Genomic DNA, 50,500 nt, shown 5'->3' with positions numbered 1-50,500 from the left:
GCGGCCCCGGCGCGGCGTGGCGGCGGGGGGTGGGGGCGGGCGGGGGGGGGGGGCGGGGGGCCCCCCCCCCCCCCCGCCACTGTGTCGGCGGCCTCAACGTGATCTGGTTTCCGTGGCAGGGTGGAGCGGGCAAGCCTCAGGGGTCCAACAGAAGAGGGGGAAACGTGATCGTCTGGGTCAACGGCGCGTTCGGTGCGGGGAAGACCACCACCGCACGAGAACTGATCGAACTGATCCCGAACAGCACGCTCTTCGACCCCGAGGTCATCGGCGGGGCACTCGCACAACTGCTGCCGCCCAAGCGCCTCGCCGAGGTCGGCGACTTCCAGGACCTGCCGATCTGGCGGCGGCTCGTCGTGGACACCGCGGCGGCCATGCTCGCCGAGCTGGGCGGCACCGTCGTGGTGCCCATGACGGTCCTGCGCCAGGAGTACCGCGACGAGATCTTCGGCGGTCTCGCCGCCCGCCGCATCACGGTCCGGCATGTGCTCCTCGCCCCGGCGGAAACGATCCTGCGCGAGCGAATAGCCACCCGGGAGGTCCCGCCAGACCTCCCCGACGCGGAGATACGGATACGGCAGTGGTCGTACGACCAGATAGAGCCGTACCGGACGGCGCTCGCCTCCTGGCTCACCGCCGACGCCCACCCGGTCGACACCAGCGCCCTCACTCCGTACGAGACGGCCGTGCGGATCGCCGAAGCGGTCAGCGCCGGAACAGCGCCGGTGTGCGACATCGTGCAGACCCCGGAACCCACCGGCGAGACGGTGGCCTCCGGGGTCCTGCTGTTCGACGAGCAGGACCGGGTGCTGCTCGTCGACCCCACCTACAAGGCCGGCTGGGAGTTCCCCGGCGGGGTCGTCGAACGGGGCGAGGCGCCCGCGCGCGCGGGCATCCGCGAGGTCGAAGAGGAGACCGGGATCCGCCTCACCGACGTACCGCGTCTCCTCGTCATCGACTGGGAGCCGCCCGCACCGCCTGGCTACGGCGGACTCCGTCTCCTCTTCGACGGCGGACGGCTCGACAGCACCGAGGCCGGACGGCTGCTGCTGCCCGGCCCCGAACTGCGCGACTGGCGCTTCGTCACCGAGGAGGAGGCCGCCGGCCTGCTGCCACCGGTCCGCTACGAGCGACTGCGCGGGGCGCTGCGGGCGCGCGAGCGGGGCGCCGCGCTCTATCTGGAGGCGGGGGTGGCGGTGGGGCAGGCCGAGGTGGAGTAGGCCGCGGGGCGGCCGGGGCCTGTCGACGCAGGCGAGCGGGGGCCGACACACCGTGGACCGGCGCGCGGACGCCGCGTCTGCGGCGGGGCCGTCGGGCAGGTCCCGGTCCTGCCGTCCGGATCACGGCGACTTCACCTGCTACGGCGCCGTACGCCTACCGGTATGCGGGGAGGCGCCCCTGGCCGGGCGGCTTCGCCCGCCGGGCGGTCGCGGGGCTTCGGTTCTTTCGGGTGGGTAGGTCAGGACGCCGCGTAGTTCCGGAGGAACAGGGCCTCTGTCACCGACAGGCGTTCCAGTTCCTCCGGGGACACGCTCTCGTTGACCGCGTGGATCTGGGCCTCCGGCTCGCTCAGGCCGATCAGCAGGATCTCGGCCTGCGGGTAGAGCGAGGCGAGCGTGTTGCAGAGGGGGATCGAGCCGCCCTGGCCCGCGTACTGCATCTCCTGGCCCGGGTACGCGACCGCCATGGCCTCGGCCATCGCCGCGTACGCCGGGCTGGTGGTGTCGGCGCGGAACGGCTGGCCCTGGCCGATCTGTTCCGTGCTCACCCGCGCGCCCCACGGTGTGTGCGCCGCCAGATGCGCCTCCAGCAGCTTGGTCGCCGCCGCCGCGTCCACGCCCGGCGGCACCCGCAGGCTGACCAGCGCGCGGGCGCTCGCCTGCACGGACGGGGTGGCGCCGACCACCGGCGGGCAGTCGATACCGAGGACCGTGACCGCGGGGCGCGCCCAGATACGGTCGGCGACCGGGCCGGAGCCGATCAGCTCGACGCCGTCGAGCACCTTGGCGTCCTTGCGGAACTGCTCCTCGTCGTACACCAGTCCGTCCCACGACGTCTCGTCCGTGAGCCCGTCGACCGTCGTCGAACCGTCCTCGGCACGCAGGGAGTCGAGTACGCGGATCAGGGCGCCCAGCGCGTCGGGCGCGGCCCCGCCGAACTGGCCCGAGTGCAGGTTGCCTTCGAGGGTGTCGACCTTGAGCCGCAGCATGGTCATGCCGCGCAGTGTCGAGGTGACCGTAGGCAGACCGACCCGGAAGTTGCCGGCGTCGCCGATGACGATCGTGTCGGCGGCGAGCAGCTCCGGGTGTTCCTCGGCGTACCGCTCCAGACCGCCCGTGCCCATTTCCTCCGAACCCTCGGCGATCACCTTGACGTTGACCGGGACGCCGCCGTTCGCCTTGAGGGCGCGCAGCGCGAGCAGGTGCATGATGAAGCCGCCCTTGCAGTCGGCGGCCCCGCGCCCGTACCAGCGGCCGTCGCGCTCGGTCAGCTCGAACGGCGGGCTCACCCAGCCGGCCTCGTCGAGCGGCGGCTGCACGTCGTAGTGGGCGTACAGGAGGACGGTCTTCGCGCCCTCGGGGCCGGGCAGGTAGCCGTACACCGACTGCGTGCCGTCCGGGGTGTCGAGCAGGGCCACGTCCTGGAAGCCGTCGGTACGCAGTGCGTCGGCGACCCAGTTCGCGGCGCCCTCGCTCTCGCTCTTCGGGAACTGTTCGAAGTCCGCCACCGATTTGAACGCCACCAGTTCGGTCAGCTCCGCCCGAGCCCTCGGCATGAGGGAGGCGACGGTCTCGGCGACCGGATTCGACGACATGGGCACGCTCCTTGTGGGTGCGACGTTGTACGGAAGAAGTCCTGTGATCCTCCCACAGCGGACTGTGGCGACGCCCGCCGTAGGATGCGGGGGAACAGGTGCGGCAGGCGGATGGATCAGGAGCAGCAGACCATCGTGAGCAGCGAGAACTCTTCGGCGGACGACGTGGCGCGGGTGTGGGACGTCGTTGTTGTGGGCGCGGGACCGGCGGGGGCTTCGGCCGCGTATGCGGCGGCGGTCGCGGGCCGCACCGTGCTGTTGCTGGAGAAAGCGGAACTGCCCCGCTACAAGACATGCGGCGGCGGCATCATCGGCCCCTCGCGCGATTCCCTGCCCCCCGGTTTCGAACTGCCCTTCCAGGACCGGGTGCACGCGGTCACGTTCTCCCACAACGGCCGCTTCACCCGCACCCGCCGCTCCAAGCAGATGCTGTTCGGCCTGATCAACCGGCCCGAGTTCGACCAGCAGCTCGTCGAGCACGCCCAGAAGGCGGGCGCCGAACTGCGTACGGGCGCCACGGTGTCGCGGGTCGAGCAGCACGGCTCGGCGGTGCCGGACCGGCGGACGGTCGCCGTCGTCCTCCAGGGCGGCGAGACCGTGCTGGCCAGGGCTGTTGTGGGCGCCGACGGCAGCGCCAGCCGCATAGGAGCACACGTCGGGGTGAAACTCGACCAGGTGGATCTCGGCCTGGAGGCGGAGATCCCGGTGCCGGAGACCGTCGCCGAGGACTGGCAGGGGCGGGTGCTCATCGACTGGGGCCCGATGCCCGGCAGTTACGGGTGGGTGTTCCCCAAGGGGGACACGCTGACCGTGGGCGTGATCTCCGCGCGCGGTGAAGGCGCGGCCACCAAGCGGTACTTGGAGGACTTCATCGCCCGGCTGGGGCTGGCCGGCTTCGAACCGAGCATCTCCTCCGGCCACTTGACGCGCTGCCGCGCCGACGACTCGCCGCTCTCGCGCGGCCGGGTGCTGGTGTGCGGGGACGCGGCGGGCCTGCTGGAGCCGTGGACCCGCGAGGGCATCTCGTTCGCCCTGCGCTCGGGACGGCTCGCGGGGGAGTGGGCGGTCCGGATCGCGGAGGCGCACGACGCCGTGGACACGCGCCGCCAGGCCCTGAACTACGCGTTCGCGATCAAGGCGGGGCTCGGCGTCGAGATGGCCGTCGGCCGGAGCATGCTGAAGGCGTTCGAGCGGCGCCCCGGTGTCTTCCACGCCGCCCTGACCGGCTTCCGCCCCGCGTGGAACGCCTTCCGGGACATCACCCGTGGCTCCACCTCACTGGGCGAGCTGGTGCGCACCCACCCGATGGCCGGGCGCGCCCTGACCGCGCTCGACCGATAGGCGTTCATGGTGCCCACGGTTTGACGGTGTTCACGGCCTGATGGTGTTCACGGATTGACGGTGATCCGGAAGACGGGGTGCTTGGGGGCGGCGGCGAGCAGTTCCTCGTCGGTGGAGTTGACGTCGACGTCGCCGAAGAAACGCCCCACCTCCCAGCCCCACTTCTTGAGGTAGGTGCGCAGCACGACCGGCTTCTCCGCGTCCGGCAGCTCGACCGCGGTGAACTCCTGGACCCGGCGGCCGACCTTGAGCCGTCCGCCACCGGCGGCGCGCATGTTCCGCACCCATTCGGAGTGCCCGCGCGCCGAGACGAGGTACGGGCCGCCCTCGTACGGCAGCGGGTTGACGGGCACCTTGCGCCACTCGCCGCTCTTGCGGCCGAGCACGGACAGCTCGGCGCTGCCCATGAGGCTCACGCCGTGGCGGGCGAGCCAGCCGATGAGGTTGTTGAGGGCCCGGTCGAAGGGCTTGGGCTTGATGTAGTGGGCCGACGGCGACGTCATGGTGTCCTCCTGGAAGCAGCGAGCGCGAGAGTGGTGCTGAGCGCGAGAGCGGTGCTTGCGAGAGCACTGCTCTCGCTTGAGAGCAGTGTGTCGGAGATCGGTGATCCAAAGCAAGAGCACTGCTCTCTTTTTAGTTCGGTGCTCTCGTTTGTGTGCACTGCTCTGAAAACATGGAACACTCGCACGTATGAGCACCGCACAAGGAGCCCGCGCCCGCGCCCGGATCGAGGTCACGTCGGCGATCAAGGACGAGGCGCGCAGACAGTTGGCGGCGGAAGGCGCAGCCAAGCTCTCGCTGCGGGCCGTCGCCCGCGAGCTGGGCATGGTCTCCTCCGCGCTGTACCGCTACTTCCCCAGCCGTGACGACCTGCTGACCGCTCTCATCATCGACGCCTACGACTCCCTGGGCCAGGCCGCCGAGACCGCCCACGCCGCCGTCGCGGACACCGGCCCGCTGCGCCGCTGGGTCGCGGTGTGCGAGGCGGTGCGCGGCTGGGCCCTCGGCCATCCCCACGAGTACGCGCTGATCTACGGCTCGCCCGTCCCCGGCTACACCGCACCCGACACGACGGTCCCGGCCGCCTCGCGGGTCGGCCTCCTCCTGATCGGCATCGTGCGGGACGCCCACCGGACCGTTGGTGTGGCCCGTACCCCGATCCCCGCCGAACTGCGCCCGGAGGCCGAGCGGTTGGCCGCCGACCTCGCCCCCGACCTCCCGCCGGAGGTGGCTGCGGCGCTCGTCGCGGCCTGGGCGCAGGTGTACGGGCTGGTCGGGTTCGAGCTGTTCGGCCAGTTCAACCGCGTGGTGGAGGACCGGGAGACGTTCTTCCGGCACTCAGTGAGCCGGATCGCCCACGGGGTGGGGCTGGTGTTCCCGGAGAAGCGGTAGAGGCGGTGGACGAGGGATCGGGAGGGGCGGCCACCGGTCTCGTACTTCCAGGGGAGTACGGCTGATCACCTCGCCCGGCGGACGCCGTCGCCGGGTCGTGCCGTCTAGCGTGGCCGACATGGACGAGCAACGCGCAGGGGGACGCGGGGGAGACCCGCCCCGGTGGTGGGGACACGGGCCGCCGTGGTGGAACCGCCGGGACGGGGAGAGCGGGCCCGGAACGGAACAGGGCGCCGACCGTTGGCCCTGGCGTTCCACCGTACTGCTGACCGTCTTCGTCCTCGCTGGTTCGAAGTACGCCGCCGAGCAGCAGGTGGGTGAGCGCGCCGACCTGGACCTGTTCGCGCGGCTCCTGCTGGTCGCCGGTTCGGGACTGCTGCTGTGGCGGCACCGGCACCCGGTGCTCGTCGCCTTCGGCACGGCCACGGCCGCCATGGTCTATCTCGGCGCCGGATATCCGTACGGGCCGGTCTTCCTGACCGTCGCCCTGGGCTGCTTCAGCGCTGTCGTCGCCGGGCACCGCAAGGCGGCCTGGGCAGCCGTCGGGATGCTGTGGGCCGGGCATGTGCTGATCGCGCACTGGCTGTACCGGTGGCTGCCGCCGTCCGGGGACGAGCCTGCTGCCTGGGGCCAGGAGATCGTGGTCGCCGCCTGGGTGGTGGCGATCGTGGCGGTCGCCGAGCTGGTCCGGGTGCGGCGGGAGCAGTGGGACCGGGAGCGGGCCGAGCGTGCCCAGGCCGCCCGGCGGCGCGCCGACGAGGAGCGGCTGCTGATCGCGCGCGAACTGCACGACGTACTCGCGCACAGTATTTCGGTCATCAATGTGCAGGCCGGGGTCGGGCTCGCGCTGCTCGACTCCGACCCCGAGCAGGCCCGCACCGCGCTCACCACCATCAAGGCGGCCAGCAAGGAGGCGCTCGGGGAGGTGCGTCAGGTGCTCGACACCCTGCGTACGCCGGGTGACGCGCCGCGCGCTCCGGCGCCGGGGCTCGATCGCCTCCCCGAGCTGGTGGAGCAGGCGGCGGGGGCCGGACTGACCGTCGAGGTGCGGGGCGAGGTGCCGAAGCTGCCGCCGGGTGCCGATCTCGCCGCCTTCCGGATCGTCCAGGAGGCCCTCACCAATGTCGTACGGCATTCCGGATCGCGGCACGCGCGCGTGCGGGTCGATGTCGACGGGGCGGACGGCGCGCTGCGGCTGCGCGTCGACGACGACGGGCCCGCGACCGGCGCCGACGCGGGCGGCAGCGGGAACGGGCTGGCCGGGATGCGGGAGCGGGCCGCCGCCCTCGGTGGCACGATCGAGGCGGGGCCGCGCGCGGACGGCGGTTTCCGGGTGCTTGCGGTGCTGCCGCTCAAGGTGAAGACGGTGAAGGAGGACCGGTGATCCGTGTACTGCTCGCCGACGACCAGTCGTTGGTCCGCGCGGGGTTCCGGGCGCTGCTCGACGCGCAGCCCGACATCGAGGTGGCCGGGGAGGCCGCCGACGGGGAGGAGGCGCTGCGCGGCGTACGCGAACTGCGGCCCGATGTCGTCCTGATGGACATCCGGATGCCCGTGCTGGACGGGCTGGCCGCGACTCGCGGGATCACCGGCGACGCGGCGCTGAACGACGTCAAGGTGGTCATGCTGACCACCTTCGAACTCGACGAGTACGTCTTCGAGGCGATCCGCTGCGGGGCCTCCGGCTTTCTGGTGAAGGACACCGAGCCGGACGAACTCCTGCGCGCCGTACGGGCGGTGGTCGCGGGCGACGCACTGCTCTCACCCGGGGTCACCCGGCGCCTGATCGGTGAGTTCGCCGCCCGTTCGAAGGAACCGGCCGCCGCCGACGCCCTGTCCGGGCTCACCGGACGGGAACGGGAGGTGATGGCCCTGGTCGGAATCGGCCTGTCCAACGAGGAGATCGCCCGGCGCCTGGTCGTCAGCCCGCTCACCGCCAAGACCCATGTGAGCCGCACGATGGTGAAACTGGGCGCCCGCGACAGGGCCCAACTGGTCGTGCTGGCCTACGAGTCGGGGCTGGTCCGGCCGGGCTGGCTGGGCTGAGCCTCACCGGTGCCGTCGTCGTCCGTCGTGATCCGTTGCCGTCCGTCGCTTTCGTGGGTGAAGCGGTTCAGTACGCTCACCACGCGCCACGCGAAGAGAACGGCGCCCAGCGTCGACCCGGAGGCGATGAGCACGTCCTGCGCGGTGTCCGACAGCACGAAGACCCAGGCAGGACCGGCCACCACCCCGAAGACGAGGACCGCTACGAACACGGCACTGCACAGGGCGTATCCGATCTCGATGGTGACCGCGTCCCGCCGAGCCTGGGAGCTTCGCGTACGGCCCTGCCCCAGATGTCCCCCGTAATTGTCCATCCGGTGAGTGAAACAGGCGGGTGCCCGGCCGGGCAAGCCGCCGGCCGGGCACGGAAGTTGGACAGGTCTCCCTAGTCGCGGGCCGCGACTCGCTCGGTCGTCTCCTCCTGCGGCTGAAGGGACTTCGCGACGACGACGGACTGCCCCGGACGTCGGGTGCGCAGACCGGGAAGGGTGACCAGCAGGCCGACGAGGGCGATGACCGTCACCACGATCAGCCCGGGCCGGTAGGCGTCGAGGACCTCCTGCGGCGAGGGGTTCTCGGGCGTACCCGCGGTGACCACCGCCGTCACGACGGCCAGGAAGATCGCGCCGCCCACCTGCACCGAGGTGTTCAACAGGCCGGAGACCATGCCCTGTTCATGGTCGTCGACACCGTTCGTGGCCTGGATGTTGAGCGACGGGAAGACCAGGGCGAAGGCCCCGCCGATCAGCAGCATCGACGGCAGGATCAGGGTGGCGTAGCTCGGGTCGAGGCTGACGCGCAGGAAGAGCGCGTACCCGGTGATCATCAGCGCGAAGCCCGCCACGATGAGCCGCTGGGTGCCGAACCGGTCGACGATCGCGCCCATCTTCGTCGCGGACAGGGCGACGACCGCCCCCGCGGGCAGGAAGGCGAGTGCCGTGTGCAGCGCCGACCAGCCGAGCAGCGACTGGAGGAACAGGGTGACCAGGAACTGGAATCCCACATACGAGCCGAAGAGCGCCATCGCACCCAGCTGGGCGCGGATCTGGGGTCCTGAGCGCAGCACACCGAGCCGGATCAGCGGCCCGGCGGAGCGCTGCTCGACGCGGACGAAGAAGGTCAGCAGTACGGCGACGGCGAGGAAGGAGAGCAGTGTGCGGGCCGAGGCCCAGCCGACCTCGGGCGCCTGTACGACGGTGAAGACAAGCAGGAGCATCGAGGCGGTGCCGAGGATCGCGCCGGGGATGTCGTAGCCGTCGTGGTCCTTCTCGCGTTCGCTGCGCGGCAGCAGCTTCAGGCCGGCGAGGAGGGCGAGGACGGCGACCGGGGCGGGCAGCAGCATGGTCAGGCGCCAGCTCGCCTCGGTGAGCAGGCCGGAGAGCACCAGGCCCATCGAGAAACCGGTGGCCGCGCAGGTGGTGTAGATGGACAGGGCCCGGTTGCGCAGCGGGCCCTCGGCGAAGGTCGTCGTGATGATGGACAGGCCGGCCGGGGCGGTGAAGGCGGCGCTGAGTCCCTTGATGAAACGGCTGGCGATCAGCAGCGGACCCGAGTCGACGAGTCCGCCGAGCAGCGAGGCGAGCGCGAAGACGCCGAGGGCTACGAGGAACACCTGACGGCGGCCGAGCAGGTCGGCGGTCCTGCCGCCGAGGAGCAGGAGTCCGCCGTATCCCAGGATGTAGCCGCTGACGATCCATTGCAGCGTCGAGGTGGAGAGACCGAGTTCGGAGCCGATGGACGGGAGCGCGACGCCGACCATCGACACGTCCAGCGCGTCCAGGAACATCGCGGCGCAGAGCACCAGCAGGGTGCCCCACAGGCGGGGAGTCCAGCGTCCGTCGGTCGCCGGAGTGTTGAGCGGAGAGGTCATGCGGAGACAGTACATGCACATGCATCGAATGCGAATGCATTTAATGTTTACGCAACAAAAGGCGTGTGAGGCAAGGGACTGGGGTGGTGTCGGGCGGCGCTGTGCGCACCCTGAAGCGGCCGACGCGCGATTGTCAGTGCCGGGTGTCAGGCTGATGGCACAAGGACCTGCGAAAGGGAATCGCCGTGATCACCACTGACCTCGCTCCCGGCTCCCCCTGCTGGCTCGACCTCGGTGCCCCCGACGTCCCCGCCGCCGCGGCCTTCTACGGCGCGGTGCTCGGCTGGGAGTACGAGTCCATGGGTGCGGGGGAGGACATGGACGGCGGGATGTTCCGGAAGGACGGCAAGATCGTCGCCGGGCTCGGCAGGCTGACGGAGGAGGGCGCTCGCCCGGCCTGGATGATCTACTACAGCGTCACCGACGCGGACGCCACGACCCGGGCCGTGGAGCGCGCGGGCGGGACGGTGCGGCTGGCGCCGAGGGACCTCGACGACTGGGGGCGGATGGCCCAGTACAGCGACCCCGCGGGGGGCCAGTTCGCGGTCTGGCAGGCGGGGAAGAACTCGGGGTTCGAACTGGCCGACGAGCCGGGCTCCCTGACCTGGGCCGAGCTGTACACGCGCGACGCCGCTGCCGCCAAGGAGTTCTACGGCGGTGTCTTCGACTGGTGGTACAGCGACATGGAGATGCCGGGCGGCGGGGGCGCGTACACCCTCATCACCGCTCCCGGGCTGCCCGAGGAGCGTATGCAGGGCGGCCTCATGGAGGTCCGCGAGGAGGATCTCGCCCTGGCGGGCGGGCGGTCGTACTGGCATCCGGTCTTCGCCGTGGCCGACTGCGACGCCGCGGTCGCCAAGGTCACCGAGAACGGCGGCAGCGTGCAGATGGGGCCCGATGACGCGGAGGGTGTCGGCCGGCTGGCCGTCTGCCTCGACCCGGCGAACGCGGACTTCGTGGTGCTGGCCCCGGCAGAGGGCTGAGCCTGAGCCCGCGAGGTCGACGCCGGGCACGCCTCGTTGAGGGCGTGGGGAGGCGGTGATCCGCCGCTCAGGCGTGGGCGGTTCCGGTCGAGTCGGTCGGCGCGGACGATGCTCGGGCGCCGGCCGTCCAGCAGGCTGCGGTGAAGCGGACGTTCGTGCCGTGCCAGTACGCGTCGAAGGCGGCGCGGGCCGTTTCGGTGACCTGGGTGCGAGTCCGGTCGTCCGTGTCACGCAGGATCGGGCCAACTGGGCCGAGCAGGGTGAAGTAGCGGTCCAACTCCCTTTCGGGCAGGGCGCAGGCCATGTCGATCGGCCGGATGTCGATTCCGGTCCAGCTGCTCTCCGTCAGGATGCGGTGGATCCTGTCCGGGTCCGCGAAGGCGAACTGCCCCGGCTCGTCGGGACTCGGCGTCCTCCGTGATTCCTTGCGGCACGCCGCTGCCTGCCCGGCGCCGAGCCACCTGGAATGCCCCACCGTCCGAGGCTTCCTCGAACGTGCTGCGTCGGGCCGCGTCGGTGTCCCGAGGGAGCAGGTTCCGGAGCGGCCGTGAGACGGCGGGCCCGGGCATCGGGCCCCGGCATCGTGCTCCGGGCGAGGGCTGCCTCGCGAAAGCTTGGCCGTCAGTGTTCTGTCGCGCGTCGGGTGACGAAGCCGATGACGGCTGCCATGGCGGCCAGTGCCGCGACGCTGGTGAGGGCGGTGGGGAGCGAGAACCAGTCCGCCATGAAGCCGATGGCGGGCGGGCCCAGCAGCATGCCGCCGTAGCCGAGCGTGGACGCGACCGCGACTCCGTCGGGGCCGGCCAGTGCGCCCGCGCGTTCGATGGCGATGGGGAAGAGGTTGGCGAGGCCGAGCCCGGTGATCACGAAGCCGAGGAGCGCCGCCCACAGGGACGGGGCGAGCGCGCCGAGGAGCATGCCGGCCGTGGCGATCGCGCCGCCGGACACCATGGTGCGGGTCTGACCCAGCCGTTCGAGCATCCTTGTGCCGCTGAGCCTGCCGATGGCCATGGCGAGCGCGAAGCAGGAGAAACCGACGGCCGCGACACCTGGTGAGGCGTGCAGGTCCTGTTCGAGGTGCAGGGCGCTCCAGTCGGCCAGGGCCCCCTCGCCGTACGCCGTGCACAGGGCGATCAGGCCGAAGACGATCACCAGACGACGGGCGCGGGGGTCCACACGGCGGGGTGTGTTCTCCTTCGGCGCCGTGCTCTCCGGTGGGCTCGGGGGCTGGTGGCTCAGCAGGGTGCGGCCCGCGAAGAAGGTGACGAACAGCCCGATCACGGTGAGGCCGAGCAGATGGCGCGTGGGGGAGAGGACCCCGGCCACGAGCCCGCCCAGTCCGGCGCCGAGCATGCCGCCGAGACTGAACGCGGCGTGGAAGCTGGGCATGATCGGGCGGCGCAGCGCGGCGACCAGTTCCACGGCGGCGCTGTTGAAGGCGACGTTGATGCCGCCGAAGGCCATGCCGAAAACCAGCAGGACGGCGCCGAGCGCCGGGGCGGAGTGGGTGAGCGGTGGCAGGGAGACGCTGACGCAGAGGAGGACGGCGCAGGCGACGGTGACCCGGTGGTTGCCGTAGCGACGGCAGAGCCGGCCGGTGAGGATCATCGTGACGACGGCTCCGCCGGAGACGCCGAGCAGGGCGAGGCCCAGGGCGCTGGCGGAGGCGTCGGTCTGCTCCTTGATGGCCGGGATGCGGACGACCCAGCCCGCGAAGACGAAGCCGTCGAGGGCGAAGAAGACGGTGATGGCGATGCGGAGGCGGGTGAGGGTGTTGTCGGGGGTGGTGCTGTCGCCCGTCCGGGGTTTGTTTATCAGCGGCACAAACTCAGGGTAGGTGGGTGGGAGGGGGAGGGCAAGGGAGCCTGTCGGTCGACGCTCCCACGTCTCAAGGTCTACGGATCAAGGGTGCGTCCGTGCGGTCGGCGATGTCCTCGGCCGTCACGTCCGGCGCGCACTCCACGAGTACGAGGCCCTCCGGTGTGACGTCGAGGACGCCGAGGTCGGTGATGATGCGGTGGACGCAGTGTTCGCCGGTGAGCGGGAGGGTGCACTCCTTGACGATCTTCGGGCTGCCGTTCTTGGTGGTGTGTTCCATGAGGATGATCACGCGGCGGGCGCCGTGGACGAGGTCCATCGCGCCGCCCATGCCCTTGACCGTCTTGCCGGGGATCATCCAGTTGGCGAGGTCGCCGGCGGCGGACACCTGCATGGCGCCGAGTACGGCGGTGTCGATGTGGCCGCCGCGGATCATGCCGAAGGAGAGGGCCGAGTCGAAGAAGGAGGCGCCGGGCAGGACGGTGACCGTCTCCTTGCCCGCGTTGATGAGATCCGGATCGATCTCGTCCTCGGCCGGGTACGGGCCGGTGCCCAGGATGCCGTTCTCCGAGTGCAGGACCACCTGGACGCCCGGCGGGAGGTGGCCGGGGATCAGGGTGGGCAGGCCGATGCCGAGATTGACGTAGGAGCCGTCGGTGAGTTCGGCGGCGGCACGGGCGGCCATCCGGTCGCGGGCCCAGGGCATCAGTTGCTCACCGTTTCTCCGGTCGGCGGCGCGGAGATCATGAGGCGTTCGATGTGTTTCTCGGCGGCCTGAGTTGGTGTGAGGGCCACGATCCGCTGGACGAAGATGCCCGGCAGATGGATCTCATCCGGGATCAACTCGCCTGGTTCCACGAGCTGTTCGACCTCGGCGACGGTGATGCGGCCGGCCATCGCGGCAGGCGGGTTGAAGTTGACGGCGGACCTGCGGAAGACCAGGTTCCCGTGGCGGTCGCCGCGCCAGGCCCGTACGAGGGCGAAGTCGGTGGTGATGCCGTGCTCCAGGACGTGCGCGCGGCCCGCGAAGTCGCGGGTCTCCTTGGGCGGGGAGGCCAGGGCGACCGTGCCGTCGGACGCGTAGCGCCAGGGCAGCCCGCCCTTTGCCACCTGCGTACCCACTCCCGCCGGCGTGTAGAAGGCCGGTATGCCCGCTCCGCCGGCCCGCAGCCGCTCGGCCAGCGTGCCCTGCGGCACCAGTTCCACCTCCAGTTCGCCCGACAGGTACTGCCGGGCGAACTCCTTGTTCTCGCCCACATAACTGCCGGTCACGCGGGCGATCCGGCCGTCGGTCAGCAGGACTCCGAGTCCGCGCCCGTCCACACCGCAGTTGTTCGACACGATCTTCAGGCCGGTGGCGCCCTGGGCGTGCAGGGCCTTGATGAGCACGTCGGGGATGCCGCTGAGGCCGAAGCCGCCGACGGCCAGCGACGCGCCGTCGGGTATGTCGGCGACCGCCTCGGCGGCGCTCGCGCGGACCTTGTCCATGGGGAGTGGGCCTTTCTGCTCTGCTCTTACGGGTCCAGGGCGTCCGAGTTCTACGGGTGCAAGGCGTCCGAGATCGGCTTGGCGCCGCCATGTGCTGTGAGGCCGCCGTCGACCGGGATCTCGGCGCCGGTGATGAAGGACGCGTCGTCGGACAGCAGGAACGTCACCAGCGGGGCGATGTCGTCGACGCTCCCGGTGCGGCCGAGGGGTGTCCCGAGGAGGTTCGCCTCGCGGAACGCCGGTGCGGCGAACGCGGTCATGTCCGTCTCGATGAAGCCGGGGTGGACGATGTTCACACGGATGCCGCGCGGCCCCAGCTCCATGGCGGCGGTCCTCGTCAGGCCGCGCAACGCCCACTTGCTGGCCGTGTACGCGACGGGATAGTGGGCGGTCAGCGCCGCCGACGAACCGACGTTCACGATCGACGCCCCCGGCCGCATCAAGGGCACGAGATGCTGGATGCCCAGCAGCGGACCGGTGACGTTGACCGCGTGGACCCGGGCCATGTCCTCGGGGCGTACGTCGTCGATGCGGGCCCGCCAGGTGACGCCCGCGTTGTTGACCAGGCCGTGCACCTGTCCGTACGACTCCCGTAGTTCGGCGGCGAGTTCGGCCCACTCCTTCTCGCCGGTGACGTCGAGGCGGCGGCAGCCGGGTGCATCCGCCACGTCGGTGGCGATCACCCGGGCGCCCTCCCGGGTCAGCGCCGCGGCCTCGGCGGCACCCTGACCGCCCGCCGCGCCCGTCACCACGACGACCCTGCCGAGGAGCCTCTGCGGGCGCGCGTCGGTCACGGCCGCTCCCGCAGCCTGCGCCGGGCGACCGGCACAGGTACCGGATCGGGCCCGGCCACCACGGTGTTGGAGACGCTGCCGATGCCCTCCACGGTGAGCGTCACCGTGTCGCCGAGCCGGAGCGGCGCCGGATCCTGGCGGCCTCGTACGCCCCACAGCTCCGCCAGACACCCGCCGTTGCCGCAGGTGCCCGAGCCGAGGACGTCGCCGGGGCGGACGGCGGTGCCTCGCGAGGCGTAGGCGACCATCTCCTCGAACGTCCAACTCATGTTGGACAGCAGGTCCTTGCCGACCACCTCGCCGTTGATCTCGGCAGTCAGCGCGAGGCGCAGGAAGCCGTCCCCGTCGCGGTACTTCTCCAACTCGTCGGCGGTGACCAGGTACGGGCCCAGCGTGGTCGCGGTGTCCTTGCCCTTGCAGGGGCCGAGGCCCACGCGCATCTCGGCCGACTGGAGGTCGCGGGCGGACCAGTCGTTGAGGATCGTGTAGCCGACGATGTGCTCGCGGGCCTGTTCGGGGCTGAGGTCGCGGCCCTCCCTGCCGATCACCGCCGCGACCTCCAGTTCGAAGTCGAGCACGCTCGACCCCGGCGGCATCGGGATGTCGTCGTGCGCGCCGTACACCGCGTACGGGTTGGTGAAGTAGAACGTCGGGGCCGCGTACCACTGCTCCGGCACCCCGGCGGCCCCGTCCACGGACCGCCGTACGCCCTCGACGTGTTCCTCGAAGGTGACGAAGTCCCGCACGGTGGGCGGCTGGAGCGGCGGCAGCAGCCGTACCTCCGACAGTGGGACGGGCGCGCCCACGGGGCGGGCGCCGACGGCTTCGAGCGGTGAGGTGCCGTCCGGCAGGGCTCGTACGACGCTGCCTTCCACGATGCCGCAGTGGCGACGCCCCTCGTGCAGGTAGGTGGCGATGCGCATGAGTGGCCTCTCAGACCGGCGGGGCGACGAACACCCCGTGGTCGACGTCGTTGAAGGACTCCTTGGCGACCAGTTCGTTCATCGGGTTCGCCGTGCCCCACTGGTCGGTGACCTCGGGCTGCGAGAAGTCGTAGACGTGGGGATGCCAGGTGTCCTCGTCGAGCAGCTCCAACTCCGTTGTGTACTCGACCGTGTTGCCGTGCGGATCGAGGAAGTAGGTGAACGTGTTGTCGCCCGCCATGTGCCGGCCCGGGCCCCAGACCTTCTGGAAACCCGCCCGCATCACCCGGCCGGAGCCGCGCATGTACTCGTCCAGGCCGCGCATCTCGAAGGAGACGTGGTGCAGGGAGGTGTGCGGGCCCTTCGCGATGGCCATGGAGTGGTGCTGGTTGCTGATCCGCATGAAGTGCATGACGTCACCGACGTACGGCGAGCTGAGCGTGTCGGAGTGGCGGAAGCCGAGGTGGCGCTCGTACCAGCCGCGGGTCCTGTCCAGGTCCGGCGAGTTGAGGACGACGTGCGACAGCTTGACCGGGATCGCCTCCTTCTCCTCGATCCGGCGGTGCTGCCTGACCTCGACATCGGCGGAGACCTCGATCGTGCGTCCGTCGATGTCGAAGAAACGGAAGCCGTAACCGCCGCCGGGCGTGTCCACCTTGCCCGGCTGCGAGACCAACTGGACGCCCCCGGCGAGCAGTTGCTCGGCGAGAGCGTCCACGTCCGCTGCGCTCGCGGCACCGTAGGACACCAGGTCGAGCCGCTTCTCGTCCGCCTTCCGCAGCCGTACGACGTACTGCTCGGGCGAGCCCTCGGCCGCAAGGAAGGAGATCCCGGAGTCCTCGGCGACCTTGGTCAGGCCCCACACGCCGGCGTAGAAGTCGAGTTGCCTGTCGTAGTCGGGCACGGCGAGGTCGACGTGCCGGAGGTGGGTGAGCGGACGGTCACTCATGGGGGGTTCCTCCTCGGACGAGGTTGAGCAGGGCGGCGGCGTTGCCGCCCCGCACCGCGTGGAAGTCGTGGTCGGGCAGACCGGCCGTGCGCAGCGCGTCCAGCGGGTCGTCGGTGCCCATGTCGAAGGGGAAGTCGGAGCCGAGCAGGACCCGGTCGGCGCCGACGGCACGGATCAACTCCCGCAGTACGAACGGGTTGTGGACCAGGGAGTCGAAGTACAGCTGCTTCAGATAGCTGCTCGGTTCCCGCGCGCAGTCCCGGGCGTCGGGGCGGACCCGCCAGGCGTGGTCGGAGCGGCCGATGTGGGTGGGCAGATAACCGCCGCCGTGCGCCGCGATCAGCGTCAGGCCCGGATGGCGGTCCAGGACGCCGGAGAAGATCAGGTGGGAGAGGGCGACCGCGTTCTCGGTGGGCTGGCCGACGGTGTTGGACAGGTACCACCGGTCGAGACGCTCGTCGAGCGTGCAGCCGAAGGGGTGCAGGAAGAGGACGGCACCCGTCTCCTCCGCACGGGACCAGAAAGGTTCGTACGCCGGATCCGACAGCTCGTGACCGGGCGCGTGCGAGGAGATCTCCACGCCCTTCAGGCCCTGGTCGAGTGCGTGGTCGAGCAACTCCGCCGTGAGGTCGGGGTGTTGGAGCGGGACCAGGCCGAGGCCGTGCAGCCGGTCGGGGGACTTCGCGCAGTGCGCGGCGGTGCCTTCATTGGCCGACTGGCAGAGCCACTCGGCCAATTGACGGTCGGCCCAGTAGTGGTAGTGCGACGGGGACGGGCTGACCAGCTGGATGTCCACGCCCTGCGCGTCCATGGCGGCGAGGCGTACGGCGATGTCCGTCAGCCTCGGCACGCGTGCGCCGACCATGGGACCGTTCACGGCCAGGGCCGCCGGGCCGTTGCGGCGGGCGTCGAGGGCGCGGGCCTCGGCCAGTCCGGGCCGGCCGGCGACGGCCTCCTCGACCTCCGGGAGCAGGAGGTGGGCGTGGACGTCGATCGTCGGGGGCGAGAGAGGCTCGGTCACGGGAGTTCCTTCAGAGCGTTCATCGTGCGGCCCATCAGCGCCGCCACATCCTTGCCGCGCTCCTGGTCGGGCGCCCTGTCGAGCAGCCACCGGCCGATCTGGACGGAGGCGTCGACGACCAGGCGTACACGGGGCAGCCGTCGGGCGCGGTAGTCGGTGAGGAGCTGGTCGTCCCAGTCGTCGTGGCCGGTCAGCAGCTCCGCGAGGACCAGGACGTCTTCGAGGGACATCGCGGCGCCCTGGGCGAGCGTGGGCGGACAGCAGTGCACGGCGTCACCGACCAGCACCACCCGGCCGCGGTGCCACGGGCCCTCGACCAGGAGCTGGTCGAAGTACGCGTAGTTGACGGCCTTCGGATCGGTGAACGCGGTGCGAATCTCCTCCCACACCCCGCCGTAGCCCTCGCTGAGCGCTCGCATCTCGTCGGCGTACGCGTCGGGGTCCAGCGAGGCCCGGTCGCGGGCCCGTTCCACGAGGTAGGCGTAGATCGTGTCCTCGCTGGTCGGGCAGTACCCGGCGATGAAACAGCGACCGCCGTACATCATCTCGGTGCGGCTGACGCCGGCCGGGCGGGGCGCGGGGGCGCGCCAGATGCCCATGCCGGTGGGTTCGGGTTTCTCGGTGATGCCGATCATGTCGCGGGTGGCGGAGTGCAGTCCGTCGGCGCCGACCACCAGGTCGTAGCGGCGGCTCGTGCCGTCCGAGAAGGTGACGTCCACGCCCTCGCCGTCCTGCTCGAAGGCGGTGGCCGTCGTGCCGAGGCGGACCTCGGCGCCCGAGGAGCGCACCTGGTCGATGAGGAGCTGCTGGAGCCCGGGCCGCTGCATACCGATGTGGGCGGGCAGGTCCTCGCCGCCGGTGCGGAGTTCGTCATGGGCGTAGATCACCGTGCCGCCGGGGGTGAGGATGGCGACGCCGTCGGCCGCGTACCCGTCCTTCTCGATGCCGTCGAGGACCCCGACCTCGCGGAGCACGCGCAGGGCGTTGCCCTGAAGGGTGATGCCGGAACCGGCGGCGGCCTTCCAGTCGGGGCTCGCCTCGACGAGGTCGACCGTGATGCCGGCTCGGCGCAGGAGGACGGTCAGGGCGTTTCCGGAGGTTCCTCCGCCGATGATCAGGACGGTGCGGGTGAGGCCGTTGGTCATGTCGGGGTTACCTCCTGGAGTGGGGCCGCACGGCATTGTGCGGCGGCGTGCGGGGTGCACCGCTGTGAGGGCGGTACGAAGGGTGCGGGTTCGTTGTGGCTGGTCGCGCCCACGCGGCGGAGCCGCAGATTGATACAGCCCCGCGCCCCTTTGGGGCGCCGGTCCCGCGCTGGACTTCGGCCCCCGGCGACTCCTCGGGCTACTTCACCGCTAGCGGATTCACGGGGGAGCCGACGGCACCGGTGATGGGCAGGGGCGCTGCGGTGAGCCAGAACTCGTATGCGCCGTCCTCGGCGCAGTCGGCTGCCAGGGTGTCCAGGTCCCACATCTCGCCGATCAGTAGACCGATGTTGGGGATGACGACCTGGTGCAGCGGCTGGAAGGCGTGCTCGAACTCGTTCGGCCGTACCTCGAAGCCCCAGGTGTCCGTGGCGATCGCGGCGATCTCGGTGCGGTGCAGCCAGCCCGCCGTGGTGAACGACAGTCCGGGTGCCGGCCCGCCCGCGTAGTCGCCCCAGCCGTTCCGCCGGGCGCGGGCGAGCTGTCCGGTGCGGACGAGGACGATGTCGCCACGGCCGACGCTCACACCGTGCGCCTCGGCGGTGGCGCTCAGGTGCTCCTCGGCGATGGCGAAGCCGTCGGGCAACTCACCCTGCTCGCCGATGACTTGGCCGACGTCGAGGAGTACGCCGCGTCCGGCCACGTACGGCGCCATGTGCTCGATGCCGGTGACGAGGTCGCCGTCGGAGGTGACGACCTGCTCGGCCGCCCGGCCGTTCCACGCCTTGCCGTGGTCGAAGATGTGCCCGAGCCCGTCCCACTGGGTTGAGCACTGCAACGGCATCGCGATCACGTCGTCGGCGCCGCCGATACCGTGCGGGAAACCCTGGTTGCCGAGGGCCGCGTCGGTGCCGGTGTCGAGCATGGTGTGCACGGGGTTGGTGCGCCGGCGCCAGCCCTTCTGCGGCCCGTTCATGTCGAACCGCTGCGAGAGCGAGAAACTGACGCCCCGTCGGACGAGCGCGGCACCCTCGCGCCGCTTGGCCTCGTCGAGGAAGTTGAGGGTGCCCAGGACGTCGTCCTCGCCCCAACGTCCCCAGTTGGAGTACGACTTGGCGGCCTCGGCGATGGCGCCCTCCGGGTCGTGACGGTCGAGGCTCATGCCGACGCCTCCGCCGTACAACGGGTGCGCTGCACACCGAGACCGGTGATGGAGCCCTCCATGACATCCCCGTCGCGCAGCAGCCGCCCCCAGTGGATGCCGTTGCCGGCCGGGCTGCCGGTCAACACCAGGTCGCCGGGCAGGAGTTGGGCGGTCTGCGAGATGTACGACACCAGCCGTGCCACGCCGAAGAGCATGTCCTTGGTGGACTCGTCCTGCATGGTCTCGCCGTTGAGCCTGAGGGTGACCCGCAGATCATCGGTGTCCGCGACCGATCCGGCCGGTACGAGCCACGGGCCGAGCGGTGTGAAGCCAGGGGCGTTCTTGCTGCGCAGCCAGTCGGTGCCGATGGCCTTCATGTCCCGGCGGAAGACGGTGGCGCGGTCGGTGAGGTCGTTGGCGATCGTGTACCCGGCGACGTACTCCAGGGCCTCCTCCACCGGCACCCGGTGGGCGGGCCTGGCGATGACGACCGCCAACTCCAGTTCCCAGTCCGGCTGCTTGGCCCAGGAGGGCAGTACGACATCGTCGTACGGGCCCGTGATCGCGCTCGGCAGACCGATGAACACGTACGGCAGGTCCTCGGCCGCCCGGCGGTCCATGACCGCGGCGATCTCGGCCCGCGCCTCCTCGACCGTGCGCGGATCGTCGGGGGAGCGGTGGGCGACCTCCAGGTCGATCACGTGCTGCCGGTAGTTGGCGCCGGACTGGAAGATCTGCCGGGGCTCCAGCGGGGCGTGCACGCGCAGGCCCTCCAGCGGACGCCAGTCGAGGGCCGCGTCTCCGGCGAGGGTGTGCAGGACGGGGAGGGTCTCCTCCCACCGTTCCACCACGGCACGGATGCCGGACGGCGCCCAGTCCAGGGCCGTGCTCAGGTCGAGCACCCGGTTCTCGACCAGGAGACCGGGGAACGGCTCCCCGCCTGGTGCGGAGAACGTGCCGAGCGCGAACGGGCCGGCAGGTTGCGCGAGCGTTGCCATCAGATTTCCTTCTGCTGGGGTGCGGTCTACTCTGACCACGAACTGATGATCACGGAAATCAATCTTCTGTATGTGCCGAATCCATGGCATGGATGGCTCTCGCTCGCTAGGAGGTACCCGGTGAACCTGTCCCGACTCGACCTCAATCTGGTCCTCGCCCTGCGCGCGCTGCTGGAGGAGCGCAACGTCACCCGGGCCGGCGAGCGCATCGGCCTCAGCCAGCCCGCGATGAGCGCGGCGCTGTCCCGGCTGCGCCGCCACTTCGACGACGAACTGCTCGCCCGCACCGGCAACTCCTACGAGCTGACCCCGCTCGGCACCGCCCTGCGGGACCGCAGCGCCACCGCGTGCGACTTGCTGGAGCGGGTCTTCGCCAGCCAGGCCGACTTCGACCCGGCCGCCGAGTCCCGCGAGTTCACCCTGCTCGCCTCCGACTACGGGGCGGCCGTGTTCGGTGCCGCGCTCGCCCGCGCCCTGCACGAGGAGGCGCCCGGCATCCGGCTCACCTTCCAGCACCCGGCACCGTCCGTCCAGGAGAACACCGCCGCCCTGCTGAGCACCGTCGACGGACTGCTGATGCCGCACGGCGTGATCGACGGCTTCCCCGTCGTCGACCTCCACCAGGACCGCTGGCTGTGCATGGTCGCCGACGACAACCCCGAGGTCGGCGACGAACTCACCCTGGACCAGCTGGCCCGGCTGCCCTGGGCCGTCTACCAGCGCCCTTACGACGCCCCGGTCGCCCGGCAGCTCAGCATGATAGGGATCAGCCCCCGGACTGAGGTCTCGGTGCAGACCTTCCAGTTGCTGCCCCACATGGTCGAGGGCACCCGCCGGGTCGCGATGATCCAGGAGCGCCTGGCCCGGAAGGCGGTGCGCTCCGCGGCAGTGCGTGTCCTGGCCTGCCCGTTCGAGGCGGTGCCTGTGCGGGAGGCGTTGTGGTGGCATCCGGTGCATGCGCAGGATGCGGCGCACATTTGGCTCCGCCAGAAGGCGGCCGAGGTGGGTGCGACGCTCACTGGAACCCCCTAAGGGGCGCGAGGAACTGCGCGAGCAACCCCAGACAAGCCGTAGCCGCAATTGCCACGGAGCGTGCAACGGCGGGTGCGGCTTGGTGGGTGGCTGGTCGCGCAGTTCCCCGCGCCCCTAGGTGGGACGCCATGCCGTATCTCTAGAGCTTCAGGCCCGCTGCCACGAGGGCCGTGGCCAGGCCCAGCACCCCCACCGCCCCCGCCAGACTCCCCACCGCCGACTCCCCCGCGAGCAGCACCAGTGGGCAGACGAACTCCCCGCCGAAGAACGCCGCCATCCACAGCCCTGTCCCGCGCCCGCGGTCCTCGAAGTCCAGCCGGGACATCGCGCTGGTCAGCAGGGCCGGCAGCAGCATCCCGGTGCCCACGCAGTTGACGACCGCTCCGACGACCAGCAGCGGGGCGCTGCCCGCGAGGAACATCAGCCCGAAACCGGCGGCGCAGACCGCGAGGACGGTGGGCAGCATCGGGTCGGGGGAGCGCCCCAGGCGGGCGAAGGTGACCGCGCCGCCCACGGTGGCGGCACTGGCGATCGCGGTGGACAGGCCGATCACACCGGGGTTCTCCACGCCGAGGTCGTCGAGCAGGTACGCCATCTCCACGGGGACCGTGTAGAAGACCATCGCCCCGAAGAAGGTGAGCGCGCAGATCCCCGCCAGTTGCCGCCAGGGGAAGGCGCGGCGGGTCTCCGACCCGGCCGGGACCTCGGTGCCGGCCGACCGAGCGGCAGGGTTGGGCAGCGCGGCGGCCATCAGCGGGGCGAGCGCCAGGCTCACCGCGTACACCCAGAACGGTATGCGCCAGCCCGCCGATCCGGCTGCGCCGCCGACCACGAAGAAGGCGGTGGCCGACGCCGAGGCGCACATGGTCTGGAGGGCGAGGTACTTCACCCGTCGGCGACCGGAGTAGTAGTCGCCGATCAATGTCGTACAGCACGTCATGATCGCGGCCTCCGTGACCCCGACCAGGGCGCGGCTGGCGATGATGCCGCCCAGCGAGTCCAGCCAGAGCGGTGCCGTGCCGAACACGGCGTACAGCACAGTCGCCACGATCAGCAGGCGTTTGCGGCCCACCCGGTCCACGATCACCCCGGCGAACGGAGCCAGCAGCGCCAGTGCCAGCGCCGGAACGGTCAGCGCGAGAGGCACCAACGCCTTGGCGCCGGGGACCGACGCGAAGTGGTCCTGCATCTTGGGCAGTACCGGGGCGATCAGCACCGCGCCCAGGATCGGCAGACAGCTGCCCGCCATCAACAGGGTCACGCGCAGCAGATGGGCCGGGCCCGAGACCTCCAGGGACGACGGCGCGTCGTCGTCGACCGTGGCGGAAGGGGGTGGCAGGACGGGACCGGGCATGGCGACTCCAGGGACGGTATGAGGGAGCGGGCATGCCGGTTCTGACGGGCGCCGACGGCGCACGGCATGCTGCGGACGGCCGCACGACGGCGGCTGGTCCGGACAGCGGCGTGCGGGTAGGGACGACTATGGGTCGTCGTGCGCCGCGTCGCCATCCTCCGCGCGATCCGAATCCCGTATCCACCCCATCCACACGGTGGATGAGCCTGCCCCGCACCTCTGAAGGGGCGCGGGGCACGAGCCGTATGTCCGGCGGAGCGCTCAGCGGTGGTCAGAAGCCTCCGGGCGTACGTCCGAGCGTGCCCGTCGGGTCGCCGGGGTCGGCGCCCTCAACCCGGCCGAAGTACAACTCGACCTGGGAGCGGAAGCGTTCGACGGCCGCGCGGTCGGACATGAACCTCGCGAACGCCTTCGGGTCGGTGTTCTTGTACGAGGCCAGGGGCTTGAGGCCGGTCGGTGGGGCGACGTCCTCACGGACGGACCAGGTCCAGGTCGCGATGGCGTTCTTCTGCACGGCCTGGGAGTCGAGCCAGCTCATGAAGAGCTTGGCGCCGGCCTTGTGCGGGGCGTCCTTGAAGATGGCGCCGCGCTGGGACCAGGAGTTGAAGCGCTCGGAGTCGGAGAAGACCTGCGTGCCGTTCGGCCGGGTGTCGCCGCCGACGGCGATCGAGGCCAGGTAGTCGCCGCTCGCCACTCCGGCGGCGGAGCCGGGGACCCCGCGGATCAGCTTGGGGTTCTGCTCGACCAACTGGGCGAGGTAGTCCCAGCCGTACTTGTCGACGATCTGCTTGTAGCCGAACAGGACGGCGTCGTCGTCGTTCGGGTAGGTCAGGATCAACTTGTTCCTGTACTCGGGCTTGAGCAGGTCGGTACCCTTGAAGTCGCCCTGGTTCGCCGGGAGTTGCTTGGTGCTGACGAGGTAGGAGAAGGCGCCGTAGAAGACGCCGGTGTAGTAGCCGTCCTTGTCCTTGGCGTCGGCGAAGACCTTGTCCCAGCCCACCGGCTTGTACTTCAGCAGGTCGCCCTGCTTCTTCCAGCGGTCGAAGTCCTGGGTGGTCTGGAGGACGGCGGCGTCGGCGGTCAGCTTGCCGCTGGCGAGCTGGTTGTCGATCCGGGCGTCGTGGTACTTGCTGAGGTCGGTGACCAGGTTGATCTTCATATCCGGGAACTGCTGCCGGAACGCGGCGGCCAGACTGTCCCACTGGCCGGGGGCGTCGCCGCCCATGTAGACGGTGACCTTGCCGCCCTCGGCCTTCGCCGACTTGTAGAGCGACTGGAGCTGGTCCTGCTCGCTGACGGTGGTGTGCCGGTGGGCGGTGGTGCCGGCCATGGCTGTCGTGCCCGCGGCGGTCAGGGCCAGGGCGGTGGCGATGGCCGCGCCGATCAGCTTGTTCCTGTGCTTCATGGCGAAGTGCTGCCTCTCGTGTGCGAGTGAGCTGGTGTGCGCGTCTGTGAGTGCGGTGGTGTGTGGGCAATCGTTTGATACTTCAAACGTTGCGCTGTGGGGCACGCTAGGTCAGAAAGTTTGAAAATTCAAACGAGTGACTCTAGAGTGTGACCATGCCCACGACGCCCCAGTGGCTGGACGCCGAGGAACAGCGAGCCTGGCTCGCCTACGTCGATTTCTCCACGCATCTCACCGACCACCTGAACCGCCAGCTACGACGGGACGCGGGGCTGACCCACGCGGACTACTCCCTGCTCGCCCATCTGGCCTCCGTCCCGGACCGGGCTCTGACCATGTCCGAGCTGGCCGAGCGGCTGAGGATCACCCGCAGCCGGCTCACCCACGCCGTCACCCGCCTCCAGCAGGCCGGTCACGTGGACCGCCGCGACGACCCCGCGAACCGGCGCAACCAGCTCGCGGTGCTCACCGAGCTGGGGCAGGAACTGTTGGAGCGGGCGGCGCCCGGCCACGTGGACGCCGTGCGCCGCGCCGTCTTCGACGCGCTGACTCCTGAGCAGGTGCGGCGGTTCGCGGAGATCGGCGAAGCGATCAATGCGGCGTTGCGGCGCGTGGACGCCGCGGAGGACGACCAAGAGGCACTGCCTTGGCGCCGCCGTTAGTGGAGTGCCGCGAGGGGTTGTCGGTTCGCTGCGGCGCCGTCGTGGCTTGTCGCGCCCACTCGGCGAAGCCGCATATGGATACAGCCCCGCGTCCCTTTGGGGCGCTGCCGGACCGTACCTTCGACGATCAGGGAGAGACCCCGGACACCCCACCGGGCACGACCGCGCTCCGCGTGCCCGAGAAGATCACGCCCGGTTCGGACGGGGCGTGGTTGAGGACCCACAGGCCGATCAGTGTGGCGAGGGTGAAGACGACGGCGATCAGTACGGCGAGGACGAGCCGGCGGCGCCTTTCCCGTCGTAGCCAGTCGCCGCGCGCCGTGCGGTAGGCGTCCGGAGTGGGTGCGGCGCTCACTCCGCCGGCCAGGGTCTCCAGGGCGGCGCGCAACTCCCGTTCCGTGCGGTCCTGTTCCGTCACCTCCCGTTCCGTGAGTTCCCGTTCCGTGAAGTCGTTGTCGGCCCGGTCCGGGCTGGTGTCGTTCATCGCCGTGTCTCCATCGCCTGGGTCAGAGCGGCGATGCCGCGTGCGGTGTGCGTCTTGACCGATCCGCAGGAGATCCCCATCGCGGCGGCGATCTCGCTCTCCTTGAGGCCCAGCCAGTGGCGCAGGACCAGTGCCTCGCGCTGCCGGGCGGGCAACTGCTGAAGGGCGCCGATGAGCACCCGCTGGTCGTCGTGGAGGAGAGCGGTGCTCTCGGCGGAGGCGACCGAGTCCTCCGGTGGGGGCGGGTTCTCCACATGTCTGCGGGCGACCTGGAGGTGGCGTATGCGCATCCGGGTCAGATTGCAGACCGTGGAGCGCAGATACGCCTCCGCCGCCTCGGTCTCCCGCAGCCGCCGCCACTTCCGGTAGAGCTGGTAGTAGGCCTCGGCCACCACGTTCTCCGGGTCGTCCGCGCCGAGCAGGACGGCCAGCCGCAGCATCGAGGAGTAGTGCAGCTCGAACAGACTGGCGAGGGCGGTCTCGCGTTCGAGGTCGGCCGGATCGCCGACCACGGGGGCGAGGACCTCGCTCGCGGCGGCGGGCCGTGGCACGGACGGCGCGGCGACGGCCGGTTCGGCCAGGGCGGCGGCCACCGGTGGCAGCACCGGCAGGCGTGTGGGCTCTCTGCGTCTCACGGGTTGTTCGCTCCCGTCTCGGGGCGCCGCCTGACGATCAGGCGGGACGGCAGGTCGGTCGCGTCGGCGCCGCGCGGGACGCCGAGACGTTCGAGGGCCGCCGTGCCGAGGACGGCGACGGCCAGATTGAGCAGAAGGGCGGCCAGACCGGCGTACACCTGGAGTGGCTGGTCCGCGGAACCGAACGCCACGATGGACGAGAAGCCCTCGCGCACCACCATGAACGTTCCTGCCACCATGCCGACGGCCCACCCGGCGAGCAGCGCACGCGGATGCAGCCGGCCGGTGTAGAGCCCGACGGCGACGGCCGGGAAGATCTGCAGGATCCAGACGCCGCCGAGCAGTTGGAGGTTCACGGCGTCCTGGTCGCGCAGCCCGAACACGAACGCCACCGCCCCCACCTTCGCGGTGAGCGACACCGCCTTGGCGATGCGCACCTGCCGCTTGGGCGTGGCCGTCGGATGGACGTACTCGACGTACACATTGCGTACGAAGCTGGTGGCGGCGGCGATCGACATCACGGCGGCCGGGACCAGCGCCCCCACGGTGATCGCGCCGAACACCAGGCCCGCCAGCGGCCCCGGCATCAGCTGGTCGACCAGCATCGGCACGGCCGCCTCGGCGCCGCCCTCCGGTGCCTGGACCCCCGCCGCCAGGGCCGCGATGCCGAGGAAACCGAAGAGTGCAAGGAGCCCCGTCCACGCGGGCAGCGACACGGCGACCTTGCGGACGGTGCGCGTGCCGTCGGCCGCGAAACCGGCGGTGAGGACGTGCGGGTACATCAGCAGCGCCAGTGCCGAGCCCAGGGCGAGCGTGGCGTAGGCGGGCTGCTGTTCGGGGGAGAGGAGCAGGGGCGAGTGGGCGGCGTCCGTGCCGCCGAGTCGGCGCGCCGCCCCGTCGAACACCGCGCCGGGCCCGCCGAACCGGTCGAGGACCAGCCAGCAGACGGCGGTCAGCGAGACGAAGACGGCCACCGCCTTGAGCGCCGAGATGACGGCGGGAGCGCGCAGCCCGTGCCGGTACGTCGCCACCGCGAGCCCCGCGAACAGCGCCACCATGACCAGATCCCCGGCAGCGCCTCGCGGATACAGCCCCCCGGCGGTCAACACGGCACGTATGCCGAGCAGCTGCAGCGCCAGATACGGCATCGTCGCGAGAATCCCGGTCAGCGCGACCACCAGGGCCAGCGGCGGCGAACCGTACCGCCCGCGCACGAAGTCGGCGGCCGTGATGTAACCGTGCCGCCGGGCCACCGCCCACAGCCGGGTCAACAGGACGAAGGCCAGCGGACAGACGATCACCGTGTACGGCACCGCGAAGAACGCCGGCGCGCCATTGCCGTACGCCAGTCCGGGCACCGCGGTGAAGGTGTACGCCGTGAAGATCGTGCCGCCGAGCAGCAGCCAGGTCCACACCGGGCCGAGACTCCGGTCGGCCAGCGCCCAGCCCTCCAGCGAGGGCAGCCGGTCGCTCGGGCGCAGCCGGCGCGCGGGCACGGCGAGCAGCGACGCCCCGCCGATCACGGCGAGGAACGTCGCGGTCATGGCGCTGTCCGCCATGGGTCACCGTCCTTGGTGTGCCTGGAGCCCTCGCCGGAGAGTTGCGCGGGTGGCCGGTTCGGAGGACAGGGAACCGACGGGAAATCTTCTGGAAATTCGCTGTCAACCACATCCGGCGAGTGGGCAACTCTTGCACAGACCCCCAGCGAGCGGGAAGGGAGCGCAGGTCATGGCACGGACCGGACATCAACGGCTACGGCACGTCGCCGTCGCCGTGCTGCTCCTCGCGCCCGCGGCAGGGCTGCTGTGGGTCCCCTGGTACGCCGGTGCGGGCCCGCAGCTCGCCGGCACGCCGTTCTTCTACTGGTACCAGCTCGCCTGGGTACCGGGGAGCGGGCTCTGCCTGCTCGCCGCCTACGCCCTGACCAGGAAGGCGGGCCGCGACCCCTGACCGGGCCGGTCCACCGCCGACGTCACCTTCGCCGAGCCGCGCACACCCGTCGCACCCCAGCCCCAGCCCCAGCCCCAGCACCGGCACCAGCCGTCACCGTTCACCCATCACCGTCAGGTGAGGAGCCGCCATGTCCGCATCAGCCATGCCCGATTCCGCTCTCCCGGCACCGGAAGGCCCACCGAACCCGCCGTCCGGATCCTCCCGGATGACACCGCGCTCGATCCTGCTCTGGACGACCGTCGCCCTGGCCGGCGCCGTCTGCTGGGGCGTCCTCGCGCTGTCGCGGGGCGAGGAAATCTCCGCGGTCTGGCTGGTGGTGGCCGCCCTCGGCTCGTACGCCATCGCCTACCGCTTCTACTCCCGCTTCGTCGTCCGGCGGGTGCTGAAGCCGGACGACAGCCGGGCCACTCCCGCCGAACGCCTGGAAGACGGGGTCGACTTCCAGCCGACCGACCGCCGGGTGCTCCTCGGCCACCACTTCGCCGCCATCGCGGGCGCCGGACCGCTGGTCGGGCCGGTACTCGCGGCCCAGATGGGGTACCTGCCCGGCACCCTGTGGATCGTCGCCGGAGTGATCTTCGCCGGGGCCGTGCAGGACATGGTGGTGCTGTTCCTGTCCATGCGGCGGGACGGCAAGTCGCTCGGGCAGATGGCCCGGGAGGAGATCGGCAGGGCGGGCGGCGCGGCGGCGCTGATCGCGGTGTTCGCCATCATGATCATCCTGCTGGGGGTGCTGGCCCTGGTCGTGGTCAACGCCCTCGCCCACTCGCCGTGGGGCACCTTCTCCGTCGCCATGACCATCCCCATCGCCCTGTTCATGGGCTTCTGGATGCATGTCATCCGTCCCGGCCGTGTCGTCGAGACCAGCCTCATCGGGGTCGCGCTGCTGCTGCTCGCGATCGTCGGCGGCAGCTGGGTCCAGAACTCCTCGCTCGCGGACACCTTCACCCTCAGCCCGACCACCCTGGTCTTCTGTCTGGTCGGCTACGGCTTCGTCGCCTCCGTCCTCCCGGTGTGGATGCTGCTCGCGCCGCGCGACTACCTCTCCACCTTCATGAAGATCGGCACCATCGCGCTCCTCGCGGTGGGTGTCGTGGTCGCCGCGCCCGTCATGCGGGCGGACGCGGTGAGCGACTTCGCCTCCTCGGGCACCGGCCCGGTCTTCGCCGGTTCCCTCTTCCCGTTCCTCTTCATCACCATCGCCTGCGGTGCCCTGTCGGGCTTCCACGCGCTGGTGGCCTCCGGGACGACTCCGAAGCTGATCCAGAAGGAGTCCCAGGTCCGGATGATCGGCTACGGCGCCATGCTGATGGAGTCGTTCGTCGCGATCATGGCGCTGATCGCCGCCGCCACCCTCGAACCCGGCCTCTACTACGCGATGAACGCCCCCGCCGGACTCCTCGGCACCACCGCCGAGTCCGCCTCCCAGGCGGTCGCGGGCCTCGGCTTCACCATCACCCCCGACCAGCTGACGCAGGCGGCCAAGGCCGTGGAGGAACAGACGCTGATCGCCCGCTCCGGCGGCGCGCCGACCCTCGCCGTCGGCATGTCGGAGATCTTCTCCGGGGTCTTCGGCGGCGCGGCCCTGAAGGCCTTCTGGTACCACTTCGCGATCATGTTCGAGGCGCTGTTCATCCTGACGACGGTCGACGCGGGCACCCGGGTCGGCCGCTTCATGCTCCAGGACATGCTCGGCAACGTCTGGAAGCCCATCGGCCGGGTCAACTGGAAGCCCGGGATCTGGCTGTGCAGCGGAATCGTCGTGGCCGCCTGGGGCTACTTCCTCTACACCGGCGCCACCGACCCCCTCGGCGGAATCAACCAGCTCTTCCCCCTCTTCGGCATCGCCAACCAGCTGCTGGCGGCCATCGCCCTCACCGTCTGCACGACCGTGCTGATCAAGTCCGGCCGACTGCGCTGGGCCTGGGTCACCGGTGTTCCGCTGGCCTGGGTGGTCGCGATCACCTTCACCGCCGGCTGGCAGAAGATCTTCTCCGACGACCCCCGGGTCGGCTTCTTCGCCCAGCGCGCCAAGTACGCCGACGGCATCGACGCCGGCCAGGTCATCGCGCCCGCCAAGTCCCTCGACGACATGCACACCGTGGTCACCAACTCCACCGTCGACGGCGTCCTGATCGCCCTGTTCCTGCTGCTGGTCACGGTGGTCATCGCCAACGCCGCCGTGGTCTGTGTACGGGCCGTACGCTCGCCCGTACCGCTCCCGACGACCGAGACGCCGTACGTCGAATCCCGCATCGACCTGCCGCAGCAGGCCACCGAACCGCTGGTGGGGGCCCGCTCATGACCGTCCGGCACCGGGTACGTGCCGTGTTCCGACACGTGCGCTGGTACCTGCGCGAACTGACCGGAGAGGCGGAGTACGACCGCCACTGCGAGCGCCATCGCGGCCGGCACCCGCACACCCCCGTGCCGACCCGGCGCGAGTACGAGGTACTGCGCACCCGGCACCGGGAGACCCACCCGCAGAGCCGCTGCTGCTGACACCCCAGCCCCTGGCCCCCGGCGCGTCGACGCCGGGGGCCAGGAACGTTCAGTTGGATTTGCGCGACAGCCGGGGGGCAAGGCTCACGTCAGTGTGAAGTTCGGCCGATAACCGCCGGGCGGGGTCCCCCGAAGGGCGCTCTGCCCCTTACCTTCGCCTCACCGATCTCTCCAGCCCGACCCGCCCAACCCGTCTGACCTGTCCGACACGCCAACTCCGCACACTGGGAGCCCCCTTGGACGCCGAAGACACCTCCAGCCCCACGGACGACGACACCCGGTTCGGTCCGCTCTCCCGCCGCAGATTCCTCCAGGTGACTGCCACGGCAACCGTCACGGCCACTGCCACGGCCGCCGCACTCGCCACCGCCGGTACGACGGTGGCCGTCGCCGCGCCCAACACCGCAACCGACCTCACCTTCACCGCCGCCACGGGCGGCTCCGCGACCCTCGCTCCCGCCGGTGACCGGCTGGTCGCCGAGGTGCAGAACGTGCTCTGGTCCGTGCCGCGCGGCGGAGGCGCCGCCGTCGCGCTGACTTCGCCCGGTCTCGAACCCACGCGCCCCCAGTTCTCACCCGACGGCAGCCGTCTCGTCGTATGCGCCTACCGCGGCGGAGGCTTCCACCTCTGGACGCTGCGGCCCGACGGCACCGGCTTACGGCAGCTCACCGACGGCCCGTGGGACGACCGGGGCCCGGCCTGGTCGCCGGACGGCACCCGGATCGCGTTCGCCTCCGAGCGCGAGGGAGACACCGTGACCGGCGCCCCGTACCGCGTCTGGGTCGTGGACGTACGCACGGGCGCGCTGACCCGGCTCACCGGGCGCCAGGATCAGCAGGGCCCCGGGCAGGACACCGCCTGGGAGGACTTCGACCCGACATGGTCGCCCGACGGCGAGCGGGTGCTGTTCGTGCGGGGGACGGTCCCGACCCCGGGCTCCCTCCGCGCTACCACCGTCGCGTCCGTGGCCGCCGACGGCTCGGGCCCGGTCGTCACGGAGCACACCGACGACTCCGGCGCCCAGCTCATGACCCCCGCCGTCTCATCCGCCGGACGCCTCGCCTACCTCCGCACCACGGCCGCCCCCACCGCCTCCTGCACCCTCGTCGTGGACGGCACACCGGTCGCCGTCGACGGCGACCTCCTCCCGGCACCGCCCCGCTGGACGGACGGCGAACGACTGCTGCTGAACATCGACGGCCAGTTCCACCTCCTCGACCCGGACGCACCGGCCGACGGCGAGGAGATCCCGTTCACGGCGACGCTCCCCGTGCACCGCCCCAAGTACCGCGTCAAGTCGTACGACTTCGAGGGCGCCGGCACCCGTCCCGTCCGCGCGATCCACCTGCCCGCCCTCTCCCCGGACGGCCGGTCCGTCGCCTTCGCCGCGCTCAACGCGCTGTGGACCGCGGGGACCACGGGCGGCCGTCCGCCCCGCAAGGTTCTCCAAGTACCCGCCACCCGCTATGTGTTGGCGCCGACCTGGTCGCCCGACGGCACGGCGCTGGTGTACGCCGACGACCGCGACGGCCTGTTCACCGTACGGCGGCGCGACCTCGACTCCGGTGCGGAGACCGTGCTCGCCGAGGGCGGCCGGGTCTTCCCCGCCCTCTCGCCCGACGGGACGCGGCTGGCCTGCCTGGACATGGCGGGCAACCTCGTGGTGCGCGACCTGCCCGACGGCGCCGAACGGACCCTCGCCGCACCGCTCGGAGCGGGTGGTCTGCCCGGCCGCCCCAGCTGGTCACCCGACGGCCGGTACGTCGCCCTCTGCGACCGCAACCGCGTCAACCAGCGCTTCCGCGAGGGCTTCAACCTCATCCGGGTCGTCGACACCACCACCGGCACCGCCGTCCTGCACGCCCTCGCCCCGCACACCTCGCTCGCCGACCGCTACGACTCCGGGCCCGTCTGGTCCCCGGACGGCCGCTGGATGGCCGTCGTCGCCGAGTCCGCGCTCTGGCTGCTCCCGGTCCGCGCCGACGGCACTCCCGACGGCGAGCCACGCCAACTCACCACCGAACCGGCCGACCACCCGTCCTGGTCGGCCGACGCCCGCACCCTCCTCCACCTCTCCGCGGGCACCCTGCGTCTGATCGACATCACCGACGGCAGCACCCGTACCGTCCGCGTTCCGCTGGACTACCGCAGACCCCGCCCGGCCGACACGGTCGTCCACGCGGGCCGCTTCTGGGACGGCACCGGGCCGGACGTCCGCGAGGACATCGATGTCGTCGTCCGCGACGGCCGTATCGCCGAGGTCGCCCCGCGCCGGGCCGGCCGCGCGGCCGTACGCCGGATCGACGCGAGCGACCGTACGGTGATCCCGGGTCTGTGGGACGCGCACACCCACCCCTGGCAGTCCACGTACGGCGGCCGTCAGACGGCACTCCAGGTCGCGTACGGCATCACGACCGCCGTCTCGCTCGGCGGCTTCGCCTACGAACAGGCCCGCATCCGCGAGGCGGTCGCCGCCGGTGCCCTCGCCGGCCCCCGGCTCCTGGCCACCGGCGAACTGCTCGACGGCGGGCGCGTCGCCTACAGCATGGCCCGCGCCCACCGCACCCCCGAGGGCCTGCGCCGCTCCCTGACCCGGGCGCGGGCGCTCGACTGGGACTTCGTGAAGACGTACGTCCGAGCCCCCGGCTGGGTGATGAAGGAGGCCGCCGACTTCGCCCACGACCGGCTCGGAGTGCGCAGCGGCAGCCATCTGTGCAGCCCGGGCGTACAGCTCGGCCAGGATCTGACGACCCATCTGCAGGCCACCCAGCGACTGGAGTTCGGGCACGCGACCACGGCGACGGGCCGTGCCTACCAGGACCTGGAGGAGATCTACACCCGTACCGACTTCCACCTGATCGCCACCCCGTTCACGGCGGCTCCCCTGCTCGGCGCCGACCCCGCCCTCGCCGACGACCCGCGCGTCACGACGCTCATGCCCCCGTGGGACACCGCACTCGTCCGACAACAAGCCGGAGTTGCGCCCACCGAAGCCCAACTGGCAACACTGGCAAGGGAGGTGGACGTCTACCGGCGGATCCTCGCTGCGGGCGGCCTGGTCGCGCTCGGCACGGACCAGCCGCTTGTTCCGGTGGGCCTGCACCTGCACCTGGCCCTGCGCGCACTGCACCGCGCCGGCCTGTCACCGGCCGAGGCGCTGCGCACCGCCACCCTGCTGCCCGCGCGGGTCTTCGGCGCCGACGCCGACCTGGGCACGCTGGAGGAGGGCAAGCTCGCCGACCTCACGATCGTGGACGGCGACCCCTTCACCGACTTCGCCACCCTGATCCGGACCGTGGCCGTCCTGCGAGGCGGCATCCCCTTCGAGCAGACGGACCTGGTCGACGCCTTCGGGCCCGACTCCACTCGCCGTCACGACCCACAAGGGGCGCTGGCTTCAGCCGCGGACTGGCTGGAGGTCAGCCACCAGATGCGACGGGACGGCTGCTGCGATCCGGGCAGCGGAGGCTGACCACTGGTGACCGACGACTGGTGACCGACCGCCGGTGACCGACCGCCGGGTGGGATCTTTCCGGGATGCTCCGGGATGCTCCGGGATATGCCGAGATGTGGCGTGCACCCCATGTCGCGTATCGTCGTTTCTTGGTCGATACCGCATATCACGCACCACATCGGCCGAATCCGAGGAGGCTCGGACGTATGACGGACCCCATCCGGACGGGTCCCCGCCGCATCGACGTCCACCAGCACCTGATCCCACCGGAGCGCGCCCGTGCGATGGCCGGGCGTGCCGTCGGCCTCGGCTGGCCCGCTCCCGTGTGGGATGAGGCGAGTGCGCTCGCGATGATGGACCGCCGGTCCATCGCCACCGGCGTGCTGTCGTACGCCGCTCCACTTGCCGCCCCCGACGACCCGGACGGCGCCCGAACCGGAGCCCGGAGCGTCAACGAGTACACCGCCGAACTGGTCAAGAACCGGCCCGACCGCTTCGGCCTGTTCGCCGTGCTGCCCCTCCCGGACGTCGACGGCGCGCTCGCCGAGGCCGCCCACGCCCTGGACGAGCTGAACGCCGACGGCGTGATGGTCCTGTCCAACGCCCAGGGCCGCTACCTCGGCGACCCGGCGTTCGAGCCCCTGTGGGCCGAACTGGACCGCCGGTCCGCCGTCGTGCTCGTCCACCCCACCGCCCCGCCAGGTCCACCGGGCCCTCCGGACCCCGCGCTGCCGCCCGCCCCACTGGTCGATTTTCCCTACGACACCACTCGCACCGCCCTGCATCTGGCGATGCGCGGGGTACCCCGGCGCTACCCCCGGATCAGGATGATCCTGCCGCACGCGGGCGGCTTCCTGCCGTACGCCGCCCACCGGCTGGCCCTCGCGGGACACCTCGACCCCGACACCACCCCCGAGGACTTCCTCACCGACCTGCGCAGTTTCTACGTCGACACCGCCCTCGCCGGCAGCCCCGCGACCCTGCCCTCGCTGCTCGCCTTCGCGGATCCCGAACGCATCCTGTTCGGCAGTGACTTCCCCATGCTCCCCCAGGAATGGGGCACCGGCTTCGACAACGGCCTTGACGCGTACGCCGGTTGGGGCCCCGGTCAGCTGCACGCGGTCAACCGTGGCAATGCCGAGGCGCTCATTCCGCGACTCGCGGCGACCGTCCGGTCCACGGCCGGTTAGTCTCGGGGCATGCGGATCTCCGTTTCCTCGGACATGGACGAACCCGTGGCCCGCGCCCTCCTCGGGCACCTGCGGGATCGCGGACACGACGTGGTGACGTACGGAGCGCTGAGCCCCGGCGACGATCCGCAGTGGGCCGCCTGCTCGGAGGCGGCGGCCCGTGAGGTCGCCTCCGGGAACGCCGACCAGGCCGTCGTGTGCTGCTGGACCGGTACGGGTGCGTCGATCGCCGCGAACAAGGTGCCCGGCGTACGCGCGGCCCTGTGCACGGACGCCTACACGGCGGACGGCGCCCGCCGCTGGAACGACGCCAACGTGCTCGCGCTCAGCCTGCGCCTGACCTCGGAACCGCTGCTCAAGGAGATCCTGGACGCCTGGTTCGCCGCCGAGGCGAGCGCGGACGCCGAGGACCGGGAGAACGTGGCTCGCGTCGAACGGCTCGACAGCACCAGAACCACCCCCTGAATGAGGGCAGTTGAAAGAGGGTCGTGATCGCTGAGGCCGCATTCACTGAGGCCGTGATCACTGAGCCCGTGATGACTTCAGACCGCGATCACTCACACCGTGATCACTCAGACCGAAATGACCCTGAGGCCGGCCTCCTCGAACCGCCCCACCGTCTCCGCGTCCGCCGCCGTGTCCGTGACCAGCGTGTCCACGGCCTCGATCGCGCAGATCCGGGCGAACGCCCGCCGCCCCAGCTTGCTGGAGTCGGCGGCCACCACCACGCGCCCGGCGCGCTCGCACAGCAGCCGGTTGATCGCGGCCTCCGCCTCGTCGTTCGCCGCCGCCCCGTGTGCGACATCGAGGGCGACCACACCCAGCACGGCCATGTCGATGGTGATCTGACTCAGCACGCCGTCGGCGAGCGGCCCGACGAGTTCGTACGACTGAGGGCGTGCGACCCCGCCCGTCAGCACGATCTTGAACTGGGGCCGTACGGCAAGCTCGTTGGCGATGTTCAGCGCGTTCGTGACGATCGTCAGCGCGGGCGAGCCGACGGTCAGATCGCCGCGTACGGCCAACGCGCGCGCCACCTCCGTCGTGGTCGTCCCGCCGGTCAGGCCCACTGCCTCACCGGGGACGACCAGACCCGCGACCGCCCGCGCGATGCGCTGCTTCTCGGAGGCGCGGCGGGCGGTCTTGTAGCGCAGCGGCAGCTCGTACGACACGCCGTGCACGACCGCGCCGCCCCTGGTGCGTACGAGCATCTGCTGCTCGGCGAGCTGGTCGAAGTCACGACGGATCGTCGCGGCCGACACCGCCAGCTCGGCCGCCACCTCCTCGACCTCCAGTCGACCCCGCTCGACCAGTAGCTCCAGCAGGGACTTCCAGCGGGCGTCCCGGGACATCCGGACTCTCCGTTCCTCGATCTTCCGCGACCCTAGCGCACCGAATGTGCACGGTCCCTGCTGCTCGAATGCTTGATTCTGCTCGAAATCTGGCTATATCTTGCAAGAACAAGCATGAATCGGCTCTCTGGGGGAGAGGCACCGCATGACCTACGTCGAGGACGAACTGAACAGCCAGCCCGAGTGCTGGACCCGCGCCGCCGCGGAGGCGACCGCGCATGCCCACGCGCTGCCGGCGGCGGGGGAGCGGGTCGCGATCGTGGGCTGCGGGACCTCGTACTTCATGGCACAGGCCGTCGCGGCCCTGCGGGAAGGCGCCGGCCAGGGCGAGACGGACGCCTTCGCCGCCTCCGAGTTCCCCTACGGCCGCCCGTACGACCGGGTCGTCGCCCTCACCCGGTCCGGCACCACCACCGAGGTGCTCGAACTGCTCGGACGACTGCGGGACGGCACGCCCACGCGGACGCGGACGACCGCGATCACCGCCGATCCCCGAACTCCCGTGATGGAAGCGGCCGATGACCTGGTCGTGCTCGGCTACGCGGACGAACGCTCCGTCGTGCAGACGAGGTTCGCCACCACCGCCCTCACCCTGCTCCGGGCGCACCTCGGACTGCACGACGAGACCGTGCTCGACGACTGCCGTACGGCGCTCTCGACTCCGTTGCCCGAAGGGCTCGTCGAGTGCACGCAGTTCACCTTCCTCGGCCGGGGCTGGACGGTGGGGCTCGCCAACGAGGCCGGGCTCAAGATGCGCGAGGCGTCCCTGTCCTGGACCGAGGCGTATCCGGCGATGGAGTACCGGCACGGCCCCATCAGCGTCACCACCCGCTCCACAGCGACCTGGATGTTCGGCGAGGCGCCGGAGGGGCTGGCCCAACAGGTGCGGGACACCGGTGCCTTGTGGGTGGCCGGCGTCCTCGACCCGCTCGCCGAACTCGTGCGTGCGCAGCGCCTCGCGGTCGCGGTGGCGGCGGCACGGGGCCTCGACCCCGACCGCCCGCGCCACCTCACCCGCTCGGTGATCCTCACACCAGCAATCTGAGGCCTCGTCAATGTCCAGGCACCACACACCCGTTGAACGCCAGGCCCGAGAGACCCGGAAGGAGGAGACATGCCCCTCGTGACCACCGGCGAACTCGTCACCCGGGCCGCCGCCGCACGCTCGGCGGTCGCCGCGTTCAACATCATCACCCTGGAGCATGCCGAGGCTGTCATCGCCGGTGCGGAGGAGGCGGGTTCGCCTGTCGTCCTCCAAGTCAGCGAGAACGCCGTCAAGTTCCGCCAAGGGCAAGTCCTTCCGCTGGCCCGCGCCGCCGCCTCGGCCGCCGACCACGCCGCCGTACCCGTCGCGTTGCACCTCGACCACGTCCAGAGCGACGACCTGCTGCGCCAGGCGCCCGCCGCCGGATTCAGCTCCGTGATGTACGACGCGGCCCGGCTGCCGTACGCCGAGAACCTCGCCGCGACCAAGGCCGCCGCCGACTGGGCGCATACCCAAGGGCTCTGGATCGAGGCCGAGTTGGGACAGGTGGGCGGCAAGGACGGCCGGGCCCCGCTGGACGCGCACGCACCCGGCGCCCGTACCGACCCCGCCGAGGCCCGCGCCTTCGTCACCGACTCAGGGGTGGACGCCCTCGCCGTGGCCGTCGGCAGCACGCACGCCATGACCACCCGTACGGCAGCCCTCGACCACGACCTCCTGAAGCAACTCTCCGCCACTCTGGACGTCCCCCTCGTCCTGCACGGCTCGTCCGGCGTACCGGACGGCGAACTCGTGGCCGCCGTCGCGGGTGGCATCACCAAGGTCAACGTCGGTACGGCCCTCAACGTCGCCATGACCGGCGCCATCAGAGAGTTCCTCGCCGCCCACCCCGAGACGGTCGACCCGCGCACCTATCTGAGCGTGGGCCGGGAGGCGATGACACGGGCGGTGACCCGGATCATCGGCGTACTGGGCTGACAGGGCTTACGGTCACCGTCGCTGGTAGTTTTTCACCATGCGTGAAACGGAGCTGTACCTCGGCGAGCCGCCCCACGTGGCGAACGCGGGCGTCGGCGTGCACGGCGTCGCGAGCCGCACCGACGTCTTCCGGCTGCCGGAGCTGTGGCAGCTGCACCTCTACCAGTACGAGGCCGAGCTGATCGTCGGCGGCACACCGCACGTCGTCCGCCCCGGCCGCGTCAGTCTCGTACCGCCCGGCGCCACGGTCCGCTTCCGCTACCAGGGCCGCTCCGAGCACCTCTACGCACACCTGCGCATCCCCGCCACCGGCCCCTCGCGCACAGTGCCCGTCGTCCAGGACGCGGGCCCCGAACTCCCCACCCTCACCGGCCTGTTGCTCGCCGCGATCGCCGCTGTGCCGCGCGCCCCCGAGCACACGAGGGCCGAGATCTGGACCGCGCTGTGGCGCATCGCCCACCTCACCCCGGACACCGAACGCCCCGGCCCTGGTCCGCACCCGGCGGTCAGCGCCGCCATCGCGTACATCGAGGGCCAGCTCGCCGCCCCGCTCACCGTGCCGGCCGTCGCCCAGGCGGCGGGCGTCTCGCACAACCACCTGACCAGGCTGTTCAAGGCCGCGACCGGCGACACGGTGGTCGGCTGGATCCGCCGCCGCAGACTCGACCGCGCCCACCACCTGCTGCGCGCCTCGACCCTCTCCATCCCGGCGGTGGCCGCCTCCGTCGGCATCCCCGACCTCCAGGCCTTCAACAAGGCATGCCGCCGCGAACTCGGCGCGTCACCACGAGCCCTACGGGGAGAGCCGGCCACCACTGATACATGAGGTGGTAGAAAATCAGCCCTGTACCCCGGCACCCTGGTACCGCTTACCGCTTACCGCGTCACTGCTTCACGGCCTTCAGCACCACGAACTTGGCATCGCTGGCGACGAGCCGACTGTTGCCGAACAGCTTCCGCAGCTTGATGTGATAGCCGAGATGCCGGTTTCCGATCACCCACAGCTCACCGCCCGGCCGCAGCGCCCGCCGAGCGCCGGTGAACATCCGCCAGGCCGTGGCGTCCGACGTCGCCTGATGGGTGTGGAACGGCGGATTATTGAGCACCAAGTCGACGCTCCCGTCCGCGATCCCGGCAAGACCGTCCCCGACCCGGAACTCGGCACGCCCGTCCAGCAGCCCGTTGGCCCGGTACGTCTCCTCCGCCGAGGCCACCGCCTGGAACGACTCGTCGACGAACAGCAGCTCGGCCTCCGGCGCGGTCAGCGCCACCGCCGTACCGACCACACCGTTCCCGCAGCCCAGGTCGACCACCCGGGGGGCACCTGACGGCTCCGGCAGATGCTGGAGGAAGAACCGGGTGCCGATGTCGAGACGCTCGGCGCAGAACACGCCCGCGTGGTTGACGACGGGGTGTCCGGAGGCCGGGCCGATACCGTCGGGCAGCGAGTAGCGGAGCGGCCAGGGATTGGCGCCCCGGCCCACCGACGGACCGACGCCGGAGTGGATGAGGCGGGCCTTCTTCTCCGCGAGCGAGGTCCGGGTCGGGCCGACGATCCGCTCGAACAGCTTCAGCGTCGAGGTGTGGATCTCCTTCACCATGCCGGTGCCGACGACGACCGTGTCCTTGTGCAGCGCGGGCGCCAGCCGCAGCAGCTGGTCCTCAAGGAGCGCCAGACTCTTCGGCACCCGCACGAGCAGCACGTCGACGCGCTCGGGCGGCGGATCCTGGGTGGTGAGCAGCCGTACGGACTCCTCGTCCACGTCCGCCCGCCGCAGATTCGCCCGGGTCGCCTCCTGGGCCAGGAACGAGTCGGTGACCTGGGTCGGCCGGTGCGCGGCGAGCGCCGTGGTGAGCGCGCCCCAGCGGTCACCGACGACCACGACCGTGCCGGACAGATCGGTCCCGGCCTCCTCGAGATGCCCGAGAAGGTACTCGTCGGCGGAGTCCCAGGCACGGAGCCGCTCACGCGGATCGGCGGGGAAACGGGTCAGCGTCAGCTCGGACCAGGGAGTCGTCATACGGTCGTTCATCGTGGCCCCACCCTACCGAGCCGCAGCTCACACCCCGTCGGCCGCGTCGACCCGGTCGGGCAGGATGGGATCCATGGACGCCGAGCTGTTCCCCAGAGCCCGTACGGAGATCGCGCCGGGCGCGGTGCACGTGCCGGACTGGCTGGACGCGGGACGTCAGCGCGAGCTGCTGGACGCCTGCCGCGACTGGGCACGCCCACCGGCTGGCCTGCGCACGGTCCGGACGCCCGGCGGCGGCACGATGACCGCCCGGCAGGTCTGTCTCGGCTGGCACTGGTACCCGTACGCCTACGCCCGCACCGTCGTCGACGGCGACGGCGCGCCGGTGAAACCGTTCCCGGAGTGGCTGGGCGAGCTGGGGAAGGAGGCGGCCAGGGCAGCGGCGTACGACGGCGACGCCGCCTACGACATCGCGCTGATCAACTTCTACGACGCCGACGCCCGCATGGGCATGCACCGCGACAGCGACGAGCAGTCGGACGCGCCCGTGGTGTCCCTGAGCCTCGGCGACACCTGCGTGTTCCGCTTCGGGACCACCGAGACACGCACCCGGCCGTACACGGACGTCGAGCTGCGCAGCGGTGACCTGTTCGTCTTCGGAGGCGCGTCCCGACTCGCCTACCACGGGGTGCCACGGGTGTACGAGGGCACGGCACCGCCCGAGTTGGGGCTGACCGGCCGGTTGAACGTGACGCTGAGGGTCAGTGGTTTGTAAGCGGTCCGAACAGCGGCCTCTGGAAGGCGCCCCGTAGGGGCAACCTTCCAGGGGCGCGGGGCTGTGTTGAATTTGCGGCTACCGCCGCGTGGGCGCGACAAGCCCCCAGCGGCCCGCAGCAAATGAACGGCATATCCAGCGGAGCGCTTCGTACGGATCATGGGAGACTCGCCCTCATGAGCGGCAAGGTCGAGGGGACCACTTCGAAGACGCGGTTGGACCGGGGGCGCGGCGCTCTCGGGCCGGCCTTGGAGCTGGTGCACACCGGCCGGGCGCCCACCCGGGCCGTGCTCACCGCCGAGCTGGGGGTCACCCGGGCGACGGCCGGTGCGGTGGCCGCCGAGCTGGAGGCGCTCGGGCTGATCCGTGTGGACGCCCGGCCCGGCGCGGCGGCCGGTTCGCAGGGGCGCCCCTCGCACCGGCTCGACGTCGCCGAGGACGGGCCGGTCGTACTGGCCGCGCAGGTGCACGCCGACGGGTTCCGGGCCGCGCTGGTCGGGCTCGGCGGGCGGATCGTCGCCACCGCGCCCGGTTGCGAGACCGTCGACGCGGACCCGGCGAAGGTGCTCGGCTCGGTCGTCGACGCGGGCGCCGAGCTGCTGCACGACACCGGGCGGCGGTGTGTCGGCGCCGGTCTCGCCGTGCCGTCGGCCGTCGCCGAACCCGAGGGCCTGGCCCTGAACCCGCTGCACCTTGCCTGGCCGGCCGGGGCGCCGGTACGGGAGATCTTCGCCGAGCGCGTCAGGGCCGCCGGCATCGCCGGACCGGCGTTCGCGGGCAACGACGTCAACCTCGCAGCGCTCGCCGAACACCGGCACGGCGCCGGACGCGGCGCCCGCGACCTGCTGTGCGTGGCCACCGGGCACCGGGGTGTCGGCGGGGCACTGGTCCTCGACGGCCGTCTGCACACGGGGAGTTCAGGCCTCGCGCTCGAAGTCGGCCACCTCACGGTCAACCCCGAGGGCCGCCCCTGCCACTGCGGCAGCCGAGGCTGCCTGGACGTCGAGGCGGACCCGCTCGCCTTCCTCACGGCGGCGGGCCGCGACCCCGGCCCCGAGGTGTCCCTCCTCCAGCAGGCGAACGACCTGATCCGCGACCAGTACACGGACCCGGCGGTCCGCACGGCCGCCGAGACCCTGATCGACCGCCTGGGCCAGGGCCTGGCAGGCCTGGTCAACATCCTCAACCCGGACCGCATCATCCTCGGCGGCCTGCACCGCACCCTCCTCGACGCCGACCCGAACCGCCTGCGCGCGGTGGTAGCCGACCGCAGCCTCTGGGGCCGCAGCGGCGGCGTCCCCATCCTCGCCTGCACTCTGGACCACAACAGCCTGGTCGGAGCAGCGGAGTTGGCGTGGCAGCCGGTGCTGGACGATCCGCTGGCGGCAATGGCGTAAGGAGCCGCGCCCCAAAGGGGCGCGGGGCTGTGTTGAATTTGCGGCTACCGCCGCGCGGGCGCGACCAGCCACGACGCACCCGCAGCCGCAAAACGAGATACCGCGCCTCCCCCGTAGCGCTCATCCCGCAAGACTCCACAACGCCGCAACCTGAGGCCGCCGCAGATCAACCCGCCGCACACACAACCCGATCGGAAACCGTTCCGGCGCCGGATCGACCGGCACAACCCTCACCCGATCACGCACCGCACTGTGATCGAGAACAAGCCGCGGCACGACCCCCGTCCCACACCCCAGCGCGACCAACGTCAACAACCCTTCGTGACCGTCCGGTTCAGCGGCCACCTCGACCGAGGACGAGGCACCCCGCGCCCGGAACCACCGGTCGGCAGCCTCCCGCACCAACCCCCGGTACGGCAGCACGAACGGCCCCGCAAGCCCCGGGTCCGGACGATCCCGTGCCGTCACGAACACCAACTCGGTCACGGCAACCGTCCGACTCACCAACGGCTCCGGCAGCCGCGCCGGAATTCCCGCGACGGCCACATCCACCTCACCCTCGTCCAGCCGGGCCAGCGCCGCCGCCGCGTCACCGGTGCGCAGATCGAGCCGTACCTGCGGATGCGCGGCCCGGAAGGGCGCCAACAGGTCGGGCAGTAGCACCTGGCAGGTCGTCACCGTCGCGAACACGGCCAACCTGCCGGTGAGTTGAGCGGGGTCGGGATGCTCCTCACGGTACGCACGCCACAACTCCAGTGCCTGGACGGCGTATTCACGGAACCGATGCCCCTCCGCCGTCAGCGACACCCCGCGCGGACCCCGGTCGAACAGCCGGTGCCCGAGATCGGCCTCCAGCCGCTGCACGGTCCGGGTGAGCGTCGCCGGACTGACATGGCAGTCCAGACTGGTCCGCCCGAAGTTCAGCGTCTGCGCGAGATGGACGAAAAGCCGCAGCTCCCGATGATCGTCGCGCATACCGTGACCTGGCCCTTTCATTCCCCGCAACACCGTGCTGCACAAGTTGCGCTTGCCGCAACACTCGCCGCGAGCCTACAACTCGACCATGACCTCGACCACGCACACGACGACCACGGCCAAGCACACGCACACCTACGCCTCCCGTGTCTTCGCCCTCGAAACGATGGACGTGCCCGGCGATACGGAGACCATCCTGCGCGGCGGACGCCACCTCTTCCCGCTCCTCCCGCAGGCCTTCGAAGGCATCCGCCGCGTCGGTGTCATCGGCTGGGGCCCGCAGGGCCGAGCACAAGCCCTCAACCTGCGGGACTCCCTCGCCGGTACGGACATCCGGGTGGCCGTCGGGCTGCGTCCGGGCTCGACCTCCGCCGCCGACGCCCGCGCCCACGGCTTCACGGAGGCGGACGGCACCCTCGGCGACTGGCTCGCCGTCACCGCCGACAGCGACCTGGTGATCCTGCTGATCGCGGACGCGGCACTCGCCGCCCACCACCAGGAGATCTTCGCGACCCTCAAGCCGGGTGCGGTCATCGGCCTCTCGCACGGCTTCCTGCTCGGCCATCTCCGGTCGTCCGGCGGTGAGTTCCCGCCCGGACACGGGGTGATCGCCGTCTGCCCCAAGGGCATGGGCGACTCGGTGCGGCGCCTCTACGAGCAGGGCGCGGAGATCAACGGCGCGGGCATCAACAGCAGCTTCGCCGTGCACGCGGACCCCGACGGCCGGGCCACGGACCTCGCCCTCGGCTGGTCGGTCGCGCTCGGCTCGCCGTACACCTTCCGTACGACCCTCGACAGCGAGTACCTCTCCGACATCGTCGGCGAGCGCGCCATCCTGCTCGGCGCCGTCCACGGCATCGTCGAGAGCCTGTACGCCCGCTTCCGGCTGGCCGGGGACGACGAGACGACCGCGTACGAGAAGTCCTGCGAGAACGTCACCGGCCCGATCGCCCGCACCATCTCCCACGAGGGGATCCGCGCGGTGCGCGAGGGCCTCGACCCGGCGGGCCGGGACACCTTCGACCGCGCGTACTCGGCCACCTACCAACCCGCCCGCGACCTCGTCGCCGAGATCTACGACGAGGTCGCCGAACGCGGCCACCCCTGGTCGGAGATCGTCAACGAGTCCGTCATCGAGGCGGTCGACTCCCTGCTGCCGTACATGCACGCCCGTGACGTGGCGTACATGGTGGACAACTGCTCGCGCACGGCCCGCCTGGGCGCCCGCCGCTGGGGCCCGCGTTTCCAGGCCGCGTACGAGCAGATCGCGTACCCGACGGCCGAACTCCCCGCCTCCGAAGCCCTGTTGGCGGCCTTCGACACCCACCCGGCGCACGAAGCCCTGGCAGCGGCGGCGAAGCTCCGGCCCTCGGTCGACATCTTCGTCGCCTGAGACAGGCCTGGCACCCCCGGGAAGCAGCCGGAAGTGGCCCGCGTACTCCCGGGGAGGTACGCGCACTGCCGCTGCCCGTACGACGACCCGGACCCCCTCCCGGCGCGAACGTGGAGTCATCGCACACAACCCCGACCTGGGAGATGACTCGACATGAACACCCTCGCCAACTGGGACGGCGGCCCCGGCCCGTGGATCCTCTTCTTCCCGCTGATCTGGGCGGCCGTCGTGATCGGCGTCGTCACCGTCCTGCGCCGCACGGTCTGGCGCGGACGCCGCGGCCCCTGGCGTGCCATGAACGGCCGCTACGACGCCCAGGACCGCCTCTCCGGCGACGCCCCGCTCGCCGTACTGGGCCGGCGTTTCGCCTCCGGTGAGATCGACGAGGACGAGTACTGGCGGCGGCTCTCCGTCCTGGACGAGCAGTTCGGCGCCACGGGCGGCCGTGCGGGCAAGGGTGGTGCGGCATGACCACCGCCACCACCACGACCCGTACGGCAGCCCGTGTCGTCGACGCGGTGAAGGTGTACGGCGGTGGCGACACCGCCGTACGGGCCCTCGACGGCGTGAGCGTCGGCTTTCCGGCCGGGCGCTTCACCGCGATCATGGGGCCCTCGGGCTCCGGCAAGTCCACCCTGATGCACTGCGCGGCCGGCCTGGACACCCTCACCTCCGGCGCCGCGTTCATCGGCGACACCGAACTGGGCACGCTCGACGACCGGCGCCTCACGCTCCTGCGCCGCGACCGGATCGGCTTCGTCTTCCAGGCGTTCAACCTGGTGCCGACGCTGACCGTCGCCGAGAACATCAGGCTGCCGATCGATCTGGCGGGCGGAGACGGCGACCGGGAGTGGATCGACGCGCTCGTCGACGTGGTCGGCCTGCGCGACCGGCTCCACCACCGCCCCGCCGAACTCTCCGGCGGTCAGCAGCAACGCGTCGCCGTGGCGCGGGCGTTCGCCGGCCGGCCCGACGTCGTCTTCGCCGACGAACCGACCGGCAACCTCGACTCGCGCTCCGGCGAGGAGGTCCTCGGCCTGCTCGGCCGCGCGGTGCGGCACATGGACCGCACGGTCGTCATGGTCACCCACGACCCGGTCGCCGCCGCCCACGCGGACCAGGTCCTCTTCCTGGCCGACGGGCGTCTGGTGGACCGGATGGAGTCCCCGACGGCCGACAAGGTCCTGGACCGGCTGAAAGCCTTCGAGGTGCCGTCATGAACGCCCCCGCGCCCACCTTCCGACCCACCGTTCGCATCAGCCTCTCCTCCCTCCGCGCCCACAAGCGCCGCTTCGCCGGCACCTTCCTGGCGGTCTTCCTCGGCGTCGCCTTCCTCGCCGGGACCCTGGTCATGGGCGACACCCTGCGCGCCAGCTTCGACACCATGTTCGGCAACGCGACGAGCGGCACCGACGCCGTCGTCCGCAGCGCCGACGCCATCACCACCCCCGGCGAGAGCGAGGGCGTACGCCAGCCGGTCCCCACCGACCTGGTCAGGACCGTCGAGCAGGTCCCGGGAGTGGCGGCAGCCGCCCCCAACATCCAGGGCGCCGGCCAGCTCATCGCCGCCGACGGCGACCCCATCGGTGGCCAGGGCCCGCCCACCCTCGCCGGCAACTGGATCACCGACCCCAAGCTGAACCCGTACCAACTCGCCGAAGGACGCGCCCCGTTGAGGTCCGGCGAGGTCGTCGTCAACCGGGGTACGGCCAAGAAGGGCGGCCTGAGCATCGGTGACACGACGACCCTCCGTACGCCCGACCCGGTCAGGGTGACCATCGTCGGTCTCGCGACCTTCGGTGGCGAGGACGGCATGGCGCAGGTGACGTTCACCGGGATGACGCAGGCCGACGCCGAGAAGTACCTCACGGCGAGGCCGGGCGAGGCAGCGAGCATTCAGGTGCGGGCCGGTCCCGGGGTCGGTCAGCAGGAGCTGGTGGACCGGCTGACGTCCGTACTGCCCAAGGGAGTTGAGGCCATCACCGGTCAGGAGTCGGCCGAGGAGAACACGGAGATGATCTCCAGCCAGTTCCTGACCATCTTCACCCTGTTCCTCCTGGTCTTCTCGGGTGTGGCGATCCTGGTCGCGACCTTCTCCATCCACAACACCTTCGCGATCGTCGTCGCCCAACGCACCCGCGAGAACGCCCTGTTGAGGGCGCTGGGGGCGTCCCGCCGCCAGGTCACCGCGGCCACGCTCGTCGAGGCGACCGCCGTCGCCGTGACGGCGTCGATCGCGGGTCTCGCCGGTGGCATCGCCATCGCCGCGGGCCTCCAGGCGCTGTTCCCGGCCATCGGATTCCCCTTCCCCGAGGGCGACTTGGTGATCGGCCGGCTGTCCATGCTGCTGCCGCTCGCGGTCGGCATCGTGGTCTGCCTGGGCTCCGCCCTGCTGCCCGCCGTACGCGCCGGCCGCACCGCACCCCTGGCCGCCCTCCGTGAGACGGCCGTCGACCAGTCGGGCGCCTCGCCCGTCCGGGCGGTCACCGGCGCGGGCCTCGGGGCCCTCGCGATCGCCATGACGCTGACCGGCGTCCTGGTCTCACCGTCCTTGTGGCTGGCGGGACTTGGCGCCGTACTGGCCCTCGTCGCCTTCGTGGTCCTGGGTCCCGTCGCGTCGACCACCGTCGTACGGGTTCTCGGCGGCCCCCTCGACAGGCTGCGCGGAGTCACAGGCGCCCTCGCCCGGCGCAACGCCCTGCGCAGCCCCAAGCGGACCGCCGCCACCGCGAGCGCCCTGATGATCGGCGTGGCCGTCGTCTCGCTGTTCACGGTGTTCGGTGCCTCGCTGAAGGCCACCATGGACCAGACCGTGTCGCGGTCCTTCGCCGGCGATGTGGCCGTGAGCACCCCGTCGTTCGGGGCGGGCGGCAGCGGACTCAGCCCCGCCCTCGCTCCCGCGATCGCCGAGCAGCCCGTGGTGGCGGACGCCGTCGGACTCGGCCGAGGGGTCGCCGAAGTCGACGGCAAGGGACGGGCGTTGACCGTCACCGACCCCGTCACCCTCGGCAGGGTCTTCGACCTCGGCGAGGTCCGCGGCTCGCTCGACGGCCTCGGCACCGACGGCATCGCCATCACCGAGTCGGAGGCCGACCGGCAGCACCTGAAGACGGGCGACACGACCCGACTCACCTTCACCGACGGCGGGCAGGAGACCTTCACGGTCCGCGCGGTCTACGGCCGGTCCGAACTCGCCGGCGAGTACGTCATCACCCGCGCCGCCTGGGCCCCACACCGCACCCAGGACTCCGACACGCTCGTCGCGGTCTCCTTCAAGGACGGTGTGAGCACGGCCGCGGGCAAGGCGGCCGTGGAGCAGGTAGCGGCACGATACGGCGATCCCGACGTCCAGACCCGCGACGAATACGCCCAGTCGTCGGCCGGAGGCATCGAGATGATGCTCACCCTCGTCTACGCGCTGCTCGCCCTCGCGGTGCTCATCGCACTCCTCGGCATCGCCAACACCCTGACCCTCGCCATCCACGAACGCACCCGTGAACTCGGCCTGTTGAGGGCCGTCGGCCAGACCCGCGCCCAACTGCGGGCCATGGTCCGCTGGGAGTCGGTCCTCGTCGCCGCCTTCGGCACGGTGGGCGGGCTCGCCCTCGGCGGGTTCCTCGGCTGGGTGCTGGTGAAGGCCTCGGACGGCGCCAGCGACAGCGCGTTCGCCTTCGCGCTGCCGCCCACCCAGCTGGTGATCGTGGCCCTGGTGGGCATCGCGGCCGGAGCGCTCGCGGGCCTGCGCCCGGCCCGGCGGGCGGCACGCCTGGACGTACTGCGCGCCATCGCCACCGAGTGACGTACGGAGAACAAGGAGCGGAAGGAGTGGAAGGAGACGGCGGAGGAATCCCGGAGGTCACCGCCCGGTCAGCCTGCGACGGCCGACCGGGCGGGAGCGTGTTCCGGCCTGCGCCGGTGAACCCCCGGCTTGTACCCCTTGTCGTCGCACAACGGCTCCTCGAACGCCTGACGCGTGGGCGTCGCGCTCGCGGGCCGGGTCTCCGGGGCGGCCACGACCGGCGCGACCGTAGGCAGCGTGAACCACACGACCTTCCCGGACTCGCCGTCCGGCCGCACACCCCAGCTCTCGCTCACCGCGGCGACCATCGCGAGGCCGCGTCCGCAGGTCGCGGTGGGATCCGCGTCCCGCAGCTCGGGAATGCGCGGGTCGTGGTCGTGCACCGAGACCGTGAGCCGGTCGAGCAGGACCTCGATCTCCACGGTGCACAGCTTGTCGGGCTGGGCGTGCCGGTGGACGTTGGTCAGTAGCTCGGTCACACCGAGCGAGGCCCGGTCTATCAAGGGATCCAGATGCCAGTAGCGCAATTGTGCAGAGACGATTCTGCGGACCTGGCCGATCCGCGACGGAAGAGCTTGGAGCTCCACCGTGCAGTGCCTGCTTGGGTGGCTGATCACGGCTTGCGACTCCCCGAATTGAGGTCCGGAAGAAGACACGAGATCGGATCCAGCAGAGTGCCTGTGTGCAATGGCCGCCTGCTGTCGTGGCCGGCGGGCTGGTTCGCAGCGTTATCGCCGGTAAACCCAGAGTGACGTGTGACAAGCGTGGCTCAAGGGGGCGAAACCCGCAACTCGCGGCATGGTGTGAGACACACCCGGTGTCCGCGCGAAGTGCGCCCCCGTGGTCCCCGTCCGGCTCAGCGTCGGCGCCCCGCCGCGTTGCGTACGGCCTCGATGAACCGGCGTGCCGCAGGTGGCCCGGACTCGCCCGGTGCGGGGTCGTGATCCCCCAGAGTCAGCAGGTAACGCTGGCCGTTGAGATCCGCGAGCGCCCGGTCGTCGGCCGCGAACCAGGGCTTCGACGCGCGCACCGCCTGCACGGGAGCGCTGTCGATCTCGCTGCCGTAGCTGGTGAGCAGCTCCAGCCTGCCGTCGCTGATCCGGACCTGCCCGGCCCGGGTGAGGGAGCGCAGCCTCTTCCCGATTCGCACGCCCGTGGCCGTGAACTCCGGCTCCGCCATGATGCTCCGCCCCCTTGTCGGCTTCCGCCGAGATGCGTGGTGATACCGCCTGGACGTGATCCAGTGTGCGCCCCCGTGCCGAGCAGTCTGCCCGCCCCCGGCGTCGAGCACCAGTGCGTACAGCACTCTCCGGCAACCGGCGGAAGCACTCACCGGGATGCGCCCCGGGCGTGCCGACTCCCGCCCGGCCTGTTGCCGCGTCCTGCCCCCAGGCCTGCCTTTGGGCCGCCCAAAGGTGTGTTTATGCAGGTGAGAGGCGTGTGGAAGGTGTCTATGATCGGAATGTACGGCTGC

The 50,500-nt window shown here is 71.3% G+C and carries 48 protein-coding genes; 23 read left to right on the top strand and 25 right to left on the bottom strand.

The window, feature by feature from the left end:
• Positions 1–164: 164 nt before the first annotated feature.
• On the top strand, positions 165–1,220 hold the full coding sequence (locus tag ACWDR4_RS26760) for an NUDIX hydrolase (RefSeq protein WP_450412358.1): 1,056 nt from the start codon (positions 165–167) through the stop codon (positions 1,218–1,220).
• 239 nt (positions 1,221–1,459) lie between these two features.
• Here the strand turns inward: ACWDR4_RS26760 and ACWDR4_RS26755 are convergent, their stop codons facing one another.
• Positions 1,460–2,815, bottom strand: coding sequence for a M20/M25/M40 family metallo-hydrolase (locus ACWDR4_RS26755; protein ID WP_450412356.1), 1,356 nt, complete (start codon positions 2,813–2,815; stop codon positions 1,460–1,462).
• 135 nt (positions 2,816–2,950) lie between these two features.
• On the opposite strand from ACWDR4_RS26755, the gene ACWDR4_RS26750 reads away from it, so the two are divergent.
• Positions 2,951–4,156 (top strand): geranylgeranyl reductase family protein, encoded by a 1,206-nt coding sequence (locus ACWDR4_RS26750; RefSeq protein WP_450412371.1) that lies wholly within the window; start codon positions 2,951–2,953, stop codon positions 4,154–4,156.
• A 47-nt stretch (positions 4,157–4,203) separates the two neighbouring features.
• On the opposite strand, the gene ACWDR4_RS26745 is transcribed toward ACWDR4_RS26750, so the two are convergent.
• Positions 4,204–4,659, bottom strand: a complete 456-nt coding sequence (locus tag ACWDR4_RS26745; RefSeq protein WP_450412354.1) for a nitroreductase family deazaflavin-dependent oxidoreductase — start codon at positions 4,657–4,659, stop codon at positions 4,204–4,206.
• A 187-nt stretch (positions 4,660–4,846) separates the two neighbouring features.
• Between ACWDR4_RS26745 and ACWDR4_RS26740 the strand changes: the two genes are divergently transcribed.
• The 3 genes from ACWDR4_RS26740 to ACWDR4_RS26730 all read left to right on the top strand — a co-directional run bounded on the left by ACWDR4_RS26740 (position 4,847) and on the right by ACWDR4_RS26730 (position 7,594).
• The gene (locus ACWDR4_RS26740) at positions 4,847–5,548 is read left to right on the top strand and encodes a TetR/AcrR family transcriptional regulator (RefSeq protein ID WP_450412353.1); all 702 of its coding nucleotides are present in this window, start codon (positions 4,847–4,849) and stop codon (positions 5,546–5,548) included.
• 109 nt (positions 5,549–5,657) lie between these two features.
• Positions 5,658–6,932, top strand: a complete 1,275-nt coding sequence (locus tag ACWDR4_RS26735) for a sensor histidine kinase (RefSeq protein WP_450412369.1) — start codon at positions 5,658–5,660, stop codon at positions 6,930–6,932.
• The gene (locus tag ACWDR4_RS26730; RefSeq protein ID WP_450412352.1) at positions 6,929–7,594 is read left to right on the top strand and encodes a response regulator; all 666 of its coding nucleotides are present in this window, start codon (positions 6,929–6,931) and stop codon (positions 7,592–7,594) included. Before ACWDR4_RS26735 ends, ACWDR4_RS26730 begins: the two co-directional genes overlap by 4 nt.
• On the opposite strand, the gene ACWDR4_RS26725 is transcribed toward ACWDR4_RS26730, so the two are convergent.
• Both ACWDR4_RS26725 and ACWDR4_RS26720 read right to left on the bottom strand, forming a co-directional pair.
• A complete protein-coding gene (locus tag ACWDR4_RS26725; protein WP_450412351.1) occupies positions 7,555–7,908 on the bottom strand; it encodes a DUF6332 family protein in 354 nt (117 codons plus the stop codon). The two genes, ACWDR4_RS26730 and ACWDR4_RS26725, sit on opposite strands and share 40 nt — an antisense overlap.
• 71 nt (positions 7,909–7,979) lie before the next feature.
• Positions 7,980–9,464 (bottom strand): MFS transporter, encoded by a 1,485-nt coding sequence (locus ACWDR4_RS26720; protein WP_450412349.1) that lies wholly within the window; start codon positions 9,462–9,464, stop codon positions 7,980–7,982.
• Positions 9,465–9,649: 185 nt separating this feature from the next.
• Between ACWDR4_RS26720 and ACWDR4_RS26715 the strand changes: the two genes are divergently transcribed.
• Positions 9,650–10,447 carry a VOC family protein gene (locus tag ACWDR4_RS26715; protein WP_450412347.1) on the top strand — a complete coding sequence of 266 codons (798 nt, stop codon included), beginning with the start codon at positions 9,650–9,652 and terminating at the stop codon, positions 10,445–10,447.
• Positions 10,448–10,514: 67 nt separating this feature from the next.
• Here the strand turns inward: ACWDR4_RS26715 and ACWDR4_RS26710 are convergent, their stop codons facing one another.
• The 11 genes from ACWDR4_RS26710 to ACWDR4_RS26660 all read right to left on the bottom strand — a co-directional run bounded on the left by ACWDR4_RS26710 (position 10,515) and on the right by ACWDR4_RS26660 (position 20,727).
• Positions 10,515–10,922: a hypothetical protein gene (locus ACWDR4_RS26710; RefSeq protein ID WP_450412345.1), complete on the bottom strand. Its 408-nt coding sequence runs from the start codon at positions 10,920–10,922 to the stop codon at positions 10,515–10,517.
• Between the two features lie 146 nt (positions 10,923–11,068).
• Complete coding sequence (locus ACWDR4_RS26705) at positions 11,069–12,271, bottom strand: MFS transporter (RefSeq protein WP_450412343.1); 1,203 nt, start codon at positions 12,269–12,271, stop codon at positions 11,069–11,071.
• Between the two features lie 64 nt (positions 12,272–12,335).
• Complete coding sequence (locus ACWDR4_RS26700) at positions 12,336–12,971, bottom strand: 3-oxoacid CoA-transferase subunit B (RefSeq protein ID WP_450412341.1); 636 nt, start codon at positions 12,969–12,971, stop codon at positions 12,336–12,338.
• Positions 12,971–13,753, bottom strand: coding sequence for a CoA transferase subunit A (locus ACWDR4_RS26695; protein ID WP_450412339.1), 783 nt, complete (start codon positions 13,751–13,753; stop codon positions 12,971–12,973). The genes ACWDR4_RS26700 and ACWDR4_RS26695 overlap by 1 nt, the downstream gene beginning before the upstream one ends.
• A 50-nt stretch (positions 13,754–13,803) precedes the next feature.
• The gene (locus tag ACWDR4_RS26690) at positions 13,804–14,547 is read right to left on the bottom strand and encodes an SDR family oxidoreductase (RefSeq protein WP_450412337.1); all 744 of its coding nucleotides are present in this window, start codon (positions 14,545–14,547) and stop codon (positions 13,804–13,806) included.
• Positions 14,544–15,470, bottom strand: a complete 927-nt coding sequence (locus ACWDR4_RS26685) for a fumarylacetoacetate hydrolase family protein (protein WP_450412335.1) — start codon at positions 15,468–15,470, stop codon at positions 14,544–14,546. The genes ACWDR4_RS26690 and ACWDR4_RS26685 overlap by 4 nt, the downstream gene beginning before the upstream one ends.
• Before the next feature lie 10 nt (positions 15,471–15,480).
• The gene (locus ACWDR4_RS26680) at positions 15,481–16,419 is read right to left on the bottom strand and encodes a VOC family protein (protein WP_450412333.1); all 939 of its coding nucleotides are present in this window, start codon (positions 16,417–16,419) and stop codon (positions 15,481–15,483) included.
• The gene (locus tag ACWDR4_RS26675; protein ID WP_450412331.1) at positions 16,412–17,440 is read right to left on the bottom strand and encodes an amidohydrolase family protein; all 1,029 of its coding nucleotides are present in this window, start codon (positions 17,438–17,440) and stop codon (positions 16,412–16,414) included. Before ACWDR4_RS26675 ends, ACWDR4_RS26680 begins: the two co-directional genes overlap by 8 nt.
• On the bottom strand, positions 17,437–18,585 hold the full coding sequence (locus tag ACWDR4_RS26670; RefSeq protein WP_450412329.1) for an FAD-dependent oxidoreductase: 1,149 nt from the start codon (positions 18,583–18,585) through the stop codon (positions 17,437–17,439). The genes ACWDR4_RS26675 and ACWDR4_RS26670 overlap by 4 nt, the downstream gene beginning before the upstream one ends.
• A 199-nt stretch (positions 18,586–18,784) precedes the next feature.
• A complete protein-coding gene (locus ACWDR4_RS26665) occupies positions 18,785–19,747 on the bottom strand; it encodes a cyclase family protein (protein ID WP_450412327.1) in 963 nt (320 codons plus the stop codon).
• Entirely contained in the window at positions 19,744–20,727 is a 984-nt protein-coding gene (locus ACWDR4_RS26660; protein WP_450412326.1) for a fumarylacetoacetate hydrolase family protein, read from the bottom strand. Before ACWDR4_RS26660 ends, ACWDR4_RS26665 begins: the two co-directional genes overlap by 4 nt.
• A gap of 120 nt (positions 20,728–20,847) precedes the next feature.
• Between ACWDR4_RS26660 and ACWDR4_RS26655 the strand changes: the two genes are divergently transcribed.
• Positions 20,848–21,759, top strand: coding sequence for a LysR family transcriptional regulator (locus tag ACWDR4_RS26655; RefSeq protein ID WP_450412324.1), 912 nt, complete (start codon positions 20,848–20,850; stop codon positions 21,757–21,759).
• 139 nt (positions 21,760–21,898) lie between these two features.
• On the opposite strand, the gene ACWDR4_RS26650 is transcribed toward ACWDR4_RS26655, so the two are convergent.
• Positions 21,899–23,113, bottom strand: a complete 1,215-nt coding sequence (locus ACWDR4_RS26650) for an MFS transporter (protein WP_450412322.1) — start codon at positions 23,111–23,113, stop codon at positions 21,899–21,901.
• A gap of 271 nt (positions 23,114–23,384) precedes the next feature.
• Positions 23,385–24,518, bottom strand: a complete 1,134-nt coding sequence (locus ACWDR4_RS26645) for an ABC transporter substrate-binding protein (RefSeq protein WP_450412321.1) — start codon at positions 24,516–24,518, stop codon at positions 23,385–23,387.
• Positions 24,519–24,673: 155 nt separating this feature from the next.
• Between ACWDR4_RS26645 and ACWDR4_RS26640 the strand changes: the two genes are divergently transcribed.
• Positions 24,674–25,180 (top strand): MarR family winged helix-turn-helix transcriptional regulator, encoded by a 507-nt coding sequence (locus ACWDR4_RS26640; protein WP_450412320.1) that lies wholly within the window; start codon positions 24,674–24,676, stop codon positions 25,178–25,180.
• Positions 25,181–25,307: 127 nt separating this feature from the next.
• Here the strand turns inward: ACWDR4_RS26640 and ACWDR4_RS26635 are convergent, their stop codons facing one another.
• From ACWDR4_RS26635 to ACWDR4_RS26625, 3 genes are read right to left on the bottom strand one after another with little or no spacing between them, the layout of a single operon-like run.
• A complete protein-coding gene (locus ACWDR4_RS26635) occupies positions 25,308–25,664 on the bottom strand; it encodes a hypothetical protein (RefSeq protein WP_450412319.1) in 357 nt (118 codons plus the stop codon).
• The gene (locus tag ACWDR4_RS26630) at positions 25,661–26,299 is read right to left on the bottom strand and encodes a sigma-70 family RNA polymerase sigma factor (protein WP_450412317.1); all 639 of its coding nucleotides are present in this window, start codon (positions 26,297–26,299) and stop codon (positions 25,661–25,663) included. Before ACWDR4_RS26630 ends, ACWDR4_RS26635 begins: the two co-directional genes overlap by 4 nt.
• Entirely contained in the window at positions 26,296–27,858 is a 1,563-nt protein-coding gene (locus ACWDR4_RS26625) for a sodium:solute symporter family protein (protein ID WP_450412316.1), read from the bottom strand. Before ACWDR4_RS26625 ends, ACWDR4_RS26630 begins: the two co-directional genes overlap by 4 nt.
• Before the next feature lie 169 nt (positions 27,859–28,027).
• On the opposite strand from ACWDR4_RS26625, the gene ACWDR4_RS26620 reads away from it, so the two are divergent.
• From ACWDR4_RS26620 to ACWDR4_RS26595, 6 genes are all read left to right on the top strand, one after another.
• On the top strand, positions 28,028–28,249 hold the full coding sequence (locus tag ACWDR4_RS26620) for a DUF3311 domain-containing protein (RefSeq protein ID WP_450412314.1): 222 nt from the start codon (positions 28,028–28,030) through the stop codon (positions 28,247–28,249).
• A gap of 130 nt (positions 28,250–28,379) precedes the next feature.
• Positions 28,380–30,557, top strand: a complete 2,178-nt coding sequence (locus tag ACWDR4_RS26615) for a carbon starvation CstA family protein (RefSeq protein WP_450412313.1) — start codon at positions 28,380–28,382, stop codon at positions 30,555–30,557.
• Positions 30,554–30,754, top strand: a complete 201-nt coding sequence (locus ACWDR4_RS26610) for a YbdD/YjiX family protein (RefSeq protein ID WP_450412312.1) — start codon at positions 30,554–30,556, stop codon at positions 30,752–30,754. The genes ACWDR4_RS26615 and ACWDR4_RS26610 overlap by 4 nt, the downstream gene beginning before the upstream one ends.
• Before the next feature lie 236 nt (positions 30,755–30,990).
• Positions 30,991–34,227 (top strand): amidohydrolase family protein, encoded by a 3,237-nt coding sequence (locus ACWDR4_RS26605; protein ID WP_450412310.1) that lies wholly within the window; start codon positions 30,991–30,993, stop codon positions 34,225–34,227.
• Positions 34,228–34,415: 188 nt separating this feature from the next.
• Positions 34,416–35,399: an amidohydrolase family protein gene (locus tag ACWDR4_RS26600; RefSeq protein ID WP_450412308.1), complete on the top strand. Its 984-nt coding sequence runs from the start codon at positions 34,416–34,418 to the stop codon at positions 35,397–35,399.
• A 9-nt stretch (positions 35,400–35,408) separates the two neighbouring features.
• Entirely contained in the window at positions 35,409–35,864 is a 456-nt protein-coding gene (locus ACWDR4_RS26595; protein ID WP_450412306.1) for an RpiB/LacA/LacB family sugar-phosphate isomerase, read from the top strand.
• A 107-nt stretch (positions 35,865–35,971) separates the two neighbouring features.
• On the opposite strand, the gene ACWDR4_RS26590 is transcribed toward ACWDR4_RS26595, so the two are convergent.
• Positions 35,972–36,751, bottom strand: a complete 780-nt coding sequence (locus ACWDR4_RS26590) for a DeoR/GlpR family DNA-binding transcription regulator (protein ID WP_450412304.1) — start codon at positions 36,749–36,751, stop codon at positions 35,972–35,974.
• A gap of 145 nt (positions 36,752–36,896) precedes the next feature.
• Between ACWDR4_RS26590 and ACWDR4_RS26585 the strand changes: the two genes are divergently transcribed.
• The 3 genes from ACWDR4_RS26585 to ACWDR4_RS26575 all read left to right on the top strand — a co-directional run bounded on the left by ACWDR4_RS26585 (position 36,897) and on the right by ACWDR4_RS26575 (position 39,540).
• On the top strand, positions 36,897–37,796 hold the full coding sequence (locus tag ACWDR4_RS26585) for an SIS domain-containing protein (protein ID WP_450412302.1): 900 nt from the start codon (positions 36,897–36,899) through the stop codon (positions 37,794–37,796).
• Positions 37,797–37,865: 69 nt separating this feature from the next.
• Positions 37,866–38,714 (top strand): class II fructose-bisphosphate aldolase, encoded by an 849-nt coding sequence (locus tag ACWDR4_RS26580; protein ID WP_450412300.1) that lies wholly within the window; start codon positions 37,866–37,868, stop codon positions 38,712–38,714.
• Between the two features lie 37 nt (positions 38,715–38,751).
• Positions 38,752–39,540 carry a helix-turn-helix domain-containing protein gene (locus ACWDR4_RS26575; protein WP_450412299.1) on the top strand — a complete coding sequence of 263 codons (789 nt, stop codon included), beginning with the start codon at positions 38,752–38,754 and terminating at the stop codon, positions 39,538–39,540.
• Between the two features lie 58 nt (positions 39,541–39,598).
• On the opposite strand, the gene ACWDR4_RS26570 is transcribed toward ACWDR4_RS26575, so the two are convergent.
• Positions 39,599–40,747: a methyltransferase gene (locus ACWDR4_RS26570; RefSeq protein WP_450412297.1), complete on the bottom strand. Its 1,149-nt coding sequence runs from the start codon at positions 40,745–40,747 to the stop codon at positions 39,599–39,601.
• Positions 40,748–40,820: 73 nt separating this feature from the next.
• Here ACWDR4_RS26570 and ACWDR4_RS26565 point away from each other — a divergent pair, with 73 nt between their 5' ends.
• Together ACWDR4_RS26565 and ACWDR4_RS26560 are read left to right on the top strand one after the other, a co-directional pair.
• Entirely contained in the window at positions 40,821–41,462 is a 642-nt protein-coding gene (locus tag ACWDR4_RS26565) for an alpha-ketoglutarate-dependent dioxygenase AlkB family protein (RefSeq protein WP_450412295.1), read from the top strand.
• 176 nt (positions 41,463–41,638) lie between these two features.
• Positions 41,639–42,859, top strand: a complete 1,221-nt coding sequence (locus ACWDR4_RS26560) for an ROK family protein (protein WP_450412294.1) — start codon at positions 41,639–41,641, stop codon at positions 42,857–42,859.
• Between the two features lie 120 nt (positions 42,860–42,979).
• Here the strand turns inward: ACWDR4_RS26560 and ilvY are convergent, their stop codons facing one another.
• Positions 42,980–43,834 (bottom strand): HTH-type transcriptional activator IlvY, encoded by an 855-nt coding sequence (gene ilvY, locus ACWDR4_RS26555; RefSeq protein WP_450412293.1) that lies wholly within the window; start codon positions 43,832–43,834, stop codon positions 42,980–42,982.
• Between the two features lie 88 nt (positions 43,835–43,922).
• On the opposite strand from ilvY, the gene ACWDR4_RS26550 reads away from it, so the two are divergent.
• The 4 genes from ACWDR4_RS26550 (at position 43,923) to ACWDR4_RS26535 (ending at position 49,026) form a co-directional block, all read left to right on the top strand.
• Positions 43,923–45,227, top strand: a complete 1,305-nt coding sequence (locus tag ACWDR4_RS26550) for a ketol-acid reductoisomerase (RefSeq protein WP_450412292.1) — start codon at positions 43,923–43,925, stop codon at positions 45,225–45,227.
• Positions 45,228–45,380: 153 nt separating this feature from the next.
• On the top strand, positions 45,381–45,698 hold the full coding sequence (locus ACWDR4_RS26545) for an SHOCT domain-containing protein (protein WP_450412290.1): 318 nt from the start codon (positions 45,381–45,383) through the stop codon (positions 45,696–45,698).
• Positions 45,695–46,447, top strand: coding sequence for an ABC transporter ATP-binding protein (locus ACWDR4_RS26540; RefSeq protein ID WP_450412288.1), 753 nt, complete (start codon positions 45,695–45,697; stop codon positions 46,445–46,447). Before ACWDR4_RS26545 ends, ACWDR4_RS26540 begins: the two co-directional genes overlap by 4 nt.
• Positions 46,444–49,026: an ABC transporter permease gene (locus ACWDR4_RS26535; RefSeq protein ID WP_450412286.1), complete on the top strand. Its 2,583-nt coding sequence runs from the start codon at positions 46,444–46,446 to the stop codon at positions 49,024–49,026. The genes ACWDR4_RS26540 and ACWDR4_RS26535 overlap by 4 nt, the downstream gene beginning before the upstream one ends.
• A 68-nt stretch (positions 49,027–49,094) precedes the next feature.
• Here the strand turns inward: ACWDR4_RS26535 and ACWDR4_RS26530 are convergent, their stop codons facing one another.
• Positions 49,095–49,643, bottom strand: coding sequence for an ATP-binding protein (locus tag ACWDR4_RS26530; RefSeq protein WP_450412284.1), 549 nt, complete (start codon positions 49,641–49,643; stop codon positions 49,095–49,097).
• Between the two features lie 239 nt (positions 49,644–49,882).
• On the bottom strand, positions 49,883–50,206 hold the full coding sequence (locus ACWDR4_RS26525) for a hypothetical protein (protein WP_450412282.1): 324 nt from the start codon (positions 50,204–50,206) through the stop codon (positions 49,883–49,885).
• Positions 50,207–50,500: the final 294 nt, after the last annotated feature.

The sequence above is a fragment of the Streptomyces sp. NPDC000878 genome (assembly GCF_053599695.1).
The sequence above is the reverse complement of the archived record's forward strand: the minus strand, read 5'-3'. Positions and strand labels throughout refer to the sequence as shown.

Bases quoted from the DNA above. Each gene is read 5' to 3' on its own strand.
- ACWDR4_RS26700 (WP_450412341.1), bottom strand. From the start codon at position 12,971: ATGCCCTGGGCCCGCGACCGGATGGCCGCCCGTGCCGCCGCCGAACTC.
- ACWDR4_RS26745 (WP_450412354.1), bottom strand. From the start codon at position 4,659: ATGACGTCGCCGTCGGCCCACTACATCAAGCCCAAGCCCTTCGACCGG.
- ACWDR4_RS26685 (WP_450412335.1), bottom strand. From the start codon at position 15,470: ATGCGCATCGCCACCTACCTGCACGAGGGGCGTCGCCACTGCGGCATC.
- ACWDR4_RS26725 (WP_450412351.1), bottom strand. From the start codon at position 7,908: ATGGACAATTACGGGGGACATCTGGGGCAGGGCCGTACGCGAAGCTCC.
- ACWDR4_RS26625 (WP_450412316.1), bottom strand. From the start codon at position 27,858: ATGGCGGACAGCGCCATGACCGCGACGTTCCTCGCCGTGATCGGCGGG.
- ACWDR4_RS26535 (WP_450412286.1), top strand. From the start codon at position 46,444: ATGAACGCCCCCGCGCCCACCTTCCGACCCACCGTTCGCATCAGCCTC.
- ACWDR4_RS26695 (WP_450412339.1), bottom strand. From the start codon at position 13,753: ATGGACAAGGTCCGCGCGAGCGCCGCCGAGGCGGTCGCCGACATACCC.
- ACWDR4_RS26755 (WP_450412356.1), bottom strand. From the start codon at position 2,815: ATGTCGTCGAATCCGGTCGCCGAGACCGTCGCCTCCCTCATGCCGAGG.
- ACWDR4_RS26680 (WP_450412333.1), bottom strand. From the start codon at position 16,419: ATGAGTGACCGTCCGCTCACCCACCTCCGGCACGTCGACCTCGCCGTG.
- ACWDR4_RS26565 (WP_450412295.1), top strand. From the start codon at position 40,821: ATGGACGCCGAGCTGTTCCCCAGAGCCCGTACGGAGATCGCGCCGGGC.
- ACWDR4_RS26585 (WP_450412302.1), top strand. From the start codon at position 36,897: ATGACCTACGTCGAGGACGAACTGAACAGCCAGCCCGAGTGCTGGACC.
- ACWDR4_RS26595 (WP_450412306.1), top strand. From the start codon at position 35,409: ATGCGGATCTCCGTTTCCTCGGACATGGACGAACCCGTGGCCCGCGCC.
- ACWDR4_RS26560 (WP_450412294.1), top strand. From the start codon at position 41,639: ATGAGCGGCAAGGTCGAGGGGACCACTTCGAAGACGCGGTTGGACCGG.
- ACWDR4_RS26640 (WP_450412320.1), top strand. From the start codon at position 24,674: ATGCCCACGACGCCCCAGTGGCTGGACGCCGAGGAACAGCGAGCCTGG.
- ACWDR4_RS26575 (WP_450412299.1), top strand. From the start codon at position 38,752: ATGCGTGAAACGGAGCTGTACCTCGGCGAGCCGCCCCACGTGGCGAAC.
- ACWDR4_RS26570 (WP_450412297.1), bottom strand. From the start codon at position 40,747: ATGAACGACCGTATGACGACTCCCTGGTCCGAGCTGACGCTGACCCGT.
- ACWDR4_RS26635 (WP_450412319.1), bottom strand. From the start codon at position 25,664: ATGAACGACACCAGCCCGGACCGGGCCGACAACGACTTCACGGAACGG.
- ACWDR4_RS26620 (WP_450412314.1), top strand. From the start codon at position 28,028: ATGGCACGGACCGGACATCAACGGCTACGGCACGTCGCCGTCGCCGTG.
- ACWDR4_RS26525 (WP_450412282.1), bottom strand. From the start codon at position 50,206: ATGGCGGAGCCGGAGTTCACGGCCACGGGCGTGCGAATCGGGAAGAGG.
- ACWDR4_RS26615 (WP_450412313.1), top strand. From the start codon at position 28,380: ATGTCCGCATCAGCCATGCCCGATTCCGCTCTCCCGGCACCGGAAGGC.
- ACWDR4_RS26600 (WP_450412308.1), top strand. From the start codon at position 34,416: ATGACGGACCCCATCCGGACGGGTCCCCGCCGCATCGACGTCCACCAG.
- ACWDR4_RS26590 (WP_450412304.1), bottom strand. From the start codon at position 36,751: ATGTCCCGGGACGCCCGCTGGAAGTCCCTGCTGGAGCTACTGGTCGAG.
- ACWDR4_RS26650 (WP_450412322.1), bottom strand. From the start codon at position 23,113: ATGCCCGGTCCCGTCCTGCCACCCCCTTCCGCCACGGTCGACGACGAC.
- ACWDR4_RS26665 (WP_450412327.1), bottom strand. From the start codon at position 19,747: ATGAGCCTCGACCGTCACGACCCGGAGGGCGCCATCGCCGAGGCCGCC.
- ACWDR4_RS26545 (WP_450412290.1), top strand. From the start codon at position 45,381: ATGAACACCCTCGCCAACTGGGACGGCGGCCCCGGCCCGTGGATCCTC.
- ACWDR4_RS26610 (WP_450412312.1), top strand. From the start codon at position 30,554: ATGACCGTCCGGCACCGGGTACGTGCCGTGTTCCGACACGTGCGCTGG.
- ACWDR4_RS26580 (WP_450412300.1), top strand. From the start codon at position 37,866: ATGCCCCTCGTGACCACCGGCGAACTCGTCACCCGGGCCGCCGCCGCA.
- ilvY (WP_450412293.1), bottom strand. From the start codon at position 43,834: ATGCGCGACGATCATCGGGAGCTGCGGCTTTTCGTCCATCTCGCGCAG.
- ACWDR4_RS26550 (WP_450412292.1), top strand. From the start codon at position 43,923: ATGACCTCGACCACGCACACGACGACCACGGCCAAGCACACGCACACC.
- ACWDR4_RS26720 (WP_450412349.1), bottom strand. From the start codon at position 9,464: ATGACCTCTCCGCTCAACACTCCGGCGACCGACGGACGCTGGACTCCC.
- ACWDR4_RS26740 (WP_450412353.1), top strand. From the start codon at position 4,847: ATGAGCACCGCACAAGGAGCCCGCGCCCGCGCCCGGATCGAGGTCACG.
- ACWDR4_RS26540 (WP_450412288.1), top strand. From the start codon at position 45,695: ATGACCACCGCCACCACCACGACCCGTACGGCAGCCCGTGTCGTCGAC.
- ACWDR4_RS26645 (WP_450412321.1), bottom strand. From the start codon at position 24,518: ATGAAGCACAGGAACAAGCTGATCGGCGCGGCCATCGCCACCGCCCTG.
- ACWDR4_RS26670 (WP_450412329.1), bottom strand. From the start codon at position 18,585: ATGACCAACGGCCTCACCCGCACCGTCCTGATCATCGGCGGAGGAACC.
- ACWDR4_RS26660 (WP_450412326.1), bottom strand. From the start codon at position 20,727: ATGGCAACGCTCGCGCAACCTGCCGGCCCGTTCGCGCTCGGCACGTTC.